This window comes from Microbacterium flavum (assembly GCF_018717645.1).
In the GTDB taxonomy this organism is placed as follows: Bacteria; Actinomycetota; Actinomycetes; order Actinomycetales; family Microbacteriaceae; genus Microbacterium; species Microbacterium flavum.
This window is the reverse complement of record NZ_JAFLHG010000007.1, coordinates 1-57,416: the sequence shown is the minus strand read 5'-3', so window position 1 is coordinate 57,416 and position 57,416 is coordinate 1. Positions and strand designations below refer to the sequence as shown.

52 protein-coding genes, 1 pseudogene and 1 riboswitch (1 of these 54 running past the window's edge) are annotated in these 57,416 nt (G+C 71.2%); of the genes and pseudogenes, 30 read left to right on the top strand and 23 right to left on the bottom strand.

Annotated features, from left to right (window positions below; genetic code table 11):
- From J0P97_RS08860 to J0P97_RS08830, 7 genes are all read right to left on the bottom strand, one after another.
- Positions 1-347 carry the start of a thymidine phosphorylase gene (locus J0P97_RS08860; protein WP_215487425.1) on the bottom strand. It extends 973 nt beyond the left edge of the window, so only the first 347 of its 1,320 coding nucleotides appear in the window; its start codon is at positions 345-347; the stop codon falls past the left edge of the window.
- A complete protein-coding gene (locus J0P97_RS08855) occupies positions 344-742 on the bottom strand; it encodes a cytidine deaminase (protein WP_215487424.1) in 399 nt (132 codons plus the stop codon). Before J0P97_RS08855 ends, J0P97_RS08860 begins: the two co-directional genes overlap by 4 nt.
- Before the next feature lie 10 nt (positions 743-752).
- Positions 753-2,057 carry an ABC transporter permease gene (locus J0P97_RS08850; protein WP_215487423.1) on the bottom strand — a complete coding sequence of 435 codons (1,305 nt, stop codon included), beginning with the start codon at positions 2,055-2,057 and terminating at the stop codon, positions 753-755.
- Positions 2,054-3,358, bottom strand: coding sequence for an ABC transporter permease (locus tag J0P97_RS08845; protein ID WP_215487422.1), 1,305 nt, complete (start codon positions 3,356-3,358; stop codon positions 2,054-2,056). Before J0P97_RS08845 ends, J0P97_RS08850 begins: the two co-directional genes overlap by 4 nt.
- A complete protein-coding gene (locus J0P97_RS08840; RefSeq protein ID WP_215487421.1) occupies positions 3,355-4,869 on the bottom strand; it encodes an ABC transporter ATP-binding protein in 1,515 nt (504 codons plus the stop codon). Before J0P97_RS08840 ends, J0P97_RS08845 begins: the two co-directional genes overlap by 4 nt.
- 100 nt (positions 4,870-4,969) lie before the next feature.
- On the bottom strand, positions 4,970-6,094 hold the full coding sequence (locus J0P97_RS08835; protein ID WP_215487420.1) for a BMP family lipoprotein: 1,125 nt from the start codon (positions 6,092-6,094) through the stop codon (positions 4,970-4,972).
- A gap of 150 nt (positions 6,095-6,244) precedes the next feature.
- On the bottom strand, positions 6,245-7,360 hold the full coding sequence (locus J0P97_RS08830; protein ID WP_215487419.1) for a mannose-1-phosphate guanylyltransferase: 1,116 nt from the start codon (positions 7,358-7,360) through the stop codon (positions 6,245-6,247).
- A gap of 239 nt (positions 7,361-7,599) precedes the next feature.
- Between J0P97_RS08830 and sdhC the strand changes: the two genes are divergently transcribed.
- The 7 genes from sdhC (at position 7,600) to trpS (ending at position 14,420) form a co-directional block, all read left to right on the top strand.
- Positions 7,600-8,034 carry a succinate dehydrogenase, cytochrome b556 subunit gene (gene sdhC / locus J0P97_RS08825; RefSeq protein ID WP_282837139.1) on the top strand — a complete coding sequence of 145 codons (435 nt, stop codon included), beginning with the start codon at positions 7,600-7,602 and terminating at the stop codon, positions 8,032-8,034.
- Positions 8,034-8,498 carry a succinate dehydrogenase hydrophobic membrane anchor subunit gene (locus tag J0P97_RS08820; RefSeq protein WP_215487417.1) on the top strand — a complete coding sequence of 155 codons (465 nt, stop codon included), beginning with the start codon at positions 8,034-8,036 and terminating at the stop codon, positions 8,496-8,498. The genes sdhC and J0P97_RS08820 overlap by 1 nt, the downstream gene beginning before the upstream one ends.
- Before the next feature lie 68 nt (positions 8,499-8,566).
- On the top strand, positions 8,567-10,393 hold the full coding sequence (gene sdhA, locus J0P97_RS08815; RefSeq protein WP_215487416.1) for a succinate dehydrogenase flavoprotein subunit: 1,827 nt from the start codon (positions 8,567-8,569) through the stop codon (positions 10,391-10,393).
- On the top strand, positions 10,393-11,163 hold the full coding sequence (locus J0P97_RS08810; RefSeq protein WP_215487415.1) for a succinate dehydrogenase iron-sulfur subunit: 771 nt from the start codon (positions 10,393-10,395) through the stop codon (positions 11,161-11,163). The genes sdhA and J0P97_RS08810 overlap by 1 nt, the downstream gene beginning before the upstream one ends.
- A gap of 75 nt (positions 11,164-11,238) precedes the next feature.
- Complete coding sequence (locus J0P97_RS08805; protein ID WP_215487414.1) at positions 11,239-12,426, top strand: YihY/virulence factor BrkB family protein; 1,188 nt, start codon at positions 11,239-11,241, stop codon at positions 12,424-12,426.
- Positions 12,427-12,435: 9 nt separating this feature from the next.
- The gene (locus J0P97_RS08800) at positions 12,436-13,287 is read left to right on the top strand and encodes an endonuclease/exonuclease/phosphatase family protein (RefSeq protein ID WP_215487413.1); all 852 of its coding nucleotides are present in this window, start codon (positions 12,436-12,438) and stop codon (positions 13,285-13,287) included.
- 128 nt (positions 13,288-13,415) lie between these two features.
- Positions 13,416-14,420 carry a tryptophan--tRNA ligase gene (trpS, locus tag J0P97_RS08795; RefSeq protein ID WP_215487412.1) on the top strand — a complete coding sequence of 335 codons (1,005 nt, stop codon included), beginning with the start codon at positions 13,416-13,418 and terminating at the stop codon, positions 14,418-14,420.
- Between the two features lie 125 nt (positions 14,421-14,545).
- On the opposite strand, the gene J0P97_RS08790 is transcribed toward trpS, so the two are convergent.
- Entirely contained in the window at positions 14,546-15,394 is an 849-nt protein-coding gene (locus tag J0P97_RS08790; RefSeq protein ID WP_215487411.1) for an endonuclease domain-containing protein, read from the bottom strand.
- 300 nt (positions 15,395-15,694) lie between these two features.
- Here J0P97_RS08790 and J0P97_RS08785 point away from each other — a divergent pair, with 300 nt between their 5' ends.
- The 8 genes from J0P97_RS08785 to J0P97_RS08750 all read left to right on the top strand — a co-directional run bounded on the left by J0P97_RS08785 (position 15,695) and on the right by J0P97_RS08750 (position 23,102).
- Positions 15,695-16,261, top strand: coding sequence for a GNAT family N-acetyltransferase (locus J0P97_RS08785; RefSeq protein ID WP_215487410.1), 567 nt, complete (start codon positions 15,695-15,697; stop codon positions 16,259-16,261).
- 34 nt (positions 16,262-16,295) lie between these two features.
- Positions 16,296-17,207: an Fpg/Nei family DNA glycosylase gene (locus tag J0P97_RS08780; protein ID WP_215487409.1), complete on the top strand. Its 912-nt coding sequence runs from the start codon at positions 16,296-16,298 to the stop codon at positions 17,205-17,207.
- A gap of 77 nt (positions 17,208-17,284) precedes the next feature.
- Positions 17,285-17,445: riboswitch (FMN riboswitch) on the top strand.
- A gap of 69 nt (positions 17,446-17,514) precedes the next feature.
- Positions 17,515-18,597, top strand: a complete 1,083-nt coding sequence (gene ribD / locus J0P97_RS08775) for a bifunctional diaminohydroxyphosphoribosylaminopyrimidine deaminase/5-amino-6-(5-phosphoribosylamino)uracil reductase RibD (RefSeq protein WP_215487408.1) — start codon at positions 17,515-17,517, stop codon at positions 18,595-18,597.
- A 1-nt stretch (position 18,598) separates the two neighbouring features.
- Positions 18,599-19,270: a riboflavin synthase gene (locus tag J0P97_RS08770; RefSeq protein WP_215487407.1), complete on the top strand. Its 672-nt coding sequence runs from the start codon at positions 18,599-18,601 to the stop codon at positions 19,268-19,270.
- On the top strand, positions 19,267-20,559 hold the full coding sequence (ribA, locus tag J0P97_RS08765) for a GTP cyclohydrolase II (RefSeq protein WP_215487406.1): 1,293 nt from the start codon (positions 19,267-19,269) through the stop codon (positions 20,557-20,559). The genes J0P97_RS08770 and ribA overlap by 4 nt, the downstream gene beginning before the upstream one ends.
- Entirely contained in the window at positions 20,556-21,029 is a 474-nt protein-coding gene (ribH, locus tag J0P97_RS08760) for a 6,7-dimethyl-8-ribityllumazine synthase (protein ID WP_215487405.1), read from the top strand. Before ribA ends, ribH begins: the two co-directional genes overlap by 4 nt.
- Positions 21,030-21,116: 87 nt before the next feature.
- Positions 21,117-21,467: a Fe-S protein gene (locus J0P97_RS08755; RefSeq protein ID WP_215487404.1), complete on the top strand. Its 351-nt coding sequence runs from the start codon at positions 21,117-21,119 to the stop codon at positions 21,465-21,467.
- A gap of 228 nt (positions 21,468-21,695) precedes the next feature.
- Complete coding sequence (locus tag J0P97_RS08750; protein ID WP_215487403.1) at positions 21,696-23,102, top strand: MFS transporter; 1,407 nt, start codon at positions 21,696-21,698, stop codon at positions 23,100-23,102.
- Between the two features lie 93 nt (positions 23,103-23,195).
- Here J0P97_RS08750 and J0P97_RS08745 read toward each other — a convergent pair whose 3' ends face one another.
- The 7 genes from J0P97_RS08745 to J0P97_RS08715 form a co-directional block, all read right to left on the bottom strand.
- Positions 23,196-24,023 carry an ABC transporter permease gene (locus tag J0P97_RS08745; RefSeq protein ID WP_215487402.1) on the bottom strand — a complete coding sequence of 276 codons (828 nt, stop codon included), beginning with the start codon at positions 24,021-24,023 and terminating at the stop codon, positions 23,196-23,198.
- Entirely contained in the window at positions 24,020-24,916 is an 897-nt protein-coding gene (locus J0P97_RS08740; protein WP_215487401.1) for an ABC transporter permease, read from the bottom strand. The genes J0P97_RS08745 and J0P97_RS08740 overlap by 4 nt, the downstream gene beginning before the upstream one ends.
- The gene (locus tag J0P97_RS08735) at positions 24,913-25,854 is read right to left on the bottom strand and encodes an ABC transporter ATP-binding protein (protein WP_215487400.1); all 942 of its coding nucleotides are present in this window, start codon (positions 25,852-25,854) and stop codon (positions 24,913-24,915) included. Before J0P97_RS08735 ends, J0P97_RS08740 begins: the two co-directional genes overlap by 4 nt.
- Before the next feature lie 76 nt (positions 25,855-25,930).
- Complete coding sequence (locus J0P97_RS08730; protein WP_215487399.1) at positions 25,931-26,236, bottom strand: putative quinol monooxygenase; 306 nt, start codon at positions 26,234-26,236, stop codon at positions 25,931-25,933.
- A gap of 81 nt (positions 26,237-26,317) precedes the next feature.
- A complete protein-coding gene (locus J0P97_RS08725; RefSeq protein WP_215487548.1) occupies positions 26,318-27,112 on the bottom strand; it encodes an ATP-binding cassette domain-containing protein in 795 nt (264 codons plus the stop codon).
- Positions 27,113-27,114: 2 nt separating this feature from the next.
- Positions 27,115-28,149 carry an ABC transporter permease gene (locus J0P97_RS08720; RefSeq protein ID WP_215487398.1) on the bottom strand — a complete coding sequence of 345 codons (1,035 nt, stop codon included), beginning with the start codon at positions 28,147-28,149 and terminating at the stop codon, positions 27,115-27,117.
- Between the two features lie 76 nt (positions 28,150-28,225).
- Positions 28,226-29,344 (bottom strand): substrate-binding domain-containing protein, encoded by a 1,119-nt coding sequence (locus J0P97_RS08715; RefSeq protein ID WP_215487397.1) that lies wholly within the window; start codon positions 29,342-29,344, stop codon positions 28,226-28,228.
- 166 nt (positions 29,345-29,510) lie between these two features.
- Here J0P97_RS08715 and J0P97_RS08710 point away from each other — a divergent pair, with 166 nt between their 5' ends.
- The 5 genes from J0P97_RS08710 to J0P97_RS08690 all read left to right on the top strand — a co-directional run bounded on the left by J0P97_RS08710 (position 29,511) and on the right by J0P97_RS08690 (position 37,399).
- Complete coding sequence (locus tag J0P97_RS08710) at positions 29,511-30,509, top strand: LacI family DNA-binding transcriptional regulator (RefSeq protein ID WP_215487396.1); 999 nt, start codon at positions 29,511-29,513, stop codon at positions 30,507-30,509.
- A gap of 139 nt (positions 30,510-30,648) precedes the next feature.
- Positions 30,649-34,155: a GH32 C-terminal domain-containing protein gene (locus tag J0P97_RS15785; protein ID WP_372449696.1), complete on the top strand. Its 3,507-nt coding sequence runs from the start codon at positions 30,649-30,651 to the stop codon at positions 34,153-34,155.
- Between the two features lie 45 nt (positions 34,156-34,200).
- The gene (locus tag J0P97_RS08700) at positions 34,201-35,094 is read left to right on the top strand and encodes a carbohydrate kinase family protein (protein WP_215487395.1); all 894 of its coding nucleotides are present in this window, start codon (positions 34,201-34,203) and stop codon (positions 35,092-35,094) included.
- A 120-nt stretch (positions 35,095-35,214) separates the two neighbouring features.
- Complete coding sequence (locus tag J0P97_RS08695; protein WP_215487394.1) at positions 35,215-35,427, top strand: AsnC family protein; 213 nt, start codon at positions 35,215-35,217, stop codon at positions 35,425-35,427.
- Between the two features lie 28 nt (positions 35,428-35,455).
- Positions 35,456-37,399: an ABC transporter ATP-binding protein gene (locus tag J0P97_RS08690; RefSeq protein WP_215487393.1), complete on the top strand. Its 1,944-nt coding sequence runs from the start codon at positions 35,456-35,458 to the stop codon at positions 37,397-37,399.
- Positions 37,400-37,477: 78 nt separating this feature from the next.
- Here J0P97_RS08690 and J0P97_RS08685 read toward each other — a convergent pair whose 3' ends face one another.
- From J0P97_RS08685 to J0P97_RS08665, 5 genes are read right to left on the bottom strand one after another with little or no spacing between them, the layout of a single operon-like run.
- Complete coding sequence (locus J0P97_RS08685) at positions 37,478-38,023, bottom strand: hypothetical protein (RefSeq protein ID WP_215487392.1); 546 nt, start codon at positions 38,021-38,023, stop codon at positions 37,478-37,480.
- On the bottom strand, positions 38,020-38,607 hold the full coding sequence (locus J0P97_RS08680; RefSeq protein WP_215487391.1) for an Asp23/Gls24 family envelope stress response protein: 588 nt from the start codon (positions 38,605-38,607) through the stop codon (positions 38,020-38,022). The genes J0P97_RS08685 and J0P97_RS08680 overlap by 4 nt, the downstream gene beginning before the upstream one ends.
- Entirely contained in the window at positions 38,604-38,924 is a 321-nt protein-coding gene (locus J0P97_RS08675) for a hypothetical protein (RefSeq protein ID WP_215487390.1), read from the bottom strand. Before J0P97_RS08675 ends, J0P97_RS08680 begins: the two co-directional genes overlap by 4 nt.
- Positions 38,921-39,118, bottom strand: a complete 198-nt coding sequence (locus J0P97_RS08670) for a DUF2273 domain-containing protein (protein ID WP_282837122.1) — start codon at positions 39,116-39,118, stop codon at positions 38,921-38,923. The genes J0P97_RS08675 and J0P97_RS08670 overlap by 4 nt, the downstream gene beginning before the upstream one ends.
- Positions 39,115-39,573 (bottom strand): Asp23/Gls24 family envelope stress response protein, encoded by a 459-nt coding sequence (locus tag J0P97_RS08665; RefSeq protein ID WP_215487389.1) that lies wholly within the window; start codon positions 39,571-39,573, stop codon positions 39,115-39,117. The genes J0P97_RS08670 and J0P97_RS08665 overlap by 4 nt, the downstream gene beginning before the upstream one ends.
- Before the next feature lie 226 nt (positions 39,574-39,799).
- Between J0P97_RS08665 and J0P97_RS08660 the strand changes: the two genes are divergently transcribed.
- Genes J0P97_RS08660 through J0P97_RS08650 form a run of 3 tightly spaced genes read left to right on the top strand, consistent with a single transcriptional unit; the run spans position 39,800 to position 41,213 of the window.
- Positions 39,800-40,345, top strand: coding sequence for an RNA polymerase sigma factor (locus J0P97_RS08660; RefSeq protein WP_282837121.1), 546 nt, complete (start codon positions 39,800-39,802; stop codon positions 40,343-40,345).
- An 8-nt stretch (positions 40,346-40,353) separates the two neighbouring features.
- Positions 40,354-40,911: an Asp23/Gls24 family envelope stress response protein gene (locus J0P97_RS08655; protein WP_215487387.1), complete on the top strand. Its 558-nt coding sequence runs from the start codon at positions 40,354-40,356 to the stop codon at positions 40,909-40,911.
- Entirely contained in the window at positions 40,908-41,213 is a 306-nt protein-coding gene (locus tag J0P97_RS08650; RefSeq protein WP_215487386.1) for a hypothetical protein, read from the top strand. Before J0P97_RS08655 ends, J0P97_RS08650 begins: the two co-directional genes overlap by 4 nt.
- Before the next feature lie 66 nt (positions 41,214-41,279).
- Here the strand turns inward: J0P97_RS08650 and J0P97_RS08645 are convergent, their stop codons facing one another.
- On the bottom strand, positions 41,280-43,241 hold the full coding sequence (locus J0P97_RS08645) for a phosphoenolpyruvate carboxykinase (GTP) (protein ID WP_215487385.1): 1,962 nt from the start codon (positions 43,239-43,241) through the stop codon (positions 41,280-41,282).
- 105 nt (positions 43,242-43,346) lie between these two features.
- Between J0P97_RS08645 and J0P97_RS08640 the strand changes: the two genes are divergently transcribed.
- From J0P97_RS08640 to efeB, 5 genes and pseudogenes are all read left to right on the top strand, one after another.
- Positions 43,347-44,789, top strand: a complete 1,443-nt coding sequence (locus J0P97_RS08640) for an XRE family transcriptional regulator (protein ID WP_215487384.1) — start codon at positions 43,347-43,349, stop codon at positions 44,787-44,789.
- Positions 44,790-44,795: 6 nt separating this feature from the next.
- The gene (locus tag J0P97_RS08635) at positions 44,796-48,215 is read left to right on the top strand and encodes a GH92 family glycosyl hydrolase (protein WP_215487383.1); all 3,420 of its coding nucleotides are present in this window, start codon (positions 44,796-44,798) and stop codon (positions 48,213-48,215) included.
- A gap of 173 nt (positions 48,216-48,388) precedes the next feature.
- Positions 48,389-49,381 carry an iron uptake transporter permease EfeU gene (gene efeU, locus J0P97_RS08630; RefSeq protein WP_215487382.1) on the top strand — a complete coding sequence of 331 codons (993 nt, stop codon included), beginning with the start codon at positions 48,389-48,391 and terminating at the stop codon, positions 49,379-49,381.
- A complete protein-coding gene (gene efeO / locus J0P97_RS08625) occupies positions 49,378-50,610 on the top strand; it encodes an iron uptake system protein EfeO (RefSeq protein WP_215487381.1) in 1,233 nt (410 codons plus the stop codon). The genes efeU and efeO overlap by 4 nt, the downstream gene beginning before the upstream one ends.
- Positions 50,610-52,057 (top strand): annotated as a pseudogene (gene efeB / locus J0P97_RS08620) (iron uptake transporter deferrochelatase/peroxidase subunit). Before efeO ends, efeB begins: the two are co-directional and overlap by 1 nt.
- Before the next feature lie 106 nt (positions 52,058-52,163).
- On the opposite strand, the gene J0P97_RS08615 reads toward efeB, so the two are convergent.
- Both J0P97_RS08615 and J0P97_RS08610 read right to left on the bottom strand, forming a co-directional pair.
- A complete protein-coding gene (locus tag J0P97_RS08615) occupies positions 52,164-53,264 on the bottom strand; it encodes a winged helix DNA-binding domain-containing protein (RefSeq protein WP_215487380.1) in 1,101 nt (366 codons plus the stop codon).
- A 231-nt stretch (positions 53,265-53,495) separates the two neighbouring features.
- Entirely contained in the window at positions 53,496-54,425 is a 930-nt protein-coding gene (locus J0P97_RS08610; RefSeq protein WP_215487379.1) for an esterase/lipase family protein, read from the bottom strand.
- Positions 54,426-54,596: 171 nt separating this feature from the next.
- Between J0P97_RS08610 and J0P97_RS08605 the strand changes: the two genes are divergently transcribed.
- Both J0P97_RS08605 and J0P97_RS08600 read left to right on the top strand, forming a co-directional pair.
- Positions 54,597-56,279, top strand: a complete 1,683-nt coding sequence (locus J0P97_RS08605) for a thiamine pyrophosphate-binding protein (protein WP_215487378.1) — start codon at positions 54,597-54,599, stop codon at positions 56,277-56,279.
- 114 nt (positions 56,280-56,393) lie between these two features.
- Positions 56,394-57,416 (top strand): cation:proton antiporter (locus J0P97_RS08600; RefSeq protein WP_215487377.1); only part of this gene is annotated, 1,023 nt, incomplete at its 3' end.

The window sequence follows — 57,416 nt, the reverse complement described above, 5'->3', positions numbered from 1 at the left end:
GATGCCACGAGGGGGGCCAGCGGGAGGGTGATCTTGTCCCCCACGCCGCCCGTCGAGTGCTTGTCGACGGTCCGCTTGCCGAGGCCGGCGAAGCTCATCCGCTCGCCGGACGCGATCATGGCATCCGTCATCACGCGGATCTCGTCACGCGTCATGCCGTTGAGGAGCACCGCCATCGCGAACGCGGCCATCTGCGAGTCGGCGACGTACTCGCGCGTGTACGCGTCGATCATCCAGCGCAGCGCGTCCTCGGGGACGACGCCCCCATCGCGCTTGGTGCGGATGACGTCGACGGCGTCGAACGGCTCGACCGACCCCTCGGGGGCGGGCGTGATGTCAGGGGTCATCGTGCGGCCTCCAGGTCCCGAGGGCCGAACGCGTCCGGCAGCACCTCGTCGATCGTGCGGATCCCGGACACCGTCTCGAGCAGCATGCCGGGCAGGGCGAATTCGTTGAGCAGCTGGCGGCACCGGCCGCACGGCATGATGGTCTCACCCAGGCCGTTCACGCACACGAACGCGACGAGCTCGCCGCCGCCCGACATGTGGAGGTCGCCCACGAGGGCGCATTCGGCGCACAGGCCGACGCCGTACGAGGCATTCTCGACGTTGCAGCCGGAGACGATCCGGCCGTCGCTGACGAGCGCGGCCGCGCCCACCTTGTAGCGCGAGTAGGGCGCGTAGGCGCGCTCCATCGCCTCGGTGGCCGCCTGGCGCAGCTCGTCCCAATCGATGTCCGTCATGGAAGAGGGGTCACTCCTTGATGTAGGGCTTGCCGGATGCCGCGGGCCCGCGGATCTGTCCCGCGAATCCGGCGACGGCGAGGATCGTCACCACGTACGGCAGCATGAGCATGAACTCGCTCGGGATCGGCGTCTTGAGAACCGTGAGCAGGTCCTGCAGCTTCGTCGCGAACCCGAACAGCAGCGCTGCGAGGGTCGCGCGGATCGGGTCCCAGCGGCCGAAGATGACCGCCGCCAGCGCGATGAACCCGAGTCCCGCGGTCATGTCCTTCGTGAAGGTGGGGACGGAGACCAGGGTGAAGTACGCACCGCCGATGCCGGCGATCGCGCCGGCCAGCAGCACGTTCCAGAACCGGGACGGGTTCACCTTGATGCCGACCGTGTCCGCGGCCTGCGGGTGCTCCCCCACGGCGCGCAGACGCAACCCCCACCGGGTGCGGTACAGGCCCCAGGCGACCACGGCGACGGCGATGAACATCAGGTACACGATGATCGTCTGGTTGAAGAGCACCGGGCCGATCACCGGGATCTCGCTGAGACCCGGGATCTTGATGCGCTCGAAGCGGATGGGACGGTTGAGCTCGTTCTCGTTGGGCGCGAGGAGCGCGCCGTAGAGGAACCCGGTGAGGCCCGTCACGAGCACGTTCAGCACGACACCGACGATGACCTGGTCGACGAGGTACTTGATCGCGAACGCCGCGAGGACGAAGGCGACGAGCACGCCGCCGACCATCGCACCCAGAAGGCCGACGAACGGGTTCCCGGTGGCGCTGGAGAGCAGCGCGGCCGAGAACGCGCCGAGCAGGAGCTGACCTTCGATGGCGACGTTGACGACGCCGACGCGCTCCCCGATGACACCGCCGAGCGCGCCGAAGACGAGCGGCACCGAGAGCGACACCGATCCGACGAGCAGGCTCGAGACCGGGACGAGTCCCCCCGCACCGGCCCACACCAGGAAGGCGAACACGCCGAGGAAGGCGAACACGATCGTGAGCCACAGCGGCTGCGCGCGATAGTTCCACGCGTACCAGGAGGACAGCGCGGTCAGCAGCACGAGGAGTGCGAACACGATCCAGCAGGTGAGCGCCGTCGGCACCTGCACGTTCGGCAGGGCGAAGGACTGCGACGAGTCGCCGAGGTGGAAGGTGGACACGCCGTCACGCGGGACGAGAAGGAACAGCAGGGCGAGCAGGACGGTCGCGATCGCGAGCACGATCGTCCCCTTGAAGTGGCGCTGCTTGGCGACGGCGAGACGGATCGTCCCGTCGGTCTGCTGCACCTGGGCGACCGCGTCGCCGTGAACGGACGCGCTCATGCGGTCACCGCCTTCTTCGCTGCCTTGTCTCTCGCTTTGGCGGCCTTCTCGGCATCCGTCTTCGGCAGGAAGAAGATGGCCCGCAGGAGCGGCGGCGCGGCGATGAAGAGGACGATGAGGGACTGCACGACGAGCACGATGTCGACGGGGATGCCCTGCGCCTGCATGGAGAACGATCCGGCCTTCAGCGCCCCGAACAGGATGCCGGCGGCGAACGTCCCCCATGCGCGGCTCCGGCCGAGGAGCGCCACCGTGATGGCGTCGAAGCCGATGCCGGCGTCGATCGTCGCGGCGAACCCGGTGGTCACGTTGCCCTGGATCTGGTTCATCGCGGCGAGGCCGGCCAGGCCCCCCGCGAACAGCATCGCGTAGACGTACAGCCGGTCGACGTTCATGCCTGCGGCCCGCGCCGCGTGCGGGTTCTCGCCCAACGCGCGCAGCCGCATGCCGAGGCTCGACCGCTCGATGAGCCACCAGACGAACACGGTCGCCAGGACGACCACGACGAAGCCCCAGTCCAGCGACGGGAAGAGCGGACCGAGCAGGTCGGGGAACTGGGCGGTCGCGGGCGTCGGGCGGCTCTGCGGCTGATTGCTCCCCGGTGCCTGCAGGAGGCCGGGAGTCCGCAGCATCCACAGCAGCAGATAGAACGCGACGTAGTTGAGCATGATCGTCAGGATCACCTCGTGCGCGCCGGTCTTGGCCTTCAGCAGACCCACGAGCCCGCCCCAGAGAGCGCCGCCGACGATGCCGGCGACGAGGGTGATCGGCAGGTGCAGCCACAGCGGCAGGTCGAGGTTGAACGCGAACAGGCCGGCGAACATCGCCCCCACGAGCATCTGGCCGCGCGCGCCGATGTTGAACAGGCCCGCGCGGAAGGCGAGCGCGACGCCGAGGCCGGCGGCGATGAGCGGGGCGGCGAACCCGAGCGAGTTGGTCAGGGGGCGGATCTGGGCCGCGAAGGAGTTCCCCTTGGCGTTGAAGACGGCCCCCCGGAAGAGCGCCTCGTAGCCGCCGGTGATGGCGTGCCATGCCGCGACGAGCGTGTCGCCGGGGCGGGCGAAGAAGTAGCCGGAGGCCTCCTGCACGTCCTCGTTCGTGATGGCGATGAGGATGCCGCCGACGATCATCGCCAGGACGATCGCCAGGAAGGTCGTGACGGCGCTGCCGCGCAGGAGCTCCTTGAGGAAGATCCCCGAACGCGTCGCAGGCTGGTCCTGCCCCGTCAGGGGGCCGTCGGCGCGGGGCAGCTCCTCCACGGGCTGGGCCGCGTCCGCGGCGCCGGGCGTCGTCCCGCTCATGCGGTCACCTCCGGGTCGGTTGCGCCGGCCATCATCAGGCCGAGGGTGTCGCGGGGCGTGCCGCCGGGGACGACCCCGACGACGGTCCCGCGGTACATGACCGCGATGCGGTCGGCGAGGGCGGTCACCTCGTCGAGCTCGGTCGAGACGACGACCACCGGGACGCCGGCGTCCCGGGTCTCGATGATGCGCTTGTGGATGAACTCGATGGAGCCGACGTCGACGCCGCGGGTCGGCTGGGCGACGATGAGCAGGCGCAGGTCCCGGCTCATCTCGCGCGCGATGACGACCTTCTGCTGGTTGCCGCCGGAGAGGGTGCCCGCCGGCGTCTGCGGACCCTGCGTGCGGATGTCGTACTCGCGGATGCGGTCGCGTGCGAACTCGTCCAGCGCGGCGCGGCGGATGGTGCCGGCGCGGACGAACGCGGGGTCGGAGGTGCGGTCGAGGATGAGGTTCTCGGCGACCGAGAAGGCGCCGACCAGTCCATCCTCCTTGCGGTCCTCGGGGACGAAGCCGACGCCCTCGTCGAGGATGTCGCGCACGCTCTTGCCGACGAGCTCGGTCCCGCCCAGTCGGATCGACCCCTCGACGCGCGCGGCGAGGCCGACGATGGCCTCGACGAGCTCGGTCTGGCCGTTGCCCTGCACGCCCGCGACGGCGAGGACCTCGCCGGGGCGCACGTCGACCTCGACCCCGTCCACGACGATCGCGCCGGTGGGGGTGAGCACCCGCAGTCCGCGGATCTCGAGCCCCCCTTCGCCGAGCTTCGGCGCATCCTTGTGCACGGTGAGCTCGACGGCGCGGCCGACCATGAGGGAGGCCAGCTCGCTGTTGGTGGCCGTCGGCGAAGCCTCCCCGACGACCGTGCCGAGGCGGATGACGGTGATGCGGTCGGCGACCTCGCGCACCTCGCGGAGTTTGTGGGTGATGAACACGATCGATGTGCCCTCATCGCGCAGCTGGCGCATGATGGCCATCAGCTCGTCGGTCTCCTGCGGCGTGAGCACCGCGGTCGGCTCGTCGAACACGAGGACCTTGGCGTCGCGCGAGAGCGCCTTGATGATCTCGACGCGCTGCTGCACGCCCACGGGCAGGTCGCCGACGAGAGCGTCGGGGTCGATCTCGAAGCCGAAGCGCTCCGCGACGTCGCGGACATGTCGGCGGGCGGATGCCAGATCGAGGCGACCGAGCGCCTTCGTCTGCTCGTGGCCGAGCATGACGTTCTCGGCCACGGTGAAGACGGGGATCAGCATGAAGTGCTGATGCACCATGCCGATGCCGGCCGCCATGGCGTCGCCGGGCCCGCGGAAGTGCTGCGGCACGTCATCGAGGAGGATGTCCCCCTCGTCGGCCCGGTACAGACCGTACAGGACGTTCATGAGGGTGGACTTGCCGGCGCCGTTCTCGCCGAGGAGAGCGTGGATCTCTCCCGGCTGGACCACCAGGTCGATGTGGTCGTTGGCGACGAGGCTGCCGAATCTCTTGGTGATTCCGCGGAGCTCGAGCTTCATAGATGAACCCTACCTGGGTCGAAATCGGGTGGGGAGGCGACCGAACGGACCTCGGGGCGAGCAGCCTGTGGCCGCTCGCCCCGAGGGATCGCCGATCGGATCAGGAACCGGCGGGAGAGTTCTTCGACTCGACCGTGATGGTGCCGTCGATGATCTGCTCCTGGAGCTTCATCAGCTCGTCGGTCAGACCGGCCGGCAGCTTCGACTCGAAGTCGTGGAAGCTCGAGAGCTTGACGCCCTCGTTCTTCAGCGTGCCGACGTACGGGGTCGGGTCGAACTGGCCCTTGGAGGCGGCGATCGTCGTGTCGTAGACCGCGACGTCGATGGCCTTCATGATCGAGACGAGGGTGATGCTCGCGACCGAGTCGTCAGCGACCGCGAGGTCGCTGTCGACGCCGAGCATGAGCGTGTCCTTGCCGCTGTCGGCGATGGCCGCCGCAGCGCTCTTGTAGATGGGACCACCGACGGGGAGGATGACGTCCACACCCTGGTCCAGGACACCCTGCGCGGTCTGCTTCGCGGTGTCGTTCGCGTCGAAGCCGCCCGTGAAGGAGCCCTTCTGCGAGGTGCTGTCCCAGCCGACGATCTGGACGTTCGCGCCCTTGTCCTCGTTGTACTTCTTGACGCCGAGCTCGTAGCCGTCCATGAACACGGCGACGGACGGGATCTGCATGCCGCCGAAGGTGCCGACCTTGTTCACGCCCGCCTGAGCGGACCAGGCCGCCGCGGCGTAGCCGCCGAGGTAGGACGCCTCCGCCGTGTTGAACACGAGGGGCTTGATGTTCGGGGCATCGGTCGTGCCGTCGAAGTCGGTGTCGGCGTAGTCGTCGATGATCGCGAAGTCGAGATCGGGGTTGGCCTTGGCCGCCTCGACGGTCGCCGCGGCCAGCTTGAAGCCGACCGAGATGATCAGCGAGCAGCCCTCGCTGATGGCGGTCTCCATGTTGGGCGCGTAGTCGTTGTCGTTGGTCGACTCGAACTCGAGCGGCTTGACGTCCAGTTCCTCCGCCGCCTTGTCCATGCCGTTCTTGGCGGACTCGTTGAACGACTTGTCGTTCCAGCCGCCCGCGTCGGAGACCAGGCAGGGCTTGAAGTCAGCGGCGGCGCCGGCCCCGGCGGAACCGGAGGTCGATGCGTCGGGCGCGGAACCGCAACCGGCCAGGGCGATGATGAGCCCGGCAGCGGCGCTGATGCCCGCGAGCTTCTTGGTGGTCGAGATGGTCAATGCAGCCTCCACATTGATATGCCCGCGGATTTCGCGGGCGCACCGACAAAGTGTCGCAATGTGACGCGCGATTTGCACGTTGCTCACGCGGCAGAACCGAAATGGTTACAAAGACGCAATCAATGCGTCACGCCACCGGCATCCTGCCTCTCAGAGGACGTCGCCGCGGCCCGTGAGCTTGAGCGCGTCCACGACGCCCTTCACGCGCTGCGCGTGCTCGCTCGTCGTGACCAGCAGGGCGTCGGGGGTGTCCACGACGACGATGTCCTTCACGCCGATGAGGCTGATGACGCGCGTCGTGTGGCTGACGACGATGCCGCTGGCCGCGTCCGAGAGGATGCGGGCGTTCTCGCCGAGGATCGCGAGATCGTTCTTGCGCCCCCCCGAGTTGAGCTTCGCGAGGCTCGCGAAGTCCCCCACGTCATCCCAGTCGAAGTGCCCCGGCACGACGGCGAGCCTGCCCTTGTCGGCGGCGGGCTCGGCCACGACGTAGTCGATCGCGATCTTCGGCAGGGTCGGCCAGACCCGGTCGACGACCGGGCCGCGCCGCTCGCGGTCGTCCCATGCCTCGGCGAGCTCGAGGAGGCCGGCATGCAGCGCCGGGTTGTTCGCCTCGATCTCGGCCAGGAGCACGTCCGCACGGGAGATGAACATCCCCGCGTTCCAGAGGTAGTCGCGGTCGGCGAGGTAGGCGCGGGCGGTCTCGAGGTCGGGCTTCTCGACGAAGCGCTCGACGAGCGAGGCATCCCGCGCCCCGTCGACGATGAGCTCCTGGCCGCGCTTGATGTAGCCGAATCCGACGGCGGGCTCGGAGGGCGTGATCCCGACGGTGCAGATGTAGCCCTCGCGCGCGACCTCGACGGCGTCGCGCACCGCGAACTCGAACACGCGGGTCCCGCGGATGACGTGGTCGGCGGCGAACGAGCCGATGATCACATCGGGCTCGCGCCGGTGCAGGATCGCGGCGGCCAGGCCGATGGCCGCCGCCGAGTCGCGCGGCTCGGACTCGAGGAAGACGTTGCGGTCGGGGATGCCGGGGAGCTGATCCTCCACGGCCGCACGGTGGGCACGGCCCGTGACCACGGCGATGCGATCGGCCCCGGCGAGGGGCTCGAGGCGATCCCACGTGTCCCGCAGGAGGGAATGCCCCGACCCCGTCAGGTCGTGGAGGAACTTGGGAGCGTCCGCACGAGACAGCGGCCAGAGGCGGCTGCCGACACCTCCCGCGGGGATCACGGCGTAGAAGTCGTCGAGCGCATCAACCATGCACCGAGACTACCGAGCCGGCCCGTGCGCGCGGTGTGCCCCGCGACCCCCTCCGAAAGAACGGGGGATCCTCCCGTTCTCTCGATATCGAGAGAACTTAGGCTGACCTTCCTCGCCCACCCCCTTCAGGGCGACTTAGGATGAGAGTGCGCCCCGTGTGCGACGAGTCGGGCCCCACGGCCCGCGGAGATCCATCCTCGCCGCAGCGTCGCGTCCGATCACACCAAGGGAGGACGACCGTGTCTGCACCAGCACGCGTCACACCGTCGGTAGCCCAGACCACGTCCAAGACCCCGCGCGGCACGCTGTACCGCGGCAACGAGGGTATGTGGTCGTGGGTCCTGCACCGCATCACCGGCGTCGCCATCTTCTTCTTCCTGCTCGTGCATGTTCTCGACACCGCTCTGATCCGCCTCTCCCCCGAGGCCTACGACGCGGTCATCGGCACGTACAAGAACCCGATCATGGGGATCGGCGAGGTCTTCCTCGTCGCCGCCATCGCCTACCACGCCTACAACGGCCTGCGCATCATCGCGGTCGACCTGTGGCCGTGGGCGACGCGTCACCAGCGTCAGCTGTGGTGGGGCGTCCTGGGCGTCTGGGCGATCACCCTCGCCGGATTCGCTCCGCGCCACCTGATGAACGTCTTCGCGAACGTGGGAGGGGGGCACTGATGACCGCCGACACCATCGCCGCGCCGCGTGCGCCGCACGAGACCCCGCGCCCGCGTGGCAGGGGCCGCAACCTCGAGAAGCTCGGCTGGCTGTACATGCGCATCTCGGGCGTACTGCTGGTCGTCCTCATCTTCGGCCACCTCTTCGTGAACCTGATGCTGGGCGAAGGCATCCACGGCATCGACTTCGCCTTCGTGGCCGGCAAGTTCGCCAGCCCGTTCTGGCAGTGGTGGGACGTGCTGATGCTCTGGCTCGCCCTCATCCACGGCGCCAACGGCATGCGCACGATCGTGAACGACTACGTCACGGGAGCCACGACCCGCAAGGTGCTCGTGTGGGCGCTGTGGATCGCCGCCGGGTTCCTGATCCTCCTCGGCACGCTCGTCGTCTTCACCTTCGACCCGTGCCTGGGCGTGGACAGCTCGACGACCGACTGGCTGATCGAGAAGTGCGCGGCCGGGTGAGCCGCCGCCGGTGATCCCGGCGCCTCCCCCACGACATCGACGACGAACGAGACAAGGCAATTCCTGACGTGAGCACCCCGCACCCCGAAGCCGTCCTGCGCGACGGCGTCTACTACCACGAGTTCGACATCGTCATCGTCGGCGCCGGCGGCGCCGGCATGCGCGCGGCGATCGAGGCCGGCCCCGGTGCCCGCACGGCGGTCATCACCAAGCTGTACCCGACGCGTTCGCACACCGGTGCGGCGCAGGGCGGCATGGCGGCGGCGCTCGCCAACGTCGAAGAGGACTCGTGGGAGTGGCACACCTTCGACACCGTCAAGGGCGGCGACTACCTCGTCGATCAGGATGCCGCGGAGATCCTCGCGAAGGAGGCCATCGACGCCGTCATCGACCTCGAGAACATGGGCCTGCCGTTCAACCGCACCCCCGAGGGCAAGATCGACCAGCGCCGCTTCGGGGGCCACACCGCCGACCACGGCAAGACCCCGGTCCGCCGCGCGTGCTACGCCGCCGACCGCACCGGCCACATGATCCTGCAGACGCTCTTCCAGAACTGCGTGCGCCTGGGCATCAACTTCTTCAACGAGTACTACGCGCTCGACCTCATCACCGTGAAGGATGCCGAGGGCAAGACCCAGGTCGCCGGTGTCGTGGCGTACGAGCTCGCCACGGGCGACCTCCACGTCTTCCACTCGAAGGCCGTCATCTTCGCCACCGGCGGATTCGGCAAGATCTACAAGACGACCTCCAACGCCCACACCCTCACCGGCGACGGCGTCGGGATCGTGTGGCGCAAGGGCCTGCCGCTGGAGGACATCGAGTTCTTCCAGTTCCACCCGACCGGTCTCGCCGGCCTCGGCATCCTCCTCACCGAGGGCGCCCGCGGCGAGGGCGCGATCCTGCGCAACGCCTCCGGCGAGCGCTTCATGGAGCGCTACGCCCCCACCATCAAGGACCTCGCCCCCCGCGACATCGTCGCCCGCTGCATGGTCAAGGAGGTGCTCGAAGGCCGCGGCGCAGGCCCCCACAAGGACTACGTCTACCTCGACTGCACGCACCTGGGCGCCGAGGTACTCGAGACGAAGCTCCCCGACATCACCGAGTTCGCCCGCACCTACCTGGGTGTCGACCCCGTCACCGAGCCCGTCCCGGTCATGCCGACCGCGCACTACGCCATGGGCGGCATCCCCACCAACAACGACGGTGAGGTCCTCGCCGACAACACCACGGTGGTCCCCGGGCTCTACGCCGCCGGCGAGTGCGCCTGCGTGTCGGTGCACGGCGCCAACCGGCTCGGCACCAACTCGCTGCTCGACATCAACGTCTTCGGCAAGCGCTCGGGCCGCAAGGCCGTGGAGTACGTCCAGACGGCCGACTTCGTCCCGCTCCCCGAGGATCCGGCGAAGGAGGTCCGCGAGATGCTCGAGGGCCTGCGGTCGAACCCGGGAACCGAGCGCATCGCCGTCCTTCGCAAGAAGCTGCAGGAGGAGATGGATGCCAACGCGCAGGTCTTCCGCACGGAGGAGACGCTGACGAACGTCCTCGGCACGATCCACGATCTGCGCGAGCGCTTCAAGAACGTCCACGTCGACGACAAGGGCAAGCGGTTCAACACCGACCTGCTGGAGGCGGTCGAGCTCGGCTTCCTCCTCGACCTCGCCGAGATCGTCGCCTACGCCGCCCGCAACCGCAAGGAGAGCCGCGGCGGGCACATGCGCGAGGACTTCGAGAAGCGTGACGACGAGAAGTACATGCAGCACACCATGGCCTACCTCACGGGCGACCCGCACTCCCCCGACCCGGAGGACCACATCCGCCTGGACTGGAAGCCGGTCGTGTTCACGAAGAACGAGGCGGGCGAGTTCAACTACCCGCCGATGGAGAGGAAGTACTGATGTCGACCGCCGTCGCAGAGCAGAATCCCGCCGTCGCCGAGTCGGCGGGCGAGGCCCCGATCCAGTCGTACCTCGTCACCTTCAACATCCGCCGCTTCGACCCGGAGACGGACGCAGAGCCGCGCTGGGTCGACTACGACGTGGAGCTGTACCCCACCGACCGCGTGCTCGATGCGCTGCACAAGATCAAGTGGGAGGTCGACGGCTCGCTCACCTTCCGCCGCTCGTGCGCCCACGGCATCTGCGGGTCCGATGCGATGCGCATCAACGGCCGCAACCGCCTGGCGTGCAAGACGCTCATCAAGGACCTCGACATCTCGAAGCCCATCTACGTGGAGGCCATCAAGGGCCTTCCGCTGGAGAAGGACCTCGTCGTGGACATGGACCCCTTCTTCGCATCGTTCCGCGAGGTGCAGCCCTTCCTCATCGCGAACTCGAAGCCCGAGCCGGGCAAGGAGCGCATCCAGTCGATCGTCGACCGCGAGCGCTTCGACGACACGACCAAGTGCATCCTCTGCGCCGCGTGCACGTCTTCGTGCCCGGTCTTCTGGACCGACGGGCAGTACTTCGGACCGGCGGCGATCGTCAACGCCCACCGCTTCATCTTCGACTCGCGCGACGATGCGGGCGACGTGCGCCTGGACATCCTCAACGACAAGGAAGGCGTGTGGCGCTGCCGCACGACCTTCAACTGCACCGAGGCGTGCCCCCGTGGCATCGAGGTCACGAAGGCCATCGCCGAGGTCAAGCAGGCCATCCTGCGCAGTTGAGTCGGGGCGCCGCAGCGGCGTCCCGCCCGTCGGCTGTCGCGACGACACGGCATCCGCGCTCGATATCCTGAGGTCGTGAGCGAGACACCCGGGACGGATGACGACTGGCGGGCGCGCTGGGAGCAGTCCCCCCTTCGCGAACGCCTCGACCAGCCGATCGAACGCGCCACCACGCTCACCCGGAAGACCCTCGCGTGGTTCCCGATCCGGGTGTGGCGTCACTTCCTCCGGGCCAACGGCTTCCTCCTCGCCGCGGCGATCAGCTACCAGTCGCTGTTCGCGATCTTCGCCGTCATCTACTTCGGGTTCGCTGTCGTCGGCATCTGGCTCGGCGACAGCCAGCAGGCGATCGACGGGCTGATCGGGGTCATCAATTCCTACATCCCGGGCATCATCGGCAAGGAGGAGGGCCAAGGACTCGTCAGCGAAGCCGACGTCACCCAGATCGCCCAGCAGTCGGCGAGCGTCCTCGCCGTCACCGGCGCCGTCGCCTTCATCGCCGCGCTGTGGACGGCGATCGGCTTCGTCACCTTCACCCGCCGGGCGGTGCGCGACATCTTCGGGCTCCCCTTCGACACCCGCAACTATGTGCTCCTCAAGGCGCGCGACTTCGTCGCGGCGGCCCTGTTCGGGCTCTCGCTCATCGTCGGCGCCGCCCTCGCCGCCGTCGCGAGCGGGACGATCGGCCTGCTCCTGACCGCCCTCGGGTGGGGGGACAGTTCGGGATGGCTCTGGGTGACCGGTCGGATCGCCTCGGCGGCGGTGGCCTTCGTCATCAACACCGCGGCGCTCGCGGCGCTGATCCGCTTCCTCACCGGGACGTCGCTGCGGTGGCGACTGATCATGCCCGGAGCGGCGCTCGGCGGCGGAGCCCTCGTCATCCTCCAGTTCGGCGCCGGGCTCCTGCTGTTCTACTCCCCCTCCAATCCGCTGCTGGCGACGTTCTCCGTGTTCATCGGATTCCTCCTGTGGTTCCGCCTGGTCGGGATCGTCATCCTCGTCGCCGCCTCCTGGGTCGCCCTGACCGCACAGGACGCGGATGTGCCGATCGAACAGCTCAGCGCCGAGGAGCAGCGCCGGCGCGAGCACGCGGCGCTGCTTCTGGCGGCCGAGGTGCGCGTCCGGAACGCCCACATCGCGCGCGCCGACGCGAGCTGGTGGTCCCGGCCGGCAGCGTCGCGGGAGCTCCACCGGGCCGAGGACGAGCTCGCGCGGGTACAGGCCGCACGCACGGCGGAGTCCGCTGTCGGGGGCCTTGATTAGGCTGGGTCGGTGCCCCACGCCCCCTCTCACCTCCGCGTCGCCTCGGTCAACGTCAACGGCATCCGCGCCGCCGTCCGGAAGGGCATGCGGGAGTGGCTGGATGCCGCCGACGTCGACGTCCTGACCCTGCAGGAGGTCCGCGGCGAAGCCGAGCACCTCGCCGCCGCCCTGCCGGGCTGGCACGTCGTGAACGACGAGGCGCTCGCCAAGGGCCGCGCCGGCGTCGCTATCGCGGCGCGCGAACCGATCGACATCTGGCGGACCGAGCTCACGGACGGGACGCTCGAGAGCCTCGACAGCAGGGGCCGCTGGGTCGAGGCGGACATCCGCGTGGGCGATGAGGTGATCACGGTCGTGAGCGCCTATGTCCACACGGGCGAGGACGGCACGCCCAAGCAGGACGCCAAGTACGCGTTCCTCGACGCGATGACCGCTCGGATGCGACAGCTCGGTCCGCTCGCGCTCATCACGGGCGATCTCAATGTGGGGCATCGCGAGCTCGACATCCGCAACTGGCGGGGCAACGTGAAGAAGGCGGGATTCCTCCCGCGGGAGCGCGCCTACTTCGACCGCTTCACCGGCGCCACCGGGGCGCCCGTCACGGGTGTCGACGGATCGACGGGCCCCGGCCTCGGATGGGTCGATGTGGGGCGCCGGTTCGCCGGCGAGGTCGACGGGCCGTACACCTGGTGGTCCAGTCGGGGGAAGGCCTTCGACACCGACACCGGCTGGCGGATCGACTATCACCTCGCGACCCCCGAACTCGCCGCGCGCGTCGCCGACTACCGGGTCGTGCGCGCACCCTCGTGGGACACGCGCTGGAGCGACCACGCGCCGGTCGTCGCCGACTACACCATCTGACCGGGACCGGGACCGGGATCGGACCGGGGCGTCACGCCCGGTGCCCCCGCCGGCCGACGCGACCGCCCGCCCGCCCGCGCGTCGAGGGGCCGTCCGCCGCCGCGGCATCCGCTCAATAGACTGGAGGGATGACCAGGCCCCGCCTCTATTCCGGAATGCAGCCGTCCGCCGATTCGCTCCAGGTCGGCAACTACATCGGCGCGCTCCTCCAGTGGCGGGACCTGCAGGACGCGTACGAGGCGTTCTTCTCCGTCGTCGACCTGCACGCGCTGACCCAGCCGAACGACCCGGCGGAACTCCGCGAGAAGACGCGCCGCACCGCCGCGCAGTACATCGCGGCCGGCATCGAGCCGTCGCGTTCGACGCTGTACGTGCAGTCGCACGTGCGCGCCCACGCCGAGCTCGCCTGGATCCTGTCGACCATCACCGGCTTCGGCGAGGCGAACCGGATGACCCAGTTCAAGGACAAGTCCGCCCGCTACGGCACGGACCAGACGAACGTGGGCCTGTTCACCTATCCGGTGCTCATGGCCGCCGACATCCTGCTCTACCAGACAGACATCGTGCCGGTGGGCGACGACCAGAAGCAGCACGTCGAGCTCACCCGTGACCTCGCCGAGCGGTTCAACGCGCGGTACGGTGCGGCCTTCACCGTGCCGATCCCGGTCATCCAGAAGGAGACCGCACGCATCTACGACCTGCAGAACCCGACCGCGAAGATGTCGAAGTCGGCGGAGTCGGATGCCGGAGTGCTGTGGCTGCTGGATGACCCGGCCGTCTCGGCGAAGAAGGTCATGCGCGCCGTCACCGACAGCGAAGGGACCGTCAGGTACGACCGCGAGTCGAAGCCGGGCGTCTCGAACCTGCTGACGATCTACGCCGCCCTCACGGGCCGCCAGATCCCGTCGATCGAGGACGAGTACGCGGGACGCGGCTACGGCGACTTCAAGAAGGGGCTCGCCGAGGTCGTCGTGAACGAGTTCGGACCGGTGCGCGAGCGCGCCCTGGATCTGCTGGCCGACCCGGGCGAGCTCGACCGCGTCCTGGCATCCAACGCCGATCGCGCTGCGGAGGTCGCCGACGCGACCCTCTCGGACGTGTACGACCGCGTCGGGCTGCTCCGCCGCAGCTGACGGCCTGGGGTCGGTGAGGGCGTCACCGTACCGATTGCAGGATCAGCCCACGCCGTGCCCCTTCGCGTGACCGCGTCAGGGGCGGGCCGGGGGAACGATCCTGCAATCGGTACGCGGATCGCGTGTCACGCCACCCGACGCTGGCCGAGCAGTCCTCGCAGTGCGGCGAACACCTCGTCGGGGCGATGCATGATGCGCGCCGCAGTGAGGCGCAGCGTGCCGTAGCCGAGTGCCGCCAGGGCGAGATCGCGGTCGTGGTCGACTTCCTGCTGAGCCCAGTCGGAGTGGAACTCCCTGCTGTCGCACTCCACGACGAGCCAGCCGTCGAGAAGCAGATCCACACGTCCGACCCCGTCGAAGAAGACCTGCAGCCGGATGTCGCACCCCAGCATCCGCGCCATGAGTCGGACGAACGTCTCGGGACCTGACTCCGCCCGCCCATCGACCAGCGACTCGAGCACCTGGAATCGAGCCGGAAGACGCGAGAACACGTCTCGCAGCTCAGGAGCGGACAGCACACCCAGGTGAAGGAGGCTGTCCAGCGTCGCGACGGCGGCCCTCGGCGACTGGCACCGGACGGCATGGGCTGCAGCATCCACGATGCCGACGACGCACGACGATCCTCCCGGTTCGCTGAGGGAGCTCCAGTGCACGACGGGCGCCGGGACGCCCCTCCCGGCGGCGATGCGCGCACGCGCGTCGGCCGGATCGCGCAGACGACCGTCGGTCGGGTTGACGTGCACGTGCAGACGGTGGTTCTCGAAGACGAAGACGCCCCGCATCGCCAGCAGCGAGAGGCACGTGAGACGCCCGCCCACGCGGACCGCGCGGACGATGGTGTCCGGGGTCCCGCCGCCGAGATAGCGATCCCGGCGTGCGCGGACGATGACGCCTGCGCGGAGCGCCGCCTGAATGGATCGGCGCGTGTACCCCTGCGCGAGCAGGTCGGCGCGGGTCAGGAACTCCACGGACATGACGCGATCGTCGCGCGGCGAGGGCGGGCGGGCGGTCGATCCCGATCATCTGTGGACGGATCCGCGGCGGCCCTCGCTGGGGAGGAGGCGTTGACCGACCGCTCCTCTCGGCGCCGCCTCGCTTTCGAGGGCCGGCCGTACCGATTGCAGGACCGCTGCGGCGCGGTGGGGTGGAGGTCCGCGAGATTCCCGCGCCCGCGGGATGCGGGCGGGCGAGTGTTCCTGCAATCGGTACGCACCGCGGCTGAGAGGGCGCGAACCAGGCGTCGGCGATGAGGGCGGCGGAGTTAGGGTCAGAGGATGGAACCGGTGACGCTGCGGACGGGCCGGCTCGAGCTGTCGGCACCACGTCAGGACGACGCCGCGGCCGTGTTCGCCGCGTGCCAGGACGAGTCGATCCGGCAGAACACCCCGGCGCCCACGCCGTTCACCCACCAGGATGCGGACGCGCTCATCGCGAAGGCGCACGAGGGCTGGCGCACCGGCGAACACCTCGTGTGGGCGGTGCGCGAGCGGGATGTGTTCTGCGGCATCGTCGGCCTCTACCGTGTCGACGGCCGGGGGTCGGGCGAGCTCGGCTACTGGCTCGCGCCGACGGCGCGCGGGCGCGGGATCCTGACCGAGGCGGCGACCGCCGTCCTCGCGTGGGGCTTCTCGGACGACGGCGCGGCCCTCCACCGCATCGAGTGGCACGCCGTGGCCGACAACACACCGTCAGCCCGGGTCGCGCGGACCCTCGGGTTTCGCTTCGAGGGGGTGCGACGAGCCGCCCTCCACGGCATGACGGGCCGCGTGGACGGCTGGGCGGCGGCGCTGCTGCGCACCGACGACCGATCCCCCACCCGGTGGCCCGTCCTCGCGGACTGACCCGCACGTCGGAGGTGCGTGCGAGGATGGGCGCATGCCGGAGATGCCCGAGGTCGAGGGACTCACCCGCTTCCTCGGCGAGCGCGCGGCGGGGCTGACGATCACGAAGGCGAGGGTCGCGAACATCGCCGCCCTGAAGACCTACGATCCACCGATCGATGCCCTCGTCGGCGCGCGCGTCGTGTCCGCGTCACGTCACGGCAAATTCGTGGACCTGAGGCTGGATGCCGGCGCACCCGACCCCGCCGCTGACCATGCATCCGCGTTCGCACAGACGGAGATCCACCTCGTGTTCCACCTCGCGAAGGCGGGCTGGCTGCGCTGGTACGAGACGCTCCCGGCGACGGTGATCCGCCCGGGAAAGACCCCGATCGCCCTCCGGGTCGGCTTCGATGACGGTTCGGGCTTCGACCTCACCGAGGCGGGCACGAAGAAGTCGCTCGCCGTCTCGGTCGTCCGGCACCCGCAGGACGTGCCGGGTGTCGCCCGGCTCGGCCCCGATCCCCTGCAGCCCGCGTTCACGCGCGACGTGTTCGCCACGCTCCTCGCGGGCCGGCGGACCCAGATCAAGGGAGTCCTGCGCGACCAGTCGATCATCGCGGGCGTCGGCAACGCGTACTCCGATGAGATCCTCCATGCCGCGAGGATGTCGCCCTACGCCCTCGCGGCGAACCTGTCGCCCGAGGAGATCACGCGGCTGTACGAGGCGATGCGCTCCACCCTGACCGATGCCGTGAACCAGGCATCCGGTCGCCCTCCGGCCGAGCTCAAGGATGCCAAGCGGCGCGGGATGGCGGTGCACGGCCGACGCGGCGAGGCCTGCCCGGTCTGCGGAGACGAGGTGCGGAGCGTCTTCTTCGCGGACAACTCCCTGGAGTACTGCCCGACCTGCCAGACCGGCGGCAAGCTCCTCGCCGACCGTCGGCTGTCGCGTCTGCTCAAGTGATCTGCGCCCGCAATCGGCGGCGCCGCGTCATGGAATGAAACGGCGCGGAGCGCGTTGAGTAGGATCGAGAGCAGAACAACGTGCTCCGGGGTCGGTGAGAATCCGAACCGGCGGTGACAGTCCGCGAGCCCCGTCGTCCCCAGGACGACACGGGTCGACCCGGTGGAATTCCGGGACCGACGGTGATGCGGTGCCTTCCGAGGAAGGGACCGCGAGTCCGGATGGGAGGCAGCACGGGCGGGGCCGTTCGCGGCGCCCGTCGTGCCGATCGCGCATCGCACACCCGGAGACCGACGAAGGACGACGGATGACCGGGGAAGAGCGCGAACAGCGTCAGCAGCGCGAAGAGCGCGCCATGGCGCGTGCGCAGAGCCTCGCGCTCCGGGGACCCCGCGGCGTCAACCCGCAGGTGGGCGCCGTCCTTCTGAGCCCGAACGGCGACGTCCTCGCCGAGGGCTGGCACCGCGGTGCGGGAACGGCACACGCCGAGGTCGACGCACTGTCGCAGCTGTCCGCGGATGCTGCGCGGGGCGCGACCGCCGTCGTGAGCCTCGAACCGTGCAACCACACCGGGCGCACAGGTCCGTGCGCCGAGGCGCTCATCGCCGCGGGCATCGCGCGGGTCGTGTACGCGGTCGATGACCCGGGCCTGCGTTCCAGCGGCGGTGCAGACCGCCTGCGCGCGGCGGGCGTCGACGTGGATGCCGGCGTCCTCGCCGACGACGGGACTGCGCTCCTCGACTCCTGGCTCACCGTGCAGCGGCTCGGCCGCCCGCACGTGACGGTGAAGTGGGCGCAGTCGCTCGACGGCCGCGCAGCGGCATCCGACGGAACGAGCCAGTGGATCACCGGACCCGTCGCGCGCGCCGATGTGCACCGTCGCCGCGCCCTCGCTGACGCGATCGTGGTCGGCACGGGCACGCTCCTCACCGACGACCCCGCTCTCACCGCCCGCGGTCCCGACGGAACGCTCCTCGCCGAGCAGCCGCGGCCGGTCGTGGTCGGCACCCGCGCCGTGCCGCAGAGCGCACGCGTCCGCACGCACCCGAGGCCGTTCCTGCAGGACGAGGGGGATGACCTCCCCGACCTCCTTGACCGCCTCCGCGAACTCGGCATCCAGCGGGTCTTCGTCGAGGGCGGGCCGACGCTGGCCTCGTCCTTCCTGCGCGCGGGGATCGCCGACGAGGTCCTCGTGTACGTCGCCCCCACTCTCCTGGGCGGCGACCGGCTCGCGACCGGCGATCTCGGCGTCCCCACGATCGGCGCGCAGCGCCGCCTGGACATCGCGTCGGTGGACAGGCTCGGCGACGACCTGCTCGTCATCGCACACCCCATCTCGCCGGCCCCGGCCCTCCTGCCTGCCCCGGCCCTCTCGAAGGGAGACACCTGACATGTTCACCGGAATCATCGAAGAGCGCGGAGAGGTCGTCGCCGTCGACCCCTCGGGCGACGGCGTGCGACTGACGATCCGCGGTCCGAAGGCCGTATCGGATGCCGCGCAGGGCGATTCGATCGCCGTGAGCGGCGTCTGCCTCACGGTCACAGGCCAGGGCGCGGACTGGTTCACCGCCGATGTCATGCGTCAGACGCTCGACGTCACGAGCCTCGTCGGCGTCGCCCCCGGCACCCCCGTCAACCTCGAGCGCGCACTCTCCGCGCACACGCGGCTCGGCGGCCACATCGTCCAAGGGCACGTCGACGGCACCGGTATCGTGCAAGAGGTGCGCCCCGGCGCGCAGTGGCAGGTCGTCCGCATCTCCCTCCCGGCGGAGCTCGCCCCGCTCGTCGTCGACAAGGGGTCGATCACCGTGGACGGGGTCTCCCTCACCGTCAGCGCCGTCTCCCCCGCCCCCTCGACGGGCTCGGGGACCGGAGACGGCTCGGGGACCGAGGCGGAGCAGTGGTTCGAGGTGTCGCTGATCCCGGAGACCCTCGCGGTGACGACCCTCGGCGAGCGCACGCCCGGCGACCGCGTCAACCTCGAGACAGACATCCTCGCGCGTCACGTGCAGCGACTGCTCGCCTTCTCCCACCCCACCTCGAACGAAGGAGGCTCCCGATGAGCCTTTCCCCCATCACCGACGCACTCGACGCCCTCCGCGAAGGACGGCCGGTCATCGTCGCCGACGACGAGAACCGCGAGAACGAGGGCGACATCATCCTGTCGGCCCAGCTCGCCACCCCCGAGTGGCTCGCCTGGACGATCCGGTGGTCCAGCGGGTTCCTCTGCGCCCCGATGCCGGCCGAATGGGCCGACCGCCTCGACCTGCCGCCCATGGTGGCGGTGAACGAGGACACGCGCGGCACGGCGTACACGGTCAGCGTCGACGCGGCGGACAAGGTCTCCACGGGCATCAGCGCCACCGACCGCTCCCACACGCTCAACGTGCTCGCCGACCCCTCCTCCACCCCGGCGTCGGTGATCCGCCCCGGCCACGTCCTGCCGCTGCGGGCCGTCGACGGCGGCGTGCGCGAACGCGCCGGACACACGGAGGCGGGGGTCGAGCTCATGCGGCTCGCGGGCCTTCAGCCCGTCGCCGCCATCGGGGAGGTCGTGGCCGAGGACGGATCGATGATGCGCCTGCCCGGGCTCCTGGAGATGGGCGAACGCGAGGGCGTGCCCGTCATCACCATCGAGCAGCTCATCGCCTACCTCGACGAGATCGAGCCGGTCGCCGAGCCCGCCCCGCACGCTCCCCGGCGCCGCGTGAGCCTGCGGGCCGAAGCGCACGTGCCGACCTCGCACGGGGACTTCCGCTTCCTCGCGTACAAGGACCGGATGACCGGCACCGACCACATCGCGGTCGTCTCGGGCGACCTGACCGAGGATGCCCCCCTCGTGCGGGTGCACTCGGAGTGCCTCACGGGCGAGGCGTTCGGCTCACTCAAGTGCGAGTGCGGTCCGCAGCTGGATGCCGCCCTCGACGCGATCGCGGAAGACGGCGGCGTCGTGGTCTACATGCGCGGCCACGAGGGGCGCGGAATCGGCCTCATCAACAAGCTCCGCGCCTACAGCCTGCAGGAACGCGGGCTCGACACCGTCGACGCGAACCTCGCCCTGGGCCTTCCCGCGGACGCGCGCGACTACGCGGCGGCGGCGGGGATCCTCGCCGACCTCGGCGTCGAGAGGCTCCGACTGCTGACGAACAACACCGACAAGGTCGCGCAGCTGCGCGAACTCGGCCTCGAGATCGTCGAGCAGGTCCCGCTCGTCGTCGGCGTCGGACCCAACAACCACCAGTACCTCGAGACCAAGCGCGATCGGATGGGTCACATCATCGGCGCCGCCGAACTCGAGGCGGCCCTCGCGGCCGGCGCGGACCACGCACTCACCACGGAGGAGAACGCATGAGCGGCCACGGCGCACCCGAGACCCGGCCGATCGACGGGGCGGGCCTGCGGGTCGTCGTCGTCGCCGGGCTCTGGCACGACGTCATCACCGACGGACTGATCGCGGGTGCGGAGCGCGTGCTCGAGGCCGCGGGGGCGGACTGGCGCCTCGTGCGCGTCCCCGGGTCGTTCGAGCTGCCCGTCGCGGCGAAGGCTGCCCTCGAGGGCGGCGCGGACGCCGTCGTCGCCCTCGGTGTCATCATCCGCGGCGGCACCCCGCACTTCGAGTTCGTCTCGTCGGCGGCGACCGACGGGCTCACGCGCGTCGCCCTCGACGCGGGCAAGCCGGTCGGATTCGGCGTGCTCACCCTCGACGACGAGCAGCAGGGCATCGATCGCGCGGGCCTTCCCGGCTCGAAGGAGGACAAGGGTGCCGAGGCCGCGGATGCCGCGCTGCGCACCGCGCTCCTCCTCCGTGAGCTGCGCGGCTGAAGGCGGCTGAGCGCGGTCGCGCGGGCGAGCGCGCGGCGGACGCACATCGTGGACGCGGGCCCGCCATCCTTCAGGTAGACTGAGGGTATGGAGATCCTGCGTCATGCCGTCGTCCTCGTCCACCTGACCGGTTTCGCGATCCTGTTCGGGGCGTGGGTCGTCGAAGCGGTGGGGCAGCGCCGCATCACCCGCCTCATGACGTGGGGCATGGTGATCGCCGCGGTCGCAGGCCTCGCGCTCGCCGCCCCGTGGGGCATCGAGTACCCGCTCAACTACGTCAAGCTCGGCGTGAAGCTCGTCGTGCTCCTCATCATCGGCGCCCTGCTGGGCATCGGGACCGCCCGGCAGCGGAGGACGGGCGCGGTCGCACCGGCCCTGTTCTGGCTCATCGGGATCCTGACCTTCCTCAACGCAGGCATCGCGGTGCTCTGGCGCTGATCCGCGCGCACCACCGGCACAGGGTGGATGCCTCGGCCCGGCACCGCCGGCGCCCGAAGGCATCCACCCTTTCGTCGCGGGCGTAGGATCGAAGGCGGTGCCGCGATCCTGCCGGCGCCCCCGGTGTCCCCCGCCGCGACGCCCGCCGCATCACCCCTGCTCCGGACGACCGCCACCGGCGTGTCCCACGAGGACCTCTCTTCGATCTCCGACAGGTTCTCTCTTCGCATGTCTGCTGCACCTCAGGTGGCTCCTGCCACCGCCCCCGCACCCGCCAACTCCCGCGCCCGTGTCATCACCGCGAGCCTCGTGGGCACGACGATCGAGTTCTACGACTTCTACGTCTACGCGACCGCCGCGGTCCTCGTGTTCCCGGTCCTCTTCTTCCCCACCGGCAACGAGACGACGGCCCTCCTCTCCTCGTTCGCCGTCTTCGGCGCCGCGATGATCGCGCGCCCCATCGGCGCCGTCGTCTTCGGACACTTCGGCGACCGCTTCGGCCGCAAGGCGACCCTCGTGGCGTCCCTGCTCACGATGGGCATCGCGACCTTCCTGATCGGATGCCTGCCGACCTTCGACGGCATCGGATGGTGGGCGGCGTTCCTGCTCCTGGTCCTCCGCCTGTTCCAGGGCTTCGCGCTCGGCGGCGAATGGTCGGGCGCGGCCCTGGTCGCCACCGAGAACGCGCCGAAGGGCAAGCGCGCCTGGTACGGCACCTTCCCGCAGCTGGGCGCGCCCATCGGCTTCATCATCGCGAACACGATCTTCCTCGTGATCAACTTCGCCCTCCCCCACCCGGACGGCCCGATGCAGCGCTCCGAGGCCTTCCTCGCGTGGGGCTGGCGGATCCCCTTCCTCTTCTCCGCGGTCATGGTGATCATCGGCCTGTGGGTGCGCCTCAAGCTCGTGGAGTCGGCGACGTTCGCGGCCGCCGAGAAGAAGGGGGCGCTCCGCCGCTTCCCGCTCGGCGAGGTCATCCGGGGGCACTGGAAGAACCTGATCATCGGCACGTTCATCATGCTCGCGACCTACGTGCTCTTCTACCTGATGACGAGCTTCACCCTCGCCTACGGCACGAAGGCCGTCGACGCCCCCGTACCGGGCCTCGGGTTCGGGTACACCGACTTCGTCATCATGCAGATCATCGGCGTGGTGTTCTTCGGCATCTTCACCCTCCTCTCCGGTCCGATCGCGGATGCCGTGGGCCGGCGCAAGCTCCTCCTCTGGGTGACCGCCGTCATCGGCATCCTCGGGCTGACGTTCAACGTGTTCCTCCTGCCGCACGTCGACCCGAAGTTCACCGGCGCGCTCGTGCAGGCCTTCCTCGTGTTCGGCTTCATGCTGATGGGGGCGACGTTCGGGCCCATGGGCGCCGTTCTGCCGGAGCTCTTCCCGACCAACGTCCGCTACACCGGCTCGGCGATCGCGTACAACGTCGCCTCCATCCTCGGCGCCGCCGTCGCGCCGTCGATCGCGCTCGGGCTCTGGGCGGCCGCGGGCGGTGAGCCGTGGCTCGTGGGCGTCTACCTCTCCGGATCGGCCGTGCTCACCTTCATCGCGCTCCTCGTCTCGAAGGAGACGAAGGACGTCGACTACGACACGAACATCGGGCTCGGCGAGACCGGCTCGCTCTAGATCCCGCACGGGCGAACGGCGGATGCCGAGGGGGCGCGTTCCCCGCGGCATCCGCCGTTCCGCGTCGCCGGCGCCGGACGCCTCGGACGCGCGTCAGTCGAGGAACAGCGCGCGCAGACGCGTCGTCGTGAAGACGAGACCGATCGCCACCATCACGGCGTAGTACACCACGTGCCAGAGCATGCCGACACTCAGGATGCCGGTCGTCAGCCCGCGGATGAGCTCCACCCCGTGCCAGAGCGGAAGCGCCATGACGATCTGCTGGACCCACCCGGGGTAGACCGTGATCGGGTAGAACGTGGCCGAGAAGAGGAACATCGGCAGAAGCACGAAGGTGATCCAGTCCATCTGCTGGAAGGTCTTCATGAAGCTCGTCACGGCCATCCCGACGCTCGCGAAGCCGAAGGCGATGAGCACGACCGCCGGCAGGGCGAGCACTGCCGTCCAGGAGAGGTTCAGCCCCAGGATCTGCATGATGATCATGAACCCGGTGGCATAGGCGAGCCCCCGCAGGAGCGCGTAGACGATCTCTCCGAGGGCGACATCCAGCGGCCCGAGCGAGGTCGACAGCATGCCCTCGTAGAGCCTGCCGTAGTTCAGGCGGAAGAAGACGTTCCACGTCGAGTCGTAGATCGCGCCGTTCATGGCGGAGACCGCGAGCAGCGCGGGCGCGATGAACGCCGCATAGCTGACATCCACACCCTGGGCGGTCTGCACGTCGCCGATGAGGGCGCCGAGCCCGATCCCCATCGAGGCGAGGTAGAACACCGGCTCGAAGAACCCGGAGAGCACGACCGCCCAGCTCGACGAGCGCGCCGCGATGAGCCCCCGCTGCACGACCGCCTGCGGGTTGCCCGCCCAGAGCGCCCGCACCCCGCCGCCGCGGACCGGGGTGCGCGTTCCGGAGGAGACGGCGGTCATTTCGCCAGCCTCTCGACGAACACGCGGCGCGCCCACACCGCGCCCACGACGACGAGAGCGACGAGGTAGCCGATGTGGACGGCGATCATCCACGGCGGGACGGCGGCGCCGTACGTGGCGACCCGGCCGAGTTCGGCCCCGTGCCAGAGCGGTGACACCCAGCCGATCCACTGCAGCCAGACCGGGAGGGTGTCCAGCGGATAGAAGGTGCCGGAGAAGAGGAACATCGGCATGAAGACGAAGCGCTGCACGAGGGCGAACTGCCCCCGGTCGTCTTCGATCGACCCCGCATACGCCAGCAGCGGTACTCCGAAAGCGAGCCCCGCGAGCACGCCGGCGAGGATCGCGAGCCACCCCGTGCCCGGATGCGGGACGGCCCCGAAGGGAAGCAGCCACACGATCAGGTAGTAGGCCACGGCCGCGACGACCATGCGCGCGGTGGCGCCGGCGATGACGCCCGCCGCGATCTGCGGGCTCGACAGCGGCGAGGCGCTGAAGCCGTAGAAGTATCGCCGCCACTTGAATCCCGCCAGGACCGGGTAGGTCATCTCCTCGCTCGCGACCGAGATGGTCGCGGTCGCGAGGAGGGCGGGGGCGACGAACATCAGGTAGCTCACGGCCACGCCATGATCGACGATCGGCACCTGGATGAGGGCCGCCAGCCCCACCGCGAGCCCCAGCAGGTAGAGGATCGGCTGGCCGATGGCGCCGACCACGATCGTCCACCCGTAGGCGCGCATCGCGCGCACCATGTGCTCGGTGACGTACCAGGTCCCGAACCGGCGGGGCCGGCGCGCCCACGCGAACGCCTCGGCGCGCAGCGCGTCGAGATCCGACGGTGCCGTGGCATCCGACGAGGATGCCGGGAACGGTGCGGAGGGCGAGGCGCTCATTCGATCAGCGACCTGCCGGTGAGTCGGAGGAACACATCCTCCAGGGAGGAGCGGCGCACGAGCGAGGTCACCGGCTCGAGACCCGCAGCGGCCACCCGCTCGAGGGCGGCCTCGCCGTCGGCGGTATAGATGAGGACCCGATCGGGGAGGACCTCCACGCGGTCGCCGACGGCGTGGAGGCGTTCGGCGGCCTGCGCGTTGCGGTCGGAGCCGAAGCGCACCTCGAGCACCTCACGGCTCGAGTGCTCGCGGATGAGGGAGGAGGGAGTGCCCTCCGCCATGATCCGCCCCTTGTCCACGACGATGAGCCGGTCGCAGAGCTGCTCGGCCTCGTCCATGTAGTGGGTCGTGAGGACGAGGGTCGTCCCCCGCTCCTTGAGCCGGAACAGCCGATCCCACAGGACGTGCCGCGCCTGCGGGTCCAGGCCCGTCGTCGGCTCGTCCAGGAGGAGGATGCGCGGGTCGTTGATGAGGCCCCGCGCGATCGTCAGACGCCGTTTCATGCCGCCGGAGAGCTGGTCGACCTTGCTCGTCGCCTTGTCCTCGAGCTGGGCGAAGGCGAGAAGCTCGTCGGCCTTGCGGTGGCAGACCTTGCCGGGGAGGCCGAAGTACCGACCGTAGATGTAGAGGTTCTCGCGGGCGTTGAGCTCTCCGTCGAGGTTGTCCTGCTGGGGGACGACGCCCAGGCGCGAGCGGATCTCGGGGCCGCAGCGGTCCGGATCGAGCCCGAGGATCTCGAGGTCTCCGGCGGTGCGGGACGAGACGGCCCCGATCATCTTCATCGTCGTCGACTTGCCGGCGCCGTTCGGGCCGAGCAGGCCGAAGGACTCCCCCGGAGCGACCTCGAAGTCGATCCCCCCGACGGCGACGACGTCGGGCTTCCCCTTGACGCGGTAGGACTTCGCGAGCCCGTGGGCACGGATGACGGGTGCTGGCACGAGACCACCGTAGCGACCGTCGGCGACACGGTGTTCCCCGCCGGCCGAGTCGGACCCGCGGCCCGGACCGCCCGCGTCAGGCGGCGGGCTCGGCCGCCTGCTCGAGAAAGCTGAGCTGCGAGCCGTCCTCCACGATGAGCGGCCCGAGCGCCGCGTTGAACGGGGCGCCGTACGGAGCGGCGAGGTGGGCGGCGAACGCCGCCTCGTCGGCGTAGACCTCGAACACGAAGAAGCGATCAGCGTCCTCGCGTCGACGGTATGCGTCGAAGACGACGTTGCCGGGCTCCTCCCGCACCTGGGCCACGAGGCCGGTCAGCAGGCTCTCGACCTCGTCGGCACGGCCGGGCTGCGCAGTGAACTCGGCGTAGAGGGTCACAGTCATCGGATGTCCTTCCGGGTGGGGTCTGATCGGGTGGATGCGCCGCGCGAGGTCGTGACCCCAGACCTCGCGCGGCGCGCGGGGTCAGCCCTGGGCCGCCCCGGTCATGATGGCCACCGCGTCGGTCATCGAGTGCGACTGCGGCGTGATCGTCGCGGCGCGCTTGCCGAGGCGCTGGATGTGGATGCGATCGGCGACCTGGAACACGTGCGGCATGTTGTGTGAGATGAGGATGACCGGCACCCCGTTCTCGCGCAGCCGCTGGATGAGCTCGAGCACCATGTTCGACTCGCGCACGCCGAGCGCCGCGGTGGGCTCGTCGAGGATCACGACCTTCGACCCGAACGCGGCGGCGCGTGCGACGGCGACCGCCTGCCGCTGACCCCCGGAGAGGTTCTCCACCGGCACGGTGACATCCTGCAGGGTGGAGATGCCGAGGCGCTGCACCTCCGCGCGGGCATCCTTGCGCATGCCCGACGAGTCGAGGACCCGGAAGACCGAGCCGAGGATGCCGCTCTTGCGCCGCTCCCGCCCGAGGAACAGGTTCGACGCGACGTCCAGAGCCGGGGAGACGGCCAGGTTCTGGTAGACCGTCTCGATGCCGGCGGCACGGGCATCCTGCGGCCGCTTGAAGTGGACCTGCTCGCCGTCCAGGAAGAGACCGCCCTCGTCGGGGATGTACGCCCCCGTGAGGCACTTGATGAGGGTGGACTTGCCGGCGCCGTTGTCGCCGATGACGGCGAGGACTTCGCCGGGATAGAGCTGGAGGCTCACGCCGTCGAGGCCGACGACCCGCCCGAAGGTCTTGACGAGGCGCTTGGCCTCGAGGACGGGCACGGCCGGGTTCTGTCCCGCCGGCGCTGCCGAGGTGTCTGCGATGGTCACTTGCGAACCTTCCTGATCCACTGGTCGATGGAGACCGCGACGATGACGAGGATGCCGATCGCGAGGGTCTGGTAGAGACCGTCGACGCCCGCGAGGAACAGTCCGTTGCGGAAGACGCCGACGATCACGGCGCCCAGGAGCGAGCCCCAGATGACGCCCCGCCCGCCGAAGAGGGACGTCCCGCCGATGACGACCGCGGTGATCGAGTCGAGGTTCAGGTCCGCCCCGGCGTTGGGGCTGGCTGCGCCCGAGCGGCCGATCTGGATCCACGCCGCGACGGCGAGGACGGCGCCCGCGGCGACGTAGACGCTCATGAGCACCTTGCCCGTGGAGATACCGGCCAGACGCGCCGACTCGGCGTCGTCGCCGACGGCGTACACGTGGCGGCCCCAGGCGGTGCGCCCGAGGATGTAGGCGACGAGTGCGTAGAGCGCCAGCATGACGATGACGCCGACGGTCAGCCGCACATCGCCGATCGGGATCGCCGTCGCGGTCCACGTGAGGAGGTCCGGCATCTCCGCCTTCCGCACGGTCTGACCGCCGCTGTAGAGCAGCGTCAGCGCGAGGAAGATGTTGAACGTGCCGAGGGTCGCGATGAACGGCGGCAGCTTGACGCGCGTCACGAGGAAGCCGTTGAGCGCCCCGGCGGCGAGAGCGGCGAGAAGGCCGAGGAACAGCGCGATCGCGGCGGGAACGCCGTTCTCCGCCGCCGTCTTGGCCATCACCATCGAGGCCAGGATCATGGCGGCACCCACCGACAGGTCGATGCCCGCGGTGAGGATGATGAGGGTCTGCGCGATCGCGACGGTGCCGACGACGGACACCTGGTCGAGGACGAGCGAGAGGTTCGCCGGGGCGAAGAATCGCGGGTTGATCGCGCCGAAGACGATGATCGAGAGCACGAGCACGACGGCCGGGCTGATGGCGGGATAGCGGTGCAGCAGACCGCGGACGCGGTCGAGCGGCGTGCGCCGGTCGAGGAACTCGGCGGCGAGATCGAGAGTACTGGTCGGTGGTGCGGTAGCGGTCATGGGGGTCACTCCATGGGTCGAGGTGGGAAGAAGGGATGGCGGGTGGGGCGGCGGACCGCCCCACCCGGAGGAGGTGTTACTTCGTTCCCCAGCAGCTGTCGGCGCCCTTGGTGGTGTCGATCGAGTCGACGCCGTCGACCGGAGTGTCGGTCACGAGCGAGACGCCCGTGTTGAAGAAGTCGAGGCCGTCGGAGACCGAGGGCTTCTCGCCGGTCTTCACGAGCTTCGTGATCGCCTCGACCCCGAGCTCGGCCATCTTGACCGGGTACTGCTGGCTCGTGGCGTCGATGATGCCGTCCTTGACCTGCTGAACGCCGGCGCAGCCACCGTCGATGGAGACGATGGTGACCTTCTTCGGGTCCTTGCCGGCCGCCTCGAGCGCCTGGTAGGCGCCGTAGGCCGCGGGCTCGTTGATCGTGTAGACCACGTTGATGTCGGGGTTCTTGGCGAGGAGGTTCTCCATCGCCGTGCGGCCGCCGTCCTCGGCGCCCTCGGACGCCTCGTTGCCGACGATCGTGTACGAGCCGCCCTTGCCGCCGGTGTACTTCCCGGTGGGTGCCTCGTCGCCGTTGACCTTGTCGTCGTTCAGCGCGATGCCCATGCCGTCGAGGAAGCCCTGGTCGCGGTTGTAGTCGACGGAGACGGCCTTGTCGTTGAACAGGTCGATGAGACCGATGACAGCGTCGCCGCCGTCGAGGCTCCCGGCCGTCCACTTGCCGATGTTCTGCCCGGCGAGGAAGTTGTCGGTCGCGAACGTGATGTCCACCGCGTCGGCCGGGTCGGGCACGGTGTCCAGGGCGATGACGAACAGGCCCGCGTCGCGCGCCTTCGCGATCGCATCGAGGACGGCGGGACCGTTCGGCGTGATGAGGATGCCCTTGTCGCCCTTGGAGATGGCCGCCTCGATCGCCTGGATCTGCGTGTCCTCGTCACCGTCCTCCTTGCCGGCGGCGACGGTCAGCTGCACGCCGTCCTTCTCGGCCGCGGCCTTCGCGCCGTCCTCCATCGCGATGAAGAAGGGGTTGGAGTTGGTCTTCACGATGAGCGAGACCCCGATCGCCTCGGAGCTGTCACCCGTGGCGTCGCCGCTTCCGGCGGTCGTCCCCGACGAGCAGCCGGTCAGCGTGAGTGCCGCGACGCCTGCGACGGCGGCCGCGCCCAGAAGCGTCCGACCCGTCCACGTGATCTTCTTCATTGAATGTCCTCTCGGTGTCCGATGTCTCGGCTGACATCGATGTCAAAGTCGTTCTTAGTCGACGTCGCCCGCTATGGTCAAGGAAGAATTCCCACTCCGAGATCAGATTGTGACATCGATGTCAGAACACGCCGCCCTCGCTGCCACCCGCCGACGACGCGCAACGATGAAGGATGTCGCCGCGCTGGCGCGCGTCGGAACGAAGACCGTGTCGCGCGTCATCAACTTCGAGCCCAACGTGTCGCCGGCCACGTCCGAACGCGTCTGGGACGCGGTCCGCGCCCTCGACTACCACGTCGACCTCCAAGCCGGGAGCCTGCGTCGGACGAGCGGGCGCACACGCACGCTCGGCCTCCTCGTCAGCAGCGTGGACAACCCGTTCGCCGCCGCCATCAACCGCGCGGTCGAGGATGCCGCCTCCCCTCGTGAGGTCGCGGTGTTCGCCTCGAGCCTCGACGACGACGCCGCGCGCGAAGAGGCCGCGGTCAAGGCCTTCCTGCGGCGCCGCGTCGACGGGCTCATCCTCACCACGATGTCGCGCAACGCCGGATACCTCCTCTCGACGATGGAGCGCGGCACGCCGATCGTCTTCGTCGACCGCGAGCCGGCCGGCATCGACGCCGACGTGGTGACGAGCGACAACCGGGCGGGCTCCGCGCGGGCCGCGCGCCACCTCCTGCAGCGCGGGCATCGTCGCATCGCCGTCCTCACCGACCGCCTCGACATCCAGACCGCCGCCGAGCGTCGCGACGGATTCCTCGCCGAACTCGACCGGGCGGAGCTCGCGGGCGGCGCACTGATCGCCCCGGAGCTGCACGGGCCGGAGCAGGCCGAGCATGCGCTCCGCGAGATGCTCACCTCCGACGATCCGCCGACGGCGGTCTTCAGCGCACAGAACCTCATCACCGAGGGCGCCCTGCGCGCGATCCGCGCCCTGGGCCTGCAGCACCGCGTCGCCCTCGTCGGCTTCGACGAGGTTCCGCTGGGCGATCTGCTGGAGCCGGGGGTCACCGTCATCCGGCAGGATCCGCAGGCGATCGGAGCGCGAGCGGCGGAGCGGATCTTCGCGCGCATCGACGGCGACGACGGCCCTCCGCAGCGCATCGTCATCCCGACCGAGCTCGTCGAGCGCGGCAGCGGCGAGATCGCCGTCCCGCGCGACTGATCCGGAGGACCGCTGGGTGACATCGATGTCGCCGTCGCGATCCGGGGCGCTTGCATTGTCCGCTGGACAATCCCTAGCATCGCGCTCATCACCGATTGACATCGATGTCAGTCGTTTCGCGCGATGGAGGGCGATCATGATGAACACCACCCGAGGGCGGATGCGTCCGCCGACGGCACCCACCCGACGAGGCCTTCACCGGGCCGCGGCCCTGCTCACCGTGGCCGGCCTCGCCGTCGCCCTGCAGGTGGCCTCGCCCGCCCAGGCGGCCGATCCCGACGTCTCAGACCCCGCACAGCAGCAATACCGGCCGCTCGTCCACTTCACCCCCGAAGAGAACTGGATGAACGACCCCAATGGCATGGTGTACGTCGACGGCACCTACCACCTCTTCTACCAGCACAACCCCCAGGGCACCCGCTGGGGGAACATGAGCTGGGGGCACGCGACCTCCACCGACCTCATGACCTGGCAGGAGCAGCCCCTCGCCATCCCGCAGAGCTTCGACGAGAACGGCGTCCCGACCGAGGACATCTTCTCGGGCTCGGTCGTCTACGACGAGAACAACACCTCGGGCCTCGCCGCGCCCGGGCAGCCCGGCCCCCTGGTCGCGGTGTACACCTCGGCCTACACGGCGGACGACCCCCGCTTCCCCGGCATCCAGGCGCAGTCCGTCGCGTACAGCGTCGACAAGGGCCAGACCTGGACGAAGTACGCCCACAATCCCGTGCTGAACCGCGATTCGCAGAACTTCCGCGACCCGAAGGTGTTCCGCTACGACGGGCCGACCGGCTCGTACTGGGTCATGGCGGCCGTCGAGGCGACCGAGCACCGCGTGCTGCTGTACCGCAGCGACGATCTCCTCGACTGGACGTACCTCTCCGACTTCGGTCCGGCCAACTCGGTCGGCGGGATCTGGGAGTGCCCCGATCTGTTCCCCCTCCCCGTCGACGGCGACCCCGGCAACCAGAAGTGGGTGATGGTCGTCAACCTCAACCCGGGCGGTGTCGCGGGCGGCAGCGGCGGCCAGTACTTCGTCGGCGACTTCGACGGCACGACCTTCACGAGCGAGTCCACCGTGACCTCCGATGCCCTCCCGACCGGCGATACCTTCGCCGACTTCGAGAACGGCTACGGCGACTGGACCCCGCACAACGAGCCCGGCAACGGGAAGAACGGGCCGTGGACGGACGCCCCCGCCACCGGCGCGCTCCCGGGCCAGAGCCCCGTCACCGGCTTCGTCGGCGCGGGTCTGGTGAACGGCTTCACCGACGGCGACTGGCCCGTCGGCACCCTCGACTCGCCGAGCTTCACGATCGGCCAGCCCTTCGTCAATCTGCTCGTCGGCGGCGGCAACCATCCCCACCTCGCGGGCACGCAGCTCGCCAACGACCCTCCGGCCGGTCGGACCCTCTTCGACTTCGAGCTGCCCGACGGGCAGACCCTCGCGGACTCGGGGTGGACCCTCACCGGCGACTTCGCCACCGACCCGTCCCGCAACCCCTCGACCGCCGGCGGCGACTACTACCTCGGTAGGGGGCGGATCAACACGTGGGAGGGCGGCCCGAACGGCGACGACAACCAAGGCGAGATGACGTCACCGACCTTCACGATCGACGGCGATGACGTGTCCTTCCTCATCGGGGGCGGCAAGCGCGACGACGGCTCGCTGGCGGCGGAGCTGCTCGTGGACGGCCAGGTCGTGCGCACGCAGACGGGGCCCAACGCCGGTCAGCTGAACTGGCGCAGCTGGGACGTCTCCGACCTCCGCGGGCAGACCGCGCAGATCCGGATCGTCGACCACGCGACGGGCGGGTGGGGCCACCTCACGTTCGACCACGTGGTGATCGGCGACACCGCCGCCGCGGCCCGGTCCGAGGAGACCTCGGTGAACCTCGTCGTCGACGGCCAGGTCGTGCGCAGCGCCACGGGGAGCAACAGCGAGACCCTCGACTGGGCGAGCTGGAACGTGCGGGACCTCATCGGCAAGGAGGCGCACATCCAGGTCGTCGACAACAACCGGTTCGGCTGGGGGCACATCCTGCTCGATCAGGTCATGTTCTCCGGATCGCCGGCCGGCACGCGACTGGAGGGCTACGACTGGCTCGACTGGGGGCGCGACTACTACGCCGGCGTCTCGTACTCGGGAGCCCCGACGAGCGGGCGCATCATGCAGGCCTGGATGAACAACTGGGACTACTCGCAGGACATCCCCACCTCGACGTGGCGCAGCTCCATGGCGCTGCCGCGCGAGGTGACGCTCGTCTCCACACCGAAGGGTCCGCGCCTCTCGCAGAAGCCCGTGGCGCAGGTGCAGGATCAGCGTGACCTCGCCGCCGCGCAGACGCGCACGGACGTGGCCCTGGACGGGCCGGTCGACCTCGATGGGCTGCGCGCATCCACCGCGCGCGTCGACGTCGTCCTCCGGCCCGGCGAGAGCGGCCGGTCGGGCATCACGGTGTTCGGCGACGACACGAGCGGCACGCGGATCGGCTACGACAGCGACACCGGCCGCGTCTTCATCGACCGCACCGCGTCGGGGCAGACCGACTTCAGCGCACTCTTCCCGAGCGTCGACGACGCGCCCGTCGCGCTGAACCCGGACGGGACGGTCACCCTGGAGCTCTACCTGGACCGCGCGTCCGTGGAGCTGTTCACGGCCGACGGACGTGTGACCATCACCGACCAGGTGTTCCCGAACGCGGGCGCCGACGCGGTCACCGCATGGTCGGAGGGTGGGACGGCACAGCTGCAGAGCATCACCGTCACCCCCCTGCGGGCCACGATGTGGAAGGCGCCGGACCCGACGCCCCCCGTCATCACTCCGACCGTGACCGGAACGGCCGGCGCGAACGGCTGGTACACCTCGGATGTCGCTGCGAACTGGACCGTCGCCGACGGCGAGTCCACGGTGACGGGGTCGGAGGGATGCCTCGACTCGGCGGTGACCTCCGATACGCCCGGCCTCACGCTCACCTGCCACGCGACCAGCGCCGGCGGCACGGCCCGAAGCGACGTCGTCATCGCGCGCGATGCGACGGCGCCCACGGTGAGCCTCGTGGGCGGCCCGGACGACGGCGCCGCCTACTCCGCGGGGACTCTTCCCGCCGCGCCGACGTGCACGGCATCCGATGCGACGAGCGGCATCGCGGGAGCGTGCGCGGTCAGCGGGTACGGAACCGGCGTGGGGACCCACACCGTGTCGGCGCAGGCGGTGGATGCCGCGGGGAACGCAGCATCCGTCTCCCGCACGTACACCGTCCAGCCGGCGGCGGTGCCCCATCGCGCGGACCTGTCGGTCACGGTCAGCGGCGCGCCCTCCGTGTGGCTCAGCGGCACGCAGGCGACCCTGACCGTGACGGTCGCGAACCGCGGCCCGCGCGCCTCGGCACTGACGGTGGCCTCGCTGGCGGTCGGTCCGGGGCTGTCGATCGTCTCGGCGCCGGGCGCGAAGGTGCGCCTGGGCGCCCAGACGGCGTCGTGGACGGAAGCCGAGATCGCATCCGGCGCGTCGCGGACCTATCGTGTGGTCGTGGCCGCGTCACGCGTACCGGGGCTGCGCCTGCTGATCGGGTCGGTCGTCGGGACCGTGCCCGATCCGTATCCGTCGAACAACATCGACACCCAGAGCGTCTGGGTGCGCTGACACCGCCCCGCGCGGCAGGATGAACCCTATGAGAGGACACACCCCATGACCGTCCCACCCCACCCGAGCGTTCTCGTGATCGGCGAAGCCCTGATGGACATCACCGATTCGGCCGCGGGGGTGATCGAGACCCCCGGCGGCGGACCTGCCAACGTCGCCCTGGGGCTCGCTCGCCGGGGCGTCGACACGGCGCTGCTGGCGAGCCTCGGCCGCGACGCCCGCGGGCTCGTGATCGCCGCGCATCTGGAGGAGTCCGGGGTGATCGTCCACCCGGACACCTTCCACGACCGCGCGACCTCGACCGCTCGGGCGACTTTGGATGAGACCGGGGCGGCGACGTACGACTTCGACATCTCCTGGGAGATCCCCGAAGCCGTGTCCGTCGACGAGCCCGCGGTGATCCACACCGGGTCGCTGGCGACGTTCCTCGAGCCGGGGGCCGACGCCGTGGCGCAGCTGCTCGCCGCGCACCCCGCGGCCGTCGTGACCTTCGATCCCAACATCCGGCCGGCGCTCGTCGGCTCGCCCGCCGCCGCCCGCGCGCGGTTCGAGGGGGTCGCCCGGCGGGCGGCCGTGGTCAAGCTGAGCGACGAGGATGCGGACTTCCTCTTCCCCGAGACCGATCTGCCGGACGTGCTCGACGCCATCCTCGCCCTCGGCCCCCGCCTCGTGGCGATCACACGGGGAGGGGCCGGTGCGATCCTCTCGACGGCGACCGATCGCATCGAGGTGGCCGCTCCGCGCGCGTCGGTCGTCGACACGATCGGCGCCGGCGACACGTTCATGGCGTCACTGCTCACCGAGCCGTCGGTGCGGGCGGGCGTCGCCCCCTCCGCCGCAGACCTCCAGGAGATCGGCGAACGCGCGGTCGCCGCAGCCGCCGTCACGGTGAGCCGCGCAGGAGCGGACCTCCCCTGGGAGAGCGAGCTCACGCTCTGAGCTGAGCGACACGCCGGTCGTGCTCGGAGACGGTGTGGTCGGAGCCGGAGGTCGGGGATGCCACGCCGGGCCGTCAACCACGGTTGACAGTTGTCCGGAGTGTCAACTATGGTTGACGTCATGAGCGATCAGATCAGGACAGCCATCGCGGCAGCCGACGGCGACGAACCCCTGGCTGCGCTCCGTCGACTGCGGGCGCTCCACGCCGACCTCGCGCGCGCCGAGGCGGAGCAGGTGCGCCGGGCCCGCGCCCGCGCGTACTCCTGGGTGGCGATCGCCGACGCCCTGGACGTCAGCCGTCAGGCCGCGCACAAGAAATACGGGCGAAGATAGAGACACCCGATCTCTGCAGGAAGCCGCCATGTCCTCTGCCACCCCCGCCGCACGCCGCCGCGGCCGCTCCGCCCGCACGAAGGACGACGGTCCCCGCGCCGGCCTCCGACAGCTCCTGCCCTTCGTCTTCGAGCACACCGGGGTCCTCGTCGCCGTCGGCATCCTGAGCGTCCTGGCGGCCATCGCGACCCTGGCCCAGCCCGTCGTCGTCGGTCAGGTCATCCAGCGCGTGCAGGCGCAGCTGCCGCTCGGCGCCCTCGTCTGGCTCCTCATCGGTCTCGTCGTCGTCGGCTCGATCATCAGCGGCATCCAGCACTTCCTGCTGCAGCGCACGGGAACGGCGGTCGTGTATTCGAGCCGCCGCCGGCTGATCGCCCAGCTGCTGCACCTGCCGGTGCGGGAGTACGACGCGCGGCGCACCGGCGACCTCGTGTCGCGGGTCGGCACCGACACGACCCTCCTGTACGCCGTCCTCACGCAGGGGCTCGCCGATTCCCTCGGGAACGCGCTCATCTTCGTCGGCGCCGTCGTCGCGATGCTCCTCATCGACCCTGTGCTCCTCGCCCTCATCCTCGTCGTCGTCGGCGCGTCGGTCGCGGTCGTCGTGACGCTCAGCGGTCGCATCCGTCGCGCGACCACCGCGCAGCAGGAGCGGGTCGGCGAGCTGGCTTCCGGGGTCGAACGCGCCATCGGATCCATCCGGACGATCCGGGCCGCGGGCGCGGCGAACCGCGAGCAGGCCGAGATCGACCGGGCGGCGCGAGGCGCGTACGACGCGGGCGTGCAGGTCGCGAAGGCCTCCGCCTTCATCGTTCCGATCGCGGGGATCGCACTGCAGGTGTCCCTCCTCGTGGTCCTCGGCGTCGGCGGGTTCCGCGTGGCATCCGGAGCTTTGACGATCGCGCAGCTCGTGACGTTCGTGATGTTCCTCTTCTTCCTCGTCCAGCCGCTGGCCTCGTTCCTCGGCGCGATCACCTCGGTGAATCAGGCGCTCGGCGCCCTGGGACGAATCCAGGAGGTGCTCGATCTGCCGACGGAGACGGCGGCGGATGCCGAGGTCGCCGCCCGCGCCGAGGATGCCCGCCACAGGGACGGCGCCGCCGACCTCACCGGACCCGTCCGCACGATCGATGACCTCCTGGCGACCCGCGACGCCCCGGCGATCGAGTTCCGCGACGTCCGCTTCCGTTACCCCGCCGCCGTCGTGCGCGCCCGTCGGAGCGCCGAGGAGGAGGCCGCGCGGGCACTCGCGGACGTGCACGCCGACACGGTGGACCTCGCCCCCGCGCGAGGCGAGGTCCTGCGGGGCGTCTCGTTCGCGGTGCCGCGCGGTGCCCGGGTGGCGATCGTCGGTCCGTCCGGCGCCGGCAAGTCGACGACCCTCGCGCTGATCGAGCGGTTCTACGATCCGGATGCCGGATCGGTGCTGCTGGACGGCACCGACATCCGCCGCATCGACCGGCCGCGCCTGCGCGCGCAGCTCGGCTACGTCGAGCAGGACGCCCCGACCCTCGCCGGAACCATCGGCGACAACCTGCGCCTGGCCTCCCCCGAGGCATCCGACGCCGCCTGCGAGCGGGTGCTCCGGGCGGTCAACCTCGGCGAGGTCCTGGGGCGCTCGCCCCTCGGGCTCGAGGCCCCCGTCGGCGAGGCGGGCGTCATGCTCTCCGGCGGTGAACGCCAGCGGCTCGCGATCGCCCGCGCGCTGCTCGCCGCCCCGCCGATCCTCCTGCTCGACGAGTCGACGTCCTCCCTCGACGGCCTCAACGAGCAGCGGATGCGCGACGCGATCGACGCCGTCGCCGCCGGCCGCACGCTCGTCGTCATCGCGCACCGGCTGTCGACCGTCGTCGACAGCGACCTCATCATCGTGCTCGACCACGGCGAGGTCGTCGGTCAGGGGACGCACGCCGAGCTCGTCGAGACGGTGCCCCTGTACCGCGAACTCGCCCGTCACCAGCTGCTCGTCTGAGCGGTCGCGCCGCCGCTGATCGGGATCGGGACCGGGAGCGACTCCAGCTCGGAGATCGACGACAGGACCGGAGTGCGGTCAGACGACGCAGCGCTCGTGAGCGAAGGTGGACCGGAGGCCCGCGGTCACCTGCACGACCAGGGGAAGGGCCAGTCCGAGCCGCTGGTCGGTGTCGGCGACCGCGTCCGCCAGACGCGCGCGCAGAGACGCGAGGTCGGCGCGGGGCCGCACCTCGACCCGGATGCGGACGACGCGCCGCTCGGTGGCCGCGGACACGGACAGGACGTCCGGGAGGTCGCCGAGCGAAGAGCGGACGAGGTCGGCGACGACCGTGTCATCGATCGAGACGCCCTCCATCCGAGCAGCGGTGTGCTCGCGGCGCGGCACGCGGGACAGCACGATCGCGACGGCGACGATCACCGCCACCAGGGCCGCTCCGGCGAGGATCCACGCCCAGGAGACGGCGGAGAGTCCGCTCTGCCGGCGGGCATCCTCCAGGGCGCCCAGCAGCGGAAGCGGCGCACCGGTGACGACGGGCCAGATCGCGACAGCGGCGACGGCGAACGCCACGAGGGCGAGGAGGAACAGGATCAGGCGATTGCCCACGCGGGTGACGAGGGTCATGACAGGCGTCCTTCCTTGGTGATGTCGACGCGGGCGCGCAGCTGCGGTGCCGCGCCCACATCGTCGAGCAGGCGTGCGGTCGCCCCCTCGACCGCGCCGCGGTCGACGTCGAAACCGGTGACCGGCTCGAGGACGACGCGCGCGCGACGACCGCCGATGTGCGTGGACACCTGACCGCGCGGGACGGATGCCGCCTCTCCCGCCGCGCGGGAGAGCGCACCGGCGAGGACGGCGTCGTCCACGACGAGCGGCGCCCGTCCGACGGTCAGGGCGCGGCGATGGGTGCGACCCGGGGCGATCGCGCCCCAGAGACACAGGATGCCGAGGACGGCCGCGACCACGGCGACCGCGATTCCGGGCGTGGCCCCGGCGGTCAGGGCATCCGTGATCTGCGCGGGCGACGCCAGGAGAGCCGGGCGTCCGAGGGCGAAGAGCACCGCCTCGGCGCCGAGGAGACCGGCGACGGCCATGGCGGCGAGGAGCGCGACCGAGGTCCACACGGTGCGGGAGCGGGAACGCAGTCGCCGCGCGGCGCTGCGCGCCTTCGGCTCATCCGCCGTCGAGGCGTTCGGCGAGTCGGTCACGAGAGCCTCCTGTGCTCGGATGCGATGAGGTGGGTGACGCGCAGCCGCACGTCGGCGATGCGCGCACCGGTGAGGTCGGTGGTGCGTTCTGCGGTGCGCTGTCGCGCCTGTGCGGCGCGGATGGCGACGGGTGCGCCTCCCTCGGGAATGGCGCTCTCCAGTTCCAGAGCCAGGCCGCCGCGGTCGTCGCGCACCCGGGCGCGGACCTCTCGGGGCGCGACGCGCAGTTCATCGGCGAGGACCGCCTGGGCGACGCGCTGATAGGCCCGCGCCGAGATGGTCACCGAGCCGCCGACCCGCGCGGCATCCACCGTCACCCCACCCGCCGGCCGCGGGCCGCGTCCACCGCCGCGCGGAGGTTGATCCGGCCCGATACGGCGGCTCCGACGAGCGCGCCCACGGCGGCGAGGACGGCGACGAGCACCATGCCCCAGAACCCGAAGGTCAGGGCGGCGAAGGCGAGGAGCGCGCCCGCCGCCGCGCCCCACACGGTGGCCGACGTGCCGATCACCGGACGCGCTCCGGCTCGGGCGCGGCGCCCTCGTCCTCACCCGGGATGTGGACGTCGACGATGGTCACGTTGACCTCGGTGATCTCCATGCCCGCGAGCTGCGTGATGGCGTCGGAGACGGCGGTGCGGACATCGGATGCCACGCGCTGCAGCTGCTCGGGGTACTCGGCGACGATCGTGATGTCAGCGGCGACCTGCGTCTCGCCGACTTCCACGCTCACCCCCTGGCTGAGGTCCTTCGCGCCGACGGCCTCGCGGATCGAGCCGATGACGCGCGCCGCGCCGCCGCCCAGGGCGTGCACGCCGGGCACGGAAGAGGCGGCGATACCGGCGATCTTGGCGATGACGGGGTCGACGATGACCGTCTTGCCGCCCTCGCCCGCGGCGATGGTCGTCGCTCCCGCGCCGGAGGTGGGGGCGGAGGGGGTGCGCGTGGGGGTGTTCGGGGTGCTCATGATGTCGTTCCCTTTCTGAGGCCTCGGTCGAGGTCGTTCATGGGTATGACGGGCGAAGCACGCGATTCGTCACGGTCCTCTCCCTGGCAGTTCGCTGAGTGCGCGGATGCCGCACCGTCGCTACCGCACCCGGTCGCGCCCGGCAACCCCCGGGCACCCCCGCGGCGCGTGTGCGAGATTCGACACACGACGCGGCGCCGCCGCGTCCGGACGCCCGAGGAGCACGGTGGAGACACTCCGTCACGTCGAGGACGCGATCCTCGCCGCGCGTGCCGCCGACGGCGACGAGCGCGCCTTCGCCGTCCTCGTGCGGCGGCACAGCGGATATCTCGTCGGATTCGCGACGCGCCTCCTCGGGTCGCGGGCGGACGCCGACGACTGCGTCCAGGAGGCGCTGATCGTCGCCTGGCGGCAGCTGCCCGATCTGCGCGAGCCTGCGCGGGTGCGCGCGTGGATGTCGACGATCGTCGCTCGCAAGGCGACCGATCGGCTGCGCTCACGACGACCCGTGACGCCCATCGAGGATGCCGAGCCCGAGGCGCGCGGACCGGGGCCGGACGAGTCGGCCGTGGCATCCTCGCAGATGGAGATGCTCCGCCGCGTGCTCGACGACCTGCCGTCGGCGCAGCGCGCGGTGTGGCTGCTGCGCGAGGTCAGCGGGTACGAATACGACGAGATCGCGCGGGAGCTGGGCGTGTCCCAGACCGCGGTCCGCGGGCGGCTGGCGCGGGCGCGCGCGACGATCTACGAGCGCATGGCGGAGTGGAGGTGACGGGCGACATGGCAGCGGAGACGATCGGCGCGTCGGGGTACACCCTCGAGCAGCTCGCCGCGTATCAGGATCGTGGGCGCACGCCGGCGATCCCCGAGATCGACGGCGATCCCGAGTGCCGGGCGGTGCTCGATTCGATGGGCCGACTGGGTGTGCTCTCGCGCGAGCTGATCGAGCTCGACACTCCCCCGGACCTGCCCGAGTCGTGGTTCCAGCAGATCCTCGGCGAGGTGGCCCGCGAGTCGCGCGCCGGACGCGATCTGCCGCTCATCGACGCCGAGCCCGTACGGGTCGTCGTGACCGAGGGGGCCGTGCGCGGGCTCGTCCGCGAGGCCGGCGACGCGGTGCCGGGCGTGCTCGTCGAGCGCGTGCAGGTGGACCTCGTGGGCGATCTGCGCCTGGATGTCCGTCTCACGATCAGCGCTCTCTACGGGACGCACCTGCGCACCGTCGCCGAGGACGTGCGCGCGCGGATCCGCGATGCCTTGGAGGAGTACGCGGGGTGGACGATCGGAGCGATCGACGTCGTCGTCGACTCCGTGCGCCGGACGGAGGACGAGCGATGATCGAGGGCGGCGCCGGGAGCCTGGCGGAGAGAGTGGATGCCGCGGCCCGCGCCGTGCCCGGCGTCGCAGAGCTCTACTTCGCCCGGAGCCTCCCGCGTCGGCTCTGGCCCGGCGGCGGGGATGGCACCGCCTACAGCGTCGTGACGCGTCGCGGCGAGGCGCTCGAGATCACGGTGAGCATCGGGGTCGCGGGCGGGCGGGTCGCGCGCGTCGCCGACGAGGTCGTGACCCGCGTGCGCGCGGCGGTGGGGACGCCGGACGTGCACGTGACCGTGCGGGTGAGCCGGATCACGTCGTCGTGATCCCGCTCACCCGCACGGTGGCCGTGGCGACCGGACCGGCCCCCGGAGCGGCCGGTCCCGCGGTGCTCAGCTCTGCTGCGCGAGCTTGAGCCGGTACCGCAGGGCGGCCAGTTCGGCGTACAGTGCCGCCGGCACCCGGCCGTCGAACGTGCGGTAGAACTCCTCGGTGAGGTCGGTCTCCTGCAGCCACAGCTCGGGATCGACCTCGAACAGCGCGTCGAGGTCCTCCTGCGGCACCTCGATGCCGTCGAGGTTGAGGTCCGAGGTCACGGGCAGGCGCCCGATCGCGCTCTCCACAGTGGGGACGGATCCCTCGACGCGGCGGATGATCCAGTCGATCACGCGGGCGTTGTCGCCGAACCCGGGCCAGAGGAAGCGGCCGTCCGCCCCCTTCCGGAACCAGTTCACCTGGAACACGCGCGGGGCGCGGTCGAAGCGCAGCTGCTGGCCGACCTTCAGCCAGTGGCCGAAGTAGTCGGCCATGTTGTACCCGCAGAAGGGGAGCATCGCGAACGGGTCGCGGCGCAGCTCGCCGACGGTGCCCTCCGCGGCCGCGGTGCGCTCGGAGGAGATGTTCGAGCCGAGGAAGACGCCGTGCGTCCAGTCGGTCGCCTCGACGACGAGGGGCACGTTGGTCGCGCGGCGACCGCCGAAGAGGATGGCATCCAGCGGCACACCCTCCGGAGCGTCCCAGTCCGGCGCGATCTGCGGGCACTGACCGGCGCTGACCGTGAAGCGCGAGTTGGGGTGCGCTGCGGGCCGGCCCGAGGCGGGCGTCCACGGCTTGCCCTCCCAATCGGTGAGCTCCTCGGGGACGTCATCGGTGAGGCCCTCCCACCAGACGTCGCCGTCGGGGCGCAGCGCGACGTTCGTGAAGACGGTGTTGCCCCAGAGCGTCTCGACGGCCGTGACGTTGGTGGACTCGCCGGTGCCGGGGGCGACGCCGAAGAAGCCGGCCTCGGGGTTGATGGCCCAGAGGCGGCCGTCCTCGCCGGGACGCAGCCACGCGATGTCGTCGCCGAGCGTCTCGACGCGCCAGCCGGGGATCGTCGGGCGGAGCATCGCGAGGTTCGTCTTGCCGCATGCGGACGGGAAGGCGGCGGCCACGTGGTACGCCTTGCCCTCCGGGCTGATGACGCGGATGAGGAGCATGTGCTCGGCGAGCCAGCCCTCGTCGCGGCCGATCACCGAGGCGATCCGCAGCGCGAAGCACTTCTTGGCGAGGATCGCATTGCCGCCGTAGCCCGAGCCGAAGGACCACACTTCGAGCGTCTCGGGGTAGTGCACGATGTACTTCTCGTCGTTGCACGGCCACTTGACGTCCTTCTCGCCCGGCGCCAGCGGAGCGCCCACCGAGTGCACGGTCTTGACCCACGGCTTGCCGGCCGCGATCTGGGCGAGCACGTCGGAGCCGACACGGGTCATGATCCCGATGGACGTGACGGCGTAGGCCGAATCGGTGACCTGCACCCCGATGTGCGACAGCGGGCCGCCGACGGCGCCCATCGAGAAGGGGACGACGTACATCGTGCGCCCGCGCATGGATCCGGCGAACAGCGGCGTGAGCGTCTCGCGCATCTCGGCCGGATCCGCCCAGTTGTTCGTGGGCCCGGCGTCCTCGGCGCGCTCGGACGCGATGAAGGTGCGTGCCTCGGTGCGCGCGACGTCGCTCGGGTGCGAACGGGCGAGGTAGGAGCCGGGTCGCCACTCGGGGTTCAGCTTGATGAGCTTGCCCTCGTCGACCTGCTGCCGCAGAAGAGCCTCGTTCTCCGCGTTCGACCCGTCCACCCAGTGGATGCGGGCGGGCTGCGTGAGCGCGGCGATCTCGTCGACCCAGGCGAAGAGCTCGTCGAGCCCCGCACCGGCGGTCGTCGGACGCGCGCCGAAGGTGCGGGATGCCGATGCCGCTCCGGTGCCCTCCGCGCCCGCGCGAGCCCGAACCGCGGTCTCCGTCCCCCCGCTCGCGGCGGGACGGCTCGCGGCGGGACGACTGGCGGCGGGACGGGTGAACAGGTCGGCAATGGCCATGTCAGCTCCTTCAGGGGTGGTCTTGTTCCACTGTGGACCGAGATCCGGCATGCTTTCGCGGATCTTAGCCGTCAAGAATCTGCTTTCTTTCGCTATCATCAAGGAATGCCTGCCTCCGCTCTCGAGCTGTCGACCCTCGGACACCGCGTCCGTCACCACCGCACCGCCCGCGGCTACACGCTCGACGAGCTCGGTGCGATCGTCGGGGTCGCCGGCAGCCAGCTGAGCCTCATCGAGAACGGCAAGCGCGAGCCCAAGCTGTCCCTCCTGCAGGCGATCGCGCAAGCCACGGGGACGGACGTCACCGACCTCCTCTCCCCCGAACCGCCCCACCACCGCGCCGCCATCGAGCTCGACCTCGAGCGGGCGCAGGCCTCGCCGGTCTTCCGTCGCCTCGGCATCCCGCCGGTGCGCGTCACCAAGACGATGCCCGACGAGACGATCGAGGCGGTGCTGGGCCTGCACCGCGAACTGCAGCGCCGTGAGCGCGAGGCGATCGCGACGCCCGAGGAGGCGCGCCGCGCGAACACCGAGCTGCGGCTGCGGATGCGCGCGGCGGGCAACTACCTGCCCGCCATCGAGCAGCTCGCCGAGAAGCAGCTGCGCGCCGCCGGCCACACCACCGGGGCGCTCACGCACCGCACCGTCAGCATCATGGCCGAGCAGCTGGGGTTCGAGCTGCTGTACGTCGACGACCTCCCCCACTCCGCCCGCTCCGTCACCGACCTCGAGAACGGGCGCATCTACCTGCCCCCCGCGTCGATCCCCGGGGGCCATGGACTGCGCTCGATGGCGCTTCAGGCGATGGCGCACCGCCTACTCGGCCACACGCCTCCCACCGACTACGCCGACTTCCTCGAGCAGCGCCTGGAGATCAACTACTTCGCGGCGTGCTGCCTCATGCCGGAGACGGCGTCTGTCGCCTTCCTCGCGCAGGCGAAGAAGGAGCGCAACCTCGCGGTCGAGGACTTCCGCGACGCGTTCGGCGTCACGCATGAGGCGGCCGGCATGCGGATGACGAATCTTCTCACCCAGCACCTCGGCATCCCGCTGCACTTCCTCCGCGTCGACGGCTCCGGGGCGATCAACCGGGTCTACGAGAACGACGAGCTGCCGCTGCCGATGGATGTCACCGGATCGGTCGAAGGTCAGATCGTCTGCCGCGAGTTCGCGGCGCGCTCGGCCTTCACCCAGCAGAACCGCACGGTCGAGCACTACCAGTACACCGACACTCCCGCCGGCACCTTCTGGTGCTCCAGCCAGACCGGGAAGACGGGCGACGGGGAGTTCTCCATCACGGTCGGCGTGCCCTTCGACGACGCCCGCTGGTTCCGCGGCCGCGAGACGAGCAAGCGGGCGACCTCGACGTGCCCCGATGAGGCCTGCTGTCGGCGGCCGGATGCCGAGGTCGCGGCGCGCTGGTCGGGCAAGGCCTGGCCGAGCGCCCGCGTGCACATGCAGATGTTCTCACCGCTCCCCCGCGGCGCCTTCCCCGGCGTCGACGACGGCGAGGTCTACGGATTCCTCGACCGCCACGCGCAGGAGTAGCCGCCCATGCCCCGGGAGGACAGCGCACGCGCGTGGCCGTGCCGCGCCTGGCGATGGCTCTGCCGGCTCTGGCGCGGCGGCGACGACGACGGCTCGCCGCGCGTCTTCCGTGGTGCGCCCCGGCATCCGGTCGCCGCCCGCAGCGGAACAGGGCTGTTCGGGCCGGATGCACTGGCGTGGACCGTCTCGGAACGCCGCTCGGGCTCCGGCGCGGGCGCTGCAGCCGAGACCGACATCCCGGCGACTCTCCTGCGCGGGCTCGGGACGACAGAGCCGGGAACCGCCTGGACCGATGACGAGCACACGGTCGGCGGCGCCGACCTTCTCGGTCACGTCGTCGCGGCCGGGGAGGTGTTCCGCTACGCCGTGCTCACCGAGTTCCGCGGCGACCTGACCGGCGATGCGCGGTTCGCCGCCGCGGCCGCCTGCCTCGACATCGAGTTCGACGACGGGGTGCGACTCTCGGAGCTCGCGGCGGACATCCACGGCATCCCGCTCGATCCGCAGGCGCAGCACGACGGACTGTTCCTCCTCCCCGATCAGTGGGTCCGAGTGGAGGTTCCGCTGGGTGCCGCCGCCGGACGGACGGTGCGCCGGGTGATCCTGCGCACCCTCGCGCTCGCGCCCGGACGGCTGTCCGGGTTCGCCGACGGCATCGAGATCGCCGCGCCGCGGCCATTGGGGCCGCAGCCCACGGACGCCGTGCGCACGCGGCGCGGCACCCATTCGTCGGAGCGCTACTCTCGCGGGCTGACGCTCCCGTCGGTCGCGACGCCGCACGCGCTCATCATGGCGACGCCCGTCACCGACGCGCGGACGGCGCGCTGGATGTACACCTGGCACGCGCACGCGGGGGCCGATGGCCGGCCCGGGATCGAGGCGTTCGCGACGACGCTCGCCCCGAGCCCGTGGATCGGGGAGCGCGCCGCCTTCCAGGTGATGCCATCCGCCGCGCCGACCCCGCCGGTCGACCCCGCGACGCGACGTCTCGCGTTCCGCCATCGCGACGAGTACGACCGTGTGCATCATTACCGCGTCGAGCTCGACCCGGGGAGGGCAGGGCCCGCCCGCCCCGCGGAGGATGCGCGCGGCGCGGGACCCCTGCCGATCATCGCGGAGCTCGCGCCCGCCCGCGCCGCCACGGCGATGCGCTTCACTCTCCCGGGCGGCGGATCGCTGCTGTTCGACCGCCTCGGCACCGGCGAGGTCTCCGCCGTCCTGCGGCCCGGCGGGGCGACGGTCAGCGGTTTCACCGACCAGCGTTCGGAGGACGGCCGCGTCGTCCCGCGCATGTACGTGTGGGGCGAGGTCGACGGCGCGGTGACGGCGACCGGTCGGTCCGCGTCGCCGTTCCGGGACGACGCCGCCTGGGTGCGCATCGCCCGAGACGGCGGCGGTGAGGGCGCGGGTGCGGTCGTCGAGGTCCGACTCGGGGTGTCCTTCCTCTCGCTCGACCAGGCCCGCGCCAACCTCGCCGCCGACATCGGCGGGGCCACCTTCGACGAGGTGTCCGATCGGGCGCGGGAGGAGTGGGATGCCGCGCTCGGCGCGATCGAGGTGGAGGGCGCGACCCGCGAGCAGCGCATCACGCTGGCATCCGGACTCGTCCGCGCGCTGATGTTCCCGAACACGGCGCACGAGTTCGTGGAGGGGCGCCCCGTCTACGCGAGCCCGTTCCGGGCGAGTGCCGGAGACTCGCCCGAGCGGACGGGGCTGCGGGTCGTCCCCGGCCGGCTCAGCGTCAACAACGGGTTCTGGGACACCTACCGCACCGCGTGGCCGCTTCTCGGCCTCATCGACCCGGCGACCCCCGATCTCGTCGACGGCATCCTGCAGCACGCACGCGACGGCGGCTGGATGTCGCGGTGGACGGCGCCCGGGCCGCTGGATGTGATGGTGGGCACGTCGAGCGACGCGATCGTCGCCGATCTCGCCCGCAAGGGCATGGCCATCGACCACCGCACGGGGTGGGCCGCCGGCGTCCGCAATGCGACCGTCCTGCCGCCGAGCCCCGTCGTCGGACGGAAGGGGCAGGCGCGGGCGCTCTTCCGCTCCTTCACCTCCGCGGACGTGGCGGAGGGGATGTCGTGGACCCTGGAGGCCGCGATCAACGACCATGCTCTCGGACGCTACGCCGCGTGGCTCGCCGAGCGCAGCGCGGACCCCGGTGAGCGAGAGAGCCTTCTCGCGCACGCGGAGTGGTTCGCGGGCCGGGCTGCGGTGTACGCCGCCGTCTTCGACCCGGCGACCGGCTTCTTCCGCGGGCGGCGCGCCGACGGGGCCTGGCGCGGGCGCACCGGAGCGTTCGATCCGGACGCGTGGGGCACGGACTACGTCGAGACGAATGCGTGGGGCATGTCCGTCACCGTGCCGCACGACGGCGCGGGCCTGGCCGCCCTGCACGGCGGCCCCGCCGGGCTCGCCGCGCTGCTCGAACGCTTCTTCCGGACGCCGGAGCGGGGCGACCGGAGCGTGTGGGGCGGGTACGGGCACCAGATCCATGAGATCAGCGAAGCGCGCGATCAGCGCCTGGGCATGCTCGCGCTGTCGAACCAGCCCGCCCACCACATTCCCGCGATGTGGGCGTTCGCGGGGCGCCCCGGTCGCGCGCACGAGGTCATCCGCACCGCCCTCGACCGCCTGTTCGCGGGCGTCGACCTCGGCCAGGGGAACCCGGGCGACGAGGACAACGGCGAGATGAGCGCATGGTGGATCCTGAACGCGATCGGCCTCTACCCCCTGATCCCCGGCGAGCCCGGCTGGTTCCTCACCCCGCCGCTGTTCCCGAGGGTCCGGCTGCGGCTGCCCGCGAAGGCCGGAGGCGAGGCGGGGGTCTTCGAGATCACCACGTCGGGGTCGGGGCGGCACATCGCCGCGGCGCGCCTCGACGGCGAGGAGTGGACCTCGGCGTGGCTCCCCCACGAACGGATCCGCGGCGGAGCACGGCTGCACCTCGACCTCACGGACGCGCCCTCGTCCTGGGGAGCGGGCGCCCCTCCACCGTCGGCGAGCGCCGGGCTGCCACGACTGCCGGTCGACCACGCCGTCCGCGCTCGCGTCGGCGGGCGGGATGCCGCGGCGCTGGTCGACGACGACGGGGAGACCGGTGTCCTCGTCCGCGCCGGTGAGACGATCGAGGTCGACCTCGACGCGGCCGCCGTGGAGGCGACGGGGTCGCCGACGCTCGCCACCGTGACGGTCGCGGGCCCCGCGCGGATCCGCCTCGAGTTCGTCACCCGGACGGCGACCCTGGTCTGGCGCGCGGAGGTGGATGTTGCGGAGGTGCGGACGATTCCGCTCCGCCTGGACGGGACGGGTGTCTCGACGCTCGGCATCCGGAACCTGGGCGACGACCTCGACCTCCGGGAGATCGAGGTCCTCTCCGCCGAGACCTGGTCGCCCGCGCGCGACACCGGTCACGACTGACGGCGGGCGGCGCGGCGGACGCCAGACGGCGCGGACGAGCGCCGCTCGCGTCCCGGCGCCGAGTTGAGCGGCGTCCGGCGCGGGTGTACTGTCGATCCGCCGGTTAGGTTCACCTAACCTAAGCCGGCGACTCGACTCTTTCCCTCTCCTCTCCTCGATCCGGACACCCGCACGTGCTCGCCACCTTCCTGATCGGCCTTCGCGAAGGCCTCGAAGCCGCCCTCGTCGTCGGCATCCTCGTCGCCTACCTCACCCGGGTCGGCCGCCGAGACGTGCTCCCCCGGCTCTGGGCGGGCATCGGGCTCGCCGTGGCGCTGGCGCTCGGGATCGGCGCGGTGCTCACGTTCGGCTCCTACGCCCTCACCTTCCAGGCGCAGGAGCTCATCGGCGGCCTCCTCTCCGTGCTCACCGTCGCGATGGTGACGTGGATGATCTTCTGGATGCAGAAGACCGCGCGCACCCTCAAACGCAGCCTCGAGGGCGAGGTCGATCGTGCGCTCTCCGCCGGCGGCGCCTGGGCGATCGTCGCGATCGGATTCGTCTCGGTCGCGCGTGAGGGGATCGAGACGACACTCCTGCTGTGGTCGATGGTGCAGTCCTTCGGCGACGCGCCCGCCACCCTGCTCGGGGCGCTGCTCGGGCTCGGCGCGGCCGTCGTCCTCGGCGCCCTGTTGGCCCGCGGCATGGTCCGCGTGGACCTGCGCGTCTTCTTCGCCTGGACCGGCGCGTTCCTCGTCGTCGTCGCCGCGGGAGTCCTCGCCTACGCCCTGCACGACCTCCAGGAGGCGGGCGTCGTGCCGGGCCCCTTCACCGATGCGGCTCCGATCGACGGCACCGGTGCGGTCGCCACGGGCTGGGCGGCGTTCCCGTTCGGCTGGGCGTTCGATGTCCGCGACGCGATCGGACCGACCTCGCCACTGGCGGCGATCCTGCAGGCCACCGTCGGCTTCATGCCGCAGATGTCCTGGCTCCAGGTCATCGCGTGGGCACTGTATCTCGCCGTCGTCGGCACCGCGTTCGTCCGCGGTCTGCGGCGCCCCACACGGCCAGGCCGCACGGGTGCTCCCGCTGAGGACCCCGGTGACGCCGGCACCGCCGCATCCCCCGACCTTCCGACAGCCACCGCTCACCCCACCGACATCCCGAACCCGCAAGGAGCCCGATGACCACCCGCCGCCTCCTCACCGTCACCGCGACGGTGGGACTCGCCGCTTTGGCCCTCTCCGGCTGCGTCGCGAAGACCGATGCCACCGCTGCCGGAGCCCCGCTCACCGTCACCTCGACGAATGACGCGTGCGAGGTCTCGTCCGGCGCCGCGACGAGCGGGACGGTCACCTTCGACGTGCGCAACGCCGGTTCGGACGTGAGCGAGTTCTACCTCCTCGCGGACGACGGCCTGCGCATCGTCGGCGAGGTGGAGAACATCGCGCCGGGCGCGACGCGCAGCCTCACCGTGGTGGCCCAGCCGGGCGAGTACTTCACGCTCTGCAAGCCGGGCATGGTCGGCGAGGGCGTCGGGCGCGCGTCGTTCTCGGTCTCGGGCGAGAAGATCGCGGCGACCGGCGACGATGCCGAGCAGAAGCAGCAGGCCGTCGGCCTGTACGCCGCCTTCGTGAAGGACCAGGTCGAGCAGCTCATCCCCGCCGTCGACGCCTTCGTGGCCGCCTACGAGTCCGGCGACGATGCGACGGCCCGCGAGCTCTTCGCCACGACTCGCACGTTCTACGAGCGGATCGAGCCGGTCGCAGAGTCGCTCGGCGACCTCGACCCCCGCATCGACTACCGCGAGGTGGATGCCGTTGCCGAGGGCCTCGACTGGACGGGCTTCCACCGCATCGAGAAGGACCTCTGGGTCCCCGCGCAGGATGCCCTCAACTCCGACGGCGTCACCCCGGCCGGCAAGGACTGGGCCCCCTCGACCCCTGCGGAGCGCGCGGCGTTCGGTGATCAGCTCGTGGCGGATGTCGCGCAGCTGAGCGACTACGTCCACTCGGCCGATTTCACCACCGCGCTCGACGCGCAGGGCATCGGCGGCATCTCCAACGGCGCGATCGCGCTCCTCGACGAGGTCGCGACCGGCAAGATCTCCGGTGAGGAGGACTGGTGGTCGGGCACCGACCTCTACGACTTCGCCGCGAACGTCGAGGGCTCGAAGATGGCGTTCTCGCTCGTCCAGGACTTCGCCACGGCATCCGGCGACAAGGGCGCGGCCCTCGTCACCCGCATCCAGACCGGGTACGACGACCTCGACGCGGCCCTCGCCGCGCACGGCTCGCTCGCGAGCGGCTTCCCGGCGTACGCGACGATCACCGACGCCGACCGGCGCCAGTTCACCGACCTCATCAACGCCCTGGCCGAGCCGCTTTCGCAGCTCACCTCGACCATCCTGGACTGATGACCCCCGACGACCCCGGCACTCCCTCCGCGGCCTCCGGGGACCCTTCAGCTCCTTCGGGCCCCCCGGGCGCGTCCGGCACCTCGGGTCCCTCGCCGAGTGTCCAGAACACGCGGACTCCACCGGGCACCACTCCGCGTGTCTTGGACACTCGGCGGGACGGGGAGCGGGCGCCGGGTCTGAGCCGGCGAGGGCTGCTCGGGCTCGCGGCGGGCGTCGGGGCCGCGGGGCTCGCGCTCGGTGCGGGCGCCGGATCGGCCGCGGGCGTCGCGGTCGGGCGTGCGCGGGCGACGGATGCCGGGGCATCCGTCCACCCGTTCTTCGGCGCGCACCAGTCCGGGATCACGACGCCGGTGCAGGACCATCTGCACTTCGCCTCGTTCGACATGATGGCGCGGACCACGCGTCAAGACCTCGTCGAGCTCCTCCAGGACTGGACATATGCCGCGGCGCGCATGTCTCAGGGGCTCGACGTCAGCGCCACGGGCGCCATCGGCGGCTCGCCCGAGGCGCCGCCCGACGACACGGGCGAGGCGCTCGGCCTCCCGGCGAACGCGCTGACCATCACGATCGGGTTCGGACCGACGCTCTTCACCTCCGCGAGCGGCGAGGACCGATACGGGATCGCGGATCGGCGCCCGGCGGCGCTGGTCGAGCTGCCGCCCTTCCTCGGCGACGCCCTCGACCCGCTCGCCTCGGGCGGCGACCTCTTCGTCCAGGCGTGCGCCGACGATCCGCAGGTCGCGGTGCACGCGATCCGCAACCTCAGCCGCATCGCCTTCGGACGAGCGCGTCTGCGGTGGTCGCAGCTCGGGTTCGGCAAGACGTCGAAGACGACGTCCGACCAGGCGACCCCGCGGAACCTCTTCGGCTTCAAGGACGGCACGGCGAACATCCTCGCCGACGACGGCGCGGCGCTCGACGCGCACGTCTGGGTGTCGCCCGCCGACGAGCCGCAGTGGATGACGGGGGCTCCTACCTCGTCGCGCGGAAGATCGCGATGCTCATCGAGACATGGGACCGCGTGCGCCTCAGCGAGCAGGACCGCATCGTCGGCCGCGACAAGGGCGAAGGCGCGCCCCTCTCCGGCGGCACCGAGCAGACGCCGCCCGATTTCACTGCGGCCTCGCATGCGGCGAGCTCCTCGGCATCCCCTGCCATCGACGCGCGCAGCCACGTCCGCCTCGCCCACCCGGATTTCAACGACGGTGTTCGGATCCTGCGCCGCGGCTACAACTACGTCGACGGCAACACGGCGCTCGGACGGCTGGATGCCGGGCTCTTCTTCCTCGCCTATCAGCGCGATCCCGCGCAGTTCATCCGCCTCCAGAAGGCGCTGTCGACCGATCTCATGGCCGAGTACGTGAAGCACATCGGATCCGGCCTCTGGGCCGTACCGCCGGGGGCGGCGGCGGGCTCGTACGTGGGCGCCGGCCTCTTCGCCTGACCCGGCGCGCGCGACCTGCGGCTGAGGGGCGCGGACGTCCGGGAGGCGCACGCGCCGCCCGGCGCACGCCCCCACCCGAACGTCCCGCGGGCCGCGCTCGCCTCCCTCACCCGCGCAGGAAACGCGCGAACCGGTCGAGTGCCGCGGCGACGGATGCCTCGCCTGGTCCGCCCGGCGCGAGCTCCGCCACGGGGTCGAGATGGTGCCGCCCGACGGCGAGCGAGTGCTTCCAGGTGCCGATGACCTCGCCGCCCGACCCGATCAGCACCGGTTTCACGGCGCCGTTCGCGCTCGGGCCGATCGCCGCCGCCTGCGCGGGCGTGCAGATCGCGGTGCGGTCCGCGTAGGACAGGTAGTACTCATCGAACGGGCCCAGCGCCAGAGCGGGGACCTCGAGGCCGTCGAAGGATGCCGCGGCGCCCGCCCCGACCCCGGATCCCCCCGCGGTGCCCGCCTGGACGAAGATGCCCTCCTCGATCTCGGACACCCGCTCCCCCGCACCCTCGCGCGCGGCGCGCGCGAGACCCAGCGGCAGCCCGGCCCACCAGCGGAAGTCAGCCAGCCCGGCGGGCCCGTGGGCGCGCAGGTACCGTACGAGCAGCTCCGCGAGGGGGTCGACGGGCGTCGCGGCATCCCGGATCCATTCGTCCGCGGCGACGAGATACTGCTCGCGCGTCGGCGCCCCCTCGCGGGGCACGACCGGGCCGAGCACGATGACGCCACGCCGGCAGAGGGCGGTGAGGATCATGTTGCCCCGCATGCCCGAGGTGTCGACGCCCGCACCGACCAGCACCTCCGCGAACTCGAGCCGGGTGAGCCGGTTGCCGCCGCACAGCGCCGCGCGGGCCGCCCGTTCGGCGCGGCCGAGCGGGTGGTCGTCGATCTCGAGGGAGCGATGGATGCCGGCGGCCTGGCGGTCCTGACGAGCGCTCGTGACCGACAGCATCCACCCGAGATCCCGTGGATCGACGATGTGCACCGTCCCGCGCTGGGTCCACGAGCGGATGAGATCGCCGCGGTCGAAGGCGCGATCCACCTCGCGCAGGGTCGGCTCCCCCGCGGTGCGCACGGCCAGCGCCCATCGGCCGCCCCAGAACTCCTGCGCCTGTGTCGCGGTCAGGTGCCGCGCGGCGCTCACGACGTCGGGCGCCGGGTCGCTCAGCCGGTGCGCGCGCAGCCGCCGGGCGCGCAGGTTCTCGAGGTCCATGGCGACATCATCACCCGCGACCTGTACCGTTCGCAGGACCGGCGCCGCCGGCCGCGGCTGTTCCCCTCGAAATCATGCGGGCGCGGGACGGCGCACACCACGACGATCCTGCGAACGGTACAGCGACCCTCCAGCACGCCCGGGGGCGCCGGGGTGGGGGCGCCCGGGGCGCCGGGGCCCTAGGGCGCCGGGGTGGGGGCACCGGACGCGGCGGGTTGCCCGGGGCGCGGCCTACGCGCCCGACCCCAGCGCCGCATCGACGATGTCGAACACGCGCGGATCCCACGTGAGCGCCCGCTCCCAGGGGAGGTCGAAGCGGTCGGCGAAGAAGATGCTGTGCACATCGTCGACGCGATGCACGGACCTGTGCGGAAGGACCTCAGCGGGGACCTCCTCGCCCAGCGCGCTGCGGGTGGCGACGAGGCCATCGTGCGGCCACAGCCGCGACGGCTCCTCGTACGCGGCGAAGCGGTCGCCGCCGACCAGGGTGACCTCGATGTCGTCGAGGACGCCGCGCTGGCCGGCGTTCCAGCCGTCGTCACCGGCCAGGAAGGAGTGACTGACCTCATCGGCGGCCCCCTGCGAGACCTGGTCGGCGAAGGCGAGCGACTGCGTCAGGATGGCCGCCGTCGCGGTGTCGTCGTGTGCATCCGCGAGAAGGATGTCGCCGCGTCGGACATCGCCGAGCAGCGACCCCGTCCACGGCGTGCCGAGGGTCACGAGGCGGGCCACCGGAGGGGTGGAGCCGCCGCGCGTGCCGGCGCCGGGCGCCCCGAGAGCTCCGAGCGCGGCGCGGGTGAACAGTCCGCCCATCGAGTGCGCCACGATGTCGATCGCGTCGACCGCGTACGCGTCGGTGACATGGGCGAGGAAAGCCGCCAACGCGGTTCCCGCGTCATCGATCCGCCCGGCCGAGTTGACCGTCATCGCGGCCGGCAGGACCTCCGGAACGTCGGAGAAGCCCTGCCAGCCGTCGTCGGAGCGGACGACGCCCGCTCCGACGCGGGCGGGCGCGGTGAACACCGTGTGCCCGGCCGCGAGCAGGTGCGCACGCAGCGCGGTCATGGTGTTCCCCGCGGCCATCCCGGCGTCCGCGGCGGCGGACGGGGTGGTGAAGGGGGTGACGGCGGCACCGCCGGAGACGAGGACGATCGCTCTCATGGGCTCTACTCTGCCATCGCCCGCCGCTCCCGCGACCGGACATTTGCGCTCCCCCGACCCGCGCGGGATACTCGACACTGTCCGGCACGCGAAGGTGCGCGCCGGTGCTCGAAAAAGGAGCACGCGAGACATATACGGCATCCATCACCGTCCTCGTCTCCGGGAGCCTCCATGCCCACCGTCTCCGCGCACGTCGCCCAGACCCTCGCCCGCCACATCGACCACGTCTTCGGCGTCATGGGCAACGGCAACGCGCACTTCCTCGACGCACTCGAGCGGTCCACCGATGTGCACTACACGGCGGTCCGTCACGAAGCGGGCGGCGTCGTCGCCGCCGACGCGTACCACCGGGCCGGCGGGGGTCTCGCCGCCGCGACGGCGACCTACGGCGCCGGCTTCACGAACACGCTCACCGCCCTTGCCGAGGCGGTGCAGGCCCACGTCCCGCTGATCCTCGTCGTCGGCGACGAGCCCACCTCCGGCCCCCGCCCGTGGGATGTCGACCAGATCGCCCTCGCGTCGGCGGTCGGTGCGCGCACCTACACGGTCGGCCGGGCGGATGCCGCGGCGACGACCGTCATCGCGATCGAGCACGCGCTGTCCTACCGGGTGCCGACGGTGCTCGCGATCCCCTACGACGTCGCGAAGCTCGACGCGGGCCCCGTTCCCGACGCACCGGAGCCGGCCGTCCCCGCGCCGCTCGCCCCCTCCCCGTTCGCCCGCGCGGCGATCTCCGACCTCGCGCGCGCCCTCCAGGGCGCCGAGCGGCCCGTGCTCCTCGCCGGGCGCGGCGCGTGGGTAGCGGGCGCGGGTGATGCGCTCGGCGCCCTCGCGGCCGGGACCGGAGCGGTGACCGCGACGACGGCGCTCGGGCGCGGTGTGTTCCCGGACGGGGCGTTCGACCTGGGGGTGACCGGCGGGTTCGGCGCCGAGCGGGCGATGGAGCTGATCGGCACGGCGGATGTGGCGGTCGTGTTCGGCGCGGGCCTCAACCAGTTCACGATGCGCTTCGGCGCGCTCTTCTCCCCCGGCACCCGCGTCGTGCAGGTCGACATCGCGCCCGCCGCCACGCATCCCCACGTCGGCGGCTACATCCGCGGGGACGCGCGCCTCGTCGCGGAAGCGCTCGTCGGCGAGCTCGAGATGCTGCGGGCCGACGCCGACCGCCCGGGATCGTCGACCGGCTGGCGTGAGAGCGTCGACGCGGTCGCGTTGCGGACGCAGGAGGGCGGCGACGGCCTCGCCCCCGACGGCCGCCTCGACCCGCGCTCGGTCGCCGTGCGCATCGGCGAGATCCTCGACGGCGAGTCCTCCACCCGCGACCGCGTCGTCGTCACCGACGGCGGCCACTTCATCGGCTGGGCGAACATGTACTGGTCCGTGGCCTCCCCCGACCGGATGATGATGGTCGGCACGGCGTACCAGTCGATCGGCCTCGGCTTCCCCTCCGTCCCGGGCGCCGCGATGGCGAAACCGGATGCCACGATCGTGCTCTCCACCGGCGACGGCGGCGGGCTGATGGCCCTCGCCGACCTCGAGTCCGCCGTCCGCGTCGCGCGCGGCCGGGGCCTGGCCGTCGTGTGGAACGACGCCGCCTACGGGGCCGAGGTGAACCTGTACGGCCTGCAGGGCCTCGCGCGCGAGCCGATGCTGATCCCCGAGGTCGACTTCGCGGGGCTCGCCCGCGCGATGGGAGCGGAGGGCATCGCCGTCCGGACCCCGGGCGACCTCGACGCCCTGGCCCGATGGGCGGCGAGCCCGGCATCCGAGCGGCCGTTCCTCCTCCTGGACTGCCGGATCTCCGGCGAGGTCATCGCCCCGTATCAGCAGGAGATCGTGCGCGTGAACTCCTGACCGCCGCCCCCCGATCGGGAATGCGGGGGGCTTCTCCCGCGCTGAACCCTGAGGCCACACTGGGAGCACGGGGAACCCGGGGCGTGCGCGTGCGGTCGATGGAGGAGGATGCGGATGCAAGGTCTCGAAGTGACGGTCCTGCTCGGGCTCGCGATCCTCGTCGGCACGGCGTTGGCGCCGAAGCTGCGGATCGCGACGCCGCTCCTCCTCGTGATCCTCGGTCTCCTGCTCGGCTTCGTGCCGCAGCTGCGCGAGATCCAGCTGCCGCCGGAGACGGTGCTGCTGCTGTTCCTGCCGGTGATGCTGTTCTGGGAGAGCCTGTCGACATCGCTCCGCGCGATCCGGCGGTCCTTGCGCTACATCATCCCGATGAGCACCCTGCTCGTCGTGGCATCCGCCCTCGCCGTCGCGTGGGTCGCGACGCTCTTCGGGATGCCGTGGACCACCGGCCTGCTGCTGGGCGCCGCCGTCGCACCGCCGGATGCCACGGCGGTCGCCGCGCTCGGACGCCTGCTGCCGCAGCGGATGTTCATGAAGCTCAAGGCGGAGAGCCTCAGCAACGACGGCACGGCGCTCGTCGTCTATGCGATCGCCCTGTCGCTCGCGCTGGGAGAGAACGTCACGGGCTGGACGGTGACGATGACCGTCCTCGTCTCCTATCTCGGAGGCGCGGCGGCGGGCATCCTCACCGCGGCGCTCGCGTACGCGGGGCTCCGGCGCACGCGGTCGGCGATCGTCATCAACACCACCCTCGCGCTCGTCCCCTTCGTCGCGTTCCTCCTTGCGGAGATGATCCACGCCTCGGGCGTCCTCGCGGTCGTCACGGCGGGCCTCATCATCGCGTGGTCGCTGTCGCGGATCACGACGGCGACCTCCCGTCGTCAGGCCGTCGCCGCGTGGCCGTTCGGGGTCTACCTCCTCAACGGCGCGCTGTTCGTCCTCATCGGACTCGAGGTGCAGTTCGTCGTGCACGACATCGAGCCGCGGATGATCGGACGTCTTCTGCTGATCACCGTCGCCGCGTGGCTCACCCTCCTCGCCGTGCGCTACGTGTTCCAGGCGATCAACGTCCTGTTCACACGACCGCGTCGCTCGCGCCGCCGGGCCGGCTCCGGCGACGCGAGCACCGCGTCGGGC

Coding starts and splice junctions, on each gene's coding strand:
- J0P97_RS08855 (WP_215487424.1), bottom strand. CDS start 742: ATGACGGACATCGATTGGGACGAGCTGCGCCAGGCGGCCACCGAGGCG.
- J0P97_RS08850 (WP_215487423.1), bottom strand. CDS start 2,057: ATGAGCGCGTCCGTTCACGGCGACGCGGTCGCCCAGGTGCAGCAGACC.
- J0P97_RS08845 (WP_215487422.1), bottom strand. CDS start 3,358: ATGAGCGGGACGACGCCCGGCGCCGCGGACGCGGCCCAGCCCGTGGAG.
- J0P97_RS08840 (WP_215487421.1), bottom strand. CDS start 4,869: ATGAAGCTCGAGCTCCGCGGAATCACCAAGAGATTCGGCAGCCTCGTC.
- J0P97_RS08830 (WP_215487419.1), bottom strand. CDS start 7,360: ATGGTTGATGCGCTCGACGACTTCTACGCCGTGATCCCCGCGGGAGGT.
- J0P97_RS08820 (WP_215487417.1), top strand. CDS start 8,034: ATGACCGCCGACACCATCGCCGCGCCGCGTGCGCCGCACGAGACCCCG.
- J0P97_RS08810 (WP_215487415.1), top strand. CDS start 10,393: ATGTCGACCGCCGTCGCAGAGCAGAATCCCGCCGTCGCCGAGTCGGCG.
- trpS (WP_215487412.1), top strand. CDS start 13,416: ATGACCAGGCCCCGCCTCTATTCCGGAATGCAGCCGTCCGCCGATTCG.
- J0P97_RS08790 (WP_215487411.1), bottom strand. CDS start 15,394: ATGTCCGTGGAGTTCCTGACCCGCGCCGACCTGCTCGCGCAGGGGTAC.
- J0P97_RS08785 (WP_215487410.1), top strand. CDS start 15,695: ATGGAACCGGTGACGCTGCGGACGGGCCGGCTCGAGCTGTCGGCACCA.
- J0P97_RS08780 (WP_215487409.1), top strand. CDS start 16,296: ATGCCGGAGATGCCCGAGGTCGAGGGACTCACCCGCTTCCTCGGCGAG.
- ribD (WP_215487408.1), top strand. CDS start 17,515: ATGACCGGGGAAGAGCGCGAACAGCGTCAGCAGCGCGAAGAGCGCGCC.
- J0P97_RS08770 (WP_215487407.1), top strand. CDS start 18,599: ATGTTCACCGGAATCATCGAAGAGCGCGGAGAGGTCGTCGCCGTCGAC.
- ribA (WP_215487406.1), top strand. CDS start 19,267: ATGAGCCTTTCCCCCATCACCGACGCACTCGACGCCCTCCGCGAAGGA.
- ribH (WP_215487405.1), top strand. CDS start 20,556: ATGAGCGGCCACGGCGCACCCGAGACCCGGCCGATCGACGGGGCGGGC.
- J0P97_RS08755 (WP_215487404.1), top strand. CDS start 21,117: ATGGAGATCCTGCGTCATGCCGTCGTCCTCGTCCACCTGACCGGTTTC.
- J0P97_RS08750 (WP_215487403.1), top strand. CDS start 21,696: ATGTCTGCTGCACCTCAGGTGGCTCCTGCCACCGCCCCCGCACCCGCC.
- J0P97_RS08745 (WP_215487402.1), bottom strand. CDS start 24,023: ATGACCGCCGTCTCCTCCGGAACGCGCACCCCGGTCCGCGGCGGCGGG.
- J0P97_RS08740 (WP_215487401.1), bottom strand. CDS start 24,916: ATGAGCGCCTCGCCCTCCGCACCGTTCCCGGCATCCTCGTCGGATGCC.
- J0P97_RS08730 (WP_215487399.1), bottom strand. CDS start 26,236: ATGACTGTGACCCTCTACGCCGAGTTCACTGCGCAGCCCGGCCGTGCC.
- J0P97_RS08720 (WP_215487398.1), bottom strand. CDS start 28,149: ATGACCGCTACCGCACCACCGACCAGTACTCTCGATCTCGCCGCCGAG.
- J0P97_RS08715 (WP_215487397.1), bottom strand. CDS start 29,344: ATGAAGAAGATCACGTGGACGGGTCGGACGCTTCTGGGCGCGGCCGCC.
- J0P97_RS08710 (WP_215487396.1), top strand. CDS start 29,511: ATGAAGGATGTCGCCGCGCTGGCGCGCGTCGGAACGAAGACCGTGTCG.
- J0P97_RS15785 (WP_372449696.1), top strand. CDS start 30,649: ATGAACACCACCCGAGGGCGGATGCGTCCGCCGACGGCACCCACCCGA.
- J0P97_RS08700 (WP_215487395.1), top strand. CDS start 34,201: ATGACCGTCCCACCCCACCCGAGCGTTCTCGTGATCGGCGAAGCCCTG.
- J0P97_RS08695 (WP_215487394.1), top strand. CDS start 35,215: ATGAGCGATCAGATCAGGACAGCCATCGCGGCAGCCGACGGCGACGAA.
- J0P97_RS08690 (WP_215487393.1), top strand. CDS start 35,456: ATGTCCTCTGCCACCCCCGCCGCACGCCGCCGCGGCCGCTCCGCCCGC.
- J0P97_RS08685 (WP_215487392.1), bottom strand. CDS start 38,023: ATGACCCTCGTCACCCGCGTGGGCAATCGCCTGATCCTGTTCCTCCTC.
- J0P97_RS08665 (WP_215487389.1), bottom strand. CDS start 39,573: ATGAGCACCCCGAACACCCCCACGCGCACCCCCTCCGCCCCCACCTCC.
- J0P97_RS08655 (WP_215487387.1), top strand. CDS start 40,354: ATGGCAGCGGAGACGATCGGCGCGTCGGGGTACACCCTCGAGCAGCTC.
- J0P97_RS08650 (WP_215487386.1), top strand. CDS start 40,908: ATGATCGAGGGCGGCGCCGGGAGCCTGGCGGAGAGAGTGGATGCCGCG.
- J0P97_RS08645 (WP_215487385.1), bottom strand. CDS start 43,241: ATGGCCATTGCCGACCTGTTCACCCGTCCCGCCGCCAGTCGTCCCGCC.
- J0P97_RS08640 (WP_215487384.1), top strand. CDS start 43,347: ATGCCTGCCTCCGCTCTCGAGCTGTCGACCCTCGGACACCGCGTCCGT.
- J0P97_RS08635 (WP_215487383.1), top strand. CDS start 44,796: ATGCCCCGGGAGGACAGCGCACGCGCGTGGCCGTGCCGCGCCTGGCGA.
- efeO (WP_215487381.1), top strand. CDS start 49,378: ATGACCACCCGCCGCCTCCTCACCGTCACCGCGACGGTGGGACTCGCC.
- J0P97_RS08615 (WP_215487380.1), bottom strand. CDS start 53,264: ATGGACCTCGAGAACCTGCGCGCCCGGCGGCTGCGCGCGCACCGGCTG.
- J0P97_RS08610 (WP_215487379.1), bottom strand. CDS start 54,425: ATGAGAGCGATCGTCCTCGTCTCCGGCGGTGCCGCCGTCACCCCCTTC.
- J0P97_RS08605 (WP_215487378.1), top strand. CDS start 54,597: ATGCCCACCGTCTCCGCGCACGTCGCCCAGACCCTCGCCCGCCACATC.